38 protein-coding genes are annotated in these 57,671 nt (G+C 40.3%); 26 read left to right on the top strand and 12 right to left on the bottom strand.

Translation table 11 applies throughout. The features are described from left to right. The first annotated feature begins 337 nt into the window (after positions 1-337). On the top strand, positions 338-1,564 hold the full coding sequence (locus OYT88_RS14445) for a hypothetical protein (RefSeq protein WP_274401023.1): 1,227 nt from the start codon (positions 338-340) through the stop codon (positions 1,562-1,564). 6 nt (positions 1,565-1,570) lie between these two features. Continuing rightward, positions 1,571-3,439 (top strand): DEAD/DEAH box helicase, encoded by a 1,869-nt coding sequence (locus OYT88_RS14450; protein ID WP_274401024.1) that lies wholly within the window; start codon positions 1,571-1,573, stop codon positions 3,437-3,439. Positions 3,440-3,767: 328 nt separating this feature from the next. Here the strand turns inward: OYT88_RS14450 and OYT88_RS14455 are convergent, their stop codons facing one another. From OYT88_RS14455 to OYT88_RS14475, 5 genes are all read right to left on the bottom strand, one after another. Then, the gene (locus OYT88_RS14455) at positions 3,768-4,751 is read right to left on the bottom strand and encodes a hypothetical protein (protein ID WP_274401026.1); all 984 of its coding nucleotides are present in this window, start codon (positions 4,749-4,751) and stop codon (positions 3,768-3,770) included. 12 nt (positions 4,752-4,763) lie between these two features. After that, the gene (locus tag OYT88_RS14460; protein WP_274401028.1) at positions 4,764-5,360 is read right to left on the bottom strand and encodes a hypothetical protein; all 597 of its coding nucleotides are present in this window, start codon (positions 5,358-5,360) and stop codon (positions 4,764-4,766) included. 857 nt (positions 5,361-6,217) lie between these two features. After that, positions 6,218-6,703, bottom strand: coding sequence for a hypothetical protein (locus OYT88_RS14465; protein WP_274401029.1), 486 nt, complete (start codon positions 6,701-6,703; stop codon positions 6,218-6,220). 498 nt (positions 6,704-7,201) lie between these two features. Then, the gene (locus tag OYT88_RS14470; protein WP_274401031.1) at positions 7,202-7,606 is read right to left on the bottom strand and encodes a hypothetical protein; all 405 of its coding nucleotides are present in this window, start codon (positions 7,604-7,606) and stop codon (positions 7,202-7,204) included. Between the two features lie 5 nt (positions 7,607-7,611). Then, positions 7,612-8,079 carry a hypothetical protein gene (locus OYT88_RS14475; RefSeq protein ID WP_274401032.1) on the bottom strand — a complete coding sequence of 156 codons (468 nt, stop codon included), beginning with the start codon at positions 8,077-8,079 and terminating at the stop codon, positions 7,612-7,614. Positions 8,080-8,438: 359 nt separating this feature from the next. Here OYT88_RS14475 and OYT88_RS14480 point away from each other — a divergent pair, with 359 nt between their 5' ends. The 7 genes from OYT88_RS14480 to OYT88_RS14510 all read left to right on the top strand — a co-directional run bounded on the left by OYT88_RS14480 (position 8,439) and on the right by OYT88_RS14510 (position 21,629). Beyond that, on the top strand, positions 8,439-10,355 hold the full coding sequence (locus OYT88_RS14480; protein WP_274401034.1) for an N-6 DNA methylase: 1,917 nt from the start codon (positions 8,439-8,441) through the stop codon (positions 10,353-10,355). A gap of 158 nt (positions 10,356-10,513) precedes the next feature. Further along, on the top strand, positions 10,514-11,017 hold the full coding sequence (locus tag OYT88_RS14485; protein WP_274401035.1) for a hypothetical protein: 504 nt from the start codon (positions 10,514-10,516) through the stop codon (positions 11,015-11,017). An 11-nt stretch (positions 11,018-11,028) separates the two neighbouring features. After that, a complete protein-coding gene (locus OYT88_RS14490; RefSeq protein ID WP_274401037.1) occupies positions 11,029-13,038 on the top strand; it encodes a type I restriction-modification system subunit M in 2,010 nt (669 codons plus the stop codon). A gap of 1 nt (position 13,039) precedes the next feature. Further along, a complete protein-coding gene (locus tag OYT88_RS14495; RefSeq protein WP_274401039.1) occupies positions 13,040-14,365 on the top strand; it encodes a restriction endonuclease subunit S in 1,326 nt (441 codons plus the stop codon). Between the two features lie 15 nt (positions 14,366-14,380). Then, positions 14,381-17,368: a type I restriction endonuclease subunit R gene (locus OYT88_RS14500; RefSeq protein ID WP_274401041.1), complete on the top strand. Its 2,988-nt coding sequence runs from the start codon at positions 14,381-14,383 to the stop codon at positions 17,366-17,368. 36 nt (positions 17,369-17,404) lie between these two features. Further along, a complete protein-coding gene (locus tag OYT88_RS14505) occupies positions 17,405-18,106 on the top strand; it encodes a hypothetical protein (RefSeq protein ID WP_274401042.1) in 702 nt (233 codons plus the stop codon). A 16-nt stretch (positions 18,107-18,122) separates the two neighbouring features. Continuing rightward, positions 18,123-21,629, top strand: a complete 3,507-nt coding sequence (locus OYT88_RS14510; RefSeq protein ID WP_274401044.1) for an NACHT domain-containing protein — start codon at positions 18,123-18,125, stop codon at positions 21,627-21,629. A 1,707-nt stretch (positions 21,630-23,336) separates the two neighbouring features. On the opposite strand, the gene OYT88_RS14515 is transcribed toward OYT88_RS14510, so the two are convergent. Then, positions 23,337-24,086: a MurR/RpiR family transcriptional regulator gene (locus tag OYT88_RS14515; RefSeq protein ID WP_274401156.1), complete on the bottom strand. Its 750-nt coding sequence runs from the start codon at positions 24,084-24,086 to the stop codon at positions 23,337-23,339. A gap of 163 nt (positions 24,087-24,249) precedes the next feature. Between OYT88_RS14515 and OYT88_RS14520 the strand changes: the two genes are divergently transcribed. From OYT88_RS14520 to ppsA, 15 genes are all read left to right on the top strand, one after another. Continuing rightward, positions 24,250-26,265 carry a fructose-specific PTS transporter subunit EIIC gene (locus OYT88_RS14520; RefSeq protein WP_274401045.1) on the top strand — a complete coding sequence of 672 codons (2,016 nt, stop codon included), beginning with the start codon at positions 24,250-24,252 and terminating at the stop codon, positions 26,263-26,265. 31 nt (positions 26,266-26,296) lie between these two features. Further along, positions 26,297-28,918: a glycoside hydrolase family 38 N-terminal domain-containing protein gene (locus tag OYT88_RS14525; protein WP_274401046.1), complete on the top strand. Its 2,622-nt coding sequence runs from the start codon at positions 26,297-26,299 to the stop codon at positions 28,916-28,918. An 11-nt stretch (positions 28,919-28,929) separates the two neighbouring features. Further along, positions 28,930-30,621 carry an alpha-amylase family glycosyl hydrolase gene (locus OYT88_RS14530; protein ID WP_274401047.1) on the top strand — a complete coding sequence of 564 codons (1,692 nt, stop codon included), beginning with the start codon at positions 28,930-28,932 and terminating at the stop codon, positions 30,619-30,621. A 9-nt stretch (positions 30,622-30,630) separates the two neighbouring features. After that, positions 30,631-31,782 (top strand): glycerate kinase family protein, encoded by a 1,152-nt coding sequence (locus OYT88_RS14535; protein WP_274401048.1) that lies wholly within the window; start codon positions 30,631-30,633, stop codon positions 31,780-31,782. A gap of 844 nt (positions 31,783-32,626) precedes the next feature. Next, a complete protein-coding gene (locus tag OYT88_RS14540; RefSeq protein WP_274401049.1) occupies positions 32,627-33,061 on the top strand; it encodes a hypothetical protein in 435 nt (144 codons plus the stop codon). A gap of 207 nt (positions 33,062-33,268) precedes the next feature. Further along, complete coding sequence (locus tag OYT88_RS14545; RefSeq protein WP_274401050.1) at positions 33,269-34,042, top strand: hypothetical protein; 774 nt, start codon at positions 33,269-33,271, stop codon at positions 34,040-34,042. An 877-nt stretch (positions 34,043-34,919) separates the two neighbouring features. Next, complete coding sequence (locus OYT88_RS14550) at positions 34,920-37,784, top strand: sigma-54-dependent transcriptional regulator (protein WP_274401051.1); 2,865 nt, start codon at positions 34,920-34,922, stop codon at positions 37,782-37,784. A 257-nt stretch (positions 37,785-38,041) separates the two neighbouring features. After that, positions 38,042-38,539, top strand: a complete 498-nt coding sequence (locus tag OYT88_RS14555) for a PTS sugar transporter subunit IIB (RefSeq protein ID WP_274401052.1) — start codon at positions 38,042-38,044, stop codon at positions 38,537-38,539. 186 nt (positions 38,540-38,725) lie between these two features. Beyond that, entirely contained in the window at positions 38,726-39,703 is a 978-nt protein-coding gene (locus tag OYT88_RS14560; protein ID WP_274401053.1) for a mannose/fructose/sorbose PTS transporter subunit IIA, read from the top strand. Between the two features lie 35 nt (positions 39,704-39,738). Next, on the top strand, positions 39,739-40,542 hold the full coding sequence (locus OYT88_RS14565) for a PTS mannose/fructose/sorbose transporter subunit IIC (protein ID WP_274401157.1): 804 nt from the start codon (positions 39,739-39,741) through the stop codon (positions 40,540-40,542). 16 nt (positions 40,543-40,558) lie between these two features. Beyond that, positions 40,559-41,470, top strand: a complete 912-nt coding sequence (locus OYT88_RS14570) for a PTS system mannose/fructose/sorbose family transporter subunit IID (RefSeq protein ID WP_274401054.1) — start codon at positions 40,559-40,561, stop codon at positions 41,468-41,470. 144 nt (positions 41,471-41,614) lie between these two features. Beyond that, positions 41,615-41,998 (top strand): DUF956 family protein, encoded by a 384-nt coding sequence (locus OYT88_RS14575; protein WP_274401055.1) that lies wholly within the window; start codon positions 41,615-41,617, stop codon positions 41,996-41,998. 258 nt (positions 41,999-42,256) lie between these two features. Next, a complete protein-coding gene (locus tag OYT88_RS14580; protein WP_274401056.1) occupies positions 42,257-42,556 on the top strand; it encodes a hypothetical protein in 300 nt (99 codons plus the stop codon). Positions 42,557-43,594: 1,038 nt separating this feature from the next. Then, positions 43,595-43,933 (top strand): hypothetical protein, encoded by a 339-nt coding sequence (locus OYT88_RS14585; protein ID WP_274401057.1) that lies wholly within the window; start codon positions 43,595-43,597, stop codon positions 43,931-43,933. 494 nt (positions 43,934-44,427) lie between these two features. Continuing rightward, the gene (gene ppsA, locus OYT88_RS14590) at positions 44,428-47,043 is read left to right on the top strand and encodes a phosphoenolpyruvate synthase (RefSeq protein WP_274401058.1); all 2,616 of its coding nucleotides are present in this window, start codon (positions 44,428-44,430) and stop codon (positions 47,041-47,043) included. 1,341 nt (positions 47,044-48,384) lie between these two features. On the opposite strand, the gene OYT88_RS14595 is transcribed toward ppsA, so the two are convergent. The 3 genes from OYT88_RS14595 to OYT88_RS14605 all read right to left on the bottom strand — a co-directional run bounded on the left by OYT88_RS14595 (position 48,385) and on the right by OYT88_RS14605 (position 50,663). Then, on the bottom strand, positions 48,385-49,197 hold the full coding sequence (locus OYT88_RS14595; protein ID WP_274401059.1) for an alpha/beta fold hydrolase: 813 nt from the start codon (positions 49,195-49,197) through the stop codon (positions 48,385-48,387). 270 nt (positions 49,198-49,467) lie between these two features. Next, on the bottom strand, positions 49,468-50,364 hold the full coding sequence (locus tag OYT88_RS14600) for a LysR family transcriptional regulator (protein WP_274401060.1): 897 nt from the start codon (positions 50,362-50,364) through the stop codon (positions 49,468-49,470). A gap of 14 nt (positions 50,365-50,378) precedes the next feature. Continuing rightward, the gene (locus tag OYT88_RS14605; RefSeq protein WP_274401061.1) at positions 50,379-50,663 is read right to left on the bottom strand and encodes a hypothetical protein; all 285 of its coding nucleotides are present in this window, start codon (positions 50,661-50,663) and stop codon (positions 50,379-50,381) included. Positions 50,664-51,128: 465 nt separating this feature from the next. On the opposite strand from OYT88_RS14605, the gene glxB reads away from it, so the two are divergent. Continuing rightward, complete coding sequence (glxB, locus tag OYT88_RS14610) at positions 51,129-51,512, top strand: methylglyoxalase (RefSeq protein ID WP_274401062.1); 384 nt, start codon at positions 51,129-51,131, stop codon at positions 51,510-51,512. Between the two features lie 364 nt (positions 51,513-51,876). Here the strand turns inward: glxB and OYT88_RS14615 are convergent, their stop codons facing one another. The 3 genes from OYT88_RS14615 to OYT88_RS14625 all read right to left on the bottom strand — a co-directional run bounded on the left by OYT88_RS14615 (position 51,877) and on the right by OYT88_RS14625 (position 56,761). Beyond that, on the bottom strand, positions 51,877-53,292 hold the full coding sequence (locus OYT88_RS14615) for a PQQ-dependent sugar dehydrogenase (RefSeq protein ID WP_274401063.1): 1,416 nt from the start codon (positions 53,290-53,292) through the stop codon (positions 51,877-51,879). A gap of 658 nt (positions 53,293-53,950) precedes the next feature. Next, positions 53,951-55,474 (bottom strand): AMP-binding protein, encoded by a 1,524-nt coding sequence (locus OYT88_RS14620; RefSeq protein ID WP_443029704.1) that lies wholly within the window; start codon positions 55,472-55,474, stop codon positions 53,951-53,953. Positions 55,475-56,185: 711 nt separating this feature from the next. Beyond that, on the bottom strand, positions 56,186-56,761 hold the full coding sequence (locus OYT88_RS14625; RefSeq protein WP_274401065.1) for a class I SAM-dependent methyltransferase: 576 nt from the start codon (positions 56,759-56,761) through the stop codon (positions 56,186-56,188). A gap of 232 nt (positions 56,762-56,993) precedes the next feature. Between OYT88_RS14625 and OYT88_RS14630 the strand changes: the two genes are divergently transcribed. Then, positions 56,994-57,389 carry an iron chaperone gene (locus OYT88_RS14630; RefSeq protein WP_274401066.1) on the top strand — a complete coding sequence of 132 codons (396 nt, stop codon included), beginning with the start codon at positions 56,994-56,996 and terminating at the stop codon, positions 57,387-57,389. Positions 57,390-57,671 lie beyond the last annotated feature (282 nt).

Below are 57,671 nucleotides of genomic sequence, written 5' to 3' on the forward strand. Positions count from 1 at the left end.
GCAGTTGCTTATTCATTTATAGATGAAGGTATTTGGTTCAAAGGTGGACTAAGTCCTAGTCAGAGCATTATCCGTTATAATCCGACAGGAGGTGCATAGCATGAGCGGAAAAAAGGCATAATAAAGAGCCCTGAAATCTGCTATCTCCCAGGACTGCTTGTTCAATCGGATCGGGTACATCCGAAGAACTCATAATTTCACTATATAAATCTTGAGTCAAAATATTACAGGAAAAATGTTGAAATGAGTTAATACGTGTACTAGAAAGACTGATCAGTGTGTCAGGAAAGATGATGTTCAATTTTTCTTTTATTGTGCCGGAGAGAAGATGATCGGCATGAACACAATCACCGAAACGAAGTTTATCGTTACTAAATTTCCGCACGGTTTTGAAAATAAGCCGGTTAAGGAGATCGGCAAGATTCAAAATTATTTTAAAGCGTGTCAACTAGGGATCTTTAAGTTACGTTATCTGAATCACTTTGAGCTCACTCAGCAGGTTTTTAAAGCCGGTGTACCACACATGGTCGGCTCATGGATTAATTCGAGCAACAAAAAAAACGAAGTAAAGGGCTATCGAACGAACCTCATGGTTTTTGATATTGATCACCTGGAAAATCTTGAGACTAAAAAGGTCAAATGTGTTGAGAAAAAGCTGAAACGACTATTTCACTTTGTCCAAGAATCTTTTTCGAGTTCATCCGACTACTCGAATAAACGCTATCACTGTTATTTGCTCGTGAGCGAGCTTGGTGACTATGACTACGCTGTCTACAGCTATGTCTATAAACGCTTGAAGGAGGATTTGTCTCAGGAGCTGGGAGTGGGCTTTGACGATAGTCAGCATCTGCTTAAACCGATCTTCGCATCGGGGAAAAATTATTTCGAGAATCAGGCGTTACCAATCAGGGACCTGAAAGGCTATGTCGACGAATTAGAAGTAAAGAAAAGAAATCTGGAACAAAAAATGAAAAAGAAAGTGAACACTCAAACCGCAGTCCGGGAAATTTCGGTGCATGAATTTGACGAAAACTACAAAGTACACAGCGTCGACTACAACAAACTTCTCGAAGCAGTTGTCAAGCTCGATGTCTTTGAATATGAATCCTGGATTCGGATTTTATTGAGCTTTGCGGATCTGCGTAGAAAAGAATACATTGACGAACAGCAAGTGCAACAACTTTGCGAAGCGATCGATGATGGAAATGAGACAAGCTACGACAAATATTTAGACTTAGAACGCCGGGGCTATGACGGCGTGACGATCGGAACACTGATTTATGAACTGTCCGAGGCGGAAATTAACACAAAAGAAATCTTTAAGATTGCCGAGAACTATAAAATGAAAGCTGATCGGGAGTATGAAATTACTGGCTATCTTTCCGAAAATAAGACAATTTGCGATGAAATTGCGAAGTTGATCATGGAAAGTAGAGGGAAAAGAATTTTGCTGGTCGGGGAAACCGGGATCGGGAAATCGGAATTTTTCATGAAGCTAATTGAAGAAATTGACGATTGGCGTGTTCAATTTGAAAAAGCAACACATGAACAGGCGTCAGCTTAATGCGTCATGGCGATTCCACGCCGGAATCTCATCGGTAATTTCGAAAAAAAGTTCAAACAGGCTCCCTGTTCAGAAGTCATTACCGGCTCCGATCAACTTATGAAATACGAACGTGAGCACCTTGTCCAAACAGCCGGGAAAATTTTGACTACGCCTGATCACGCACCAGTATTGATCAAAATGGAGCAAGACAAGGAAGATAGGATAAAAAATAATCATCTACTAACTGAAGACGACAGAAAAGCGTGCAACTCATACACGAAGCTGATGTTACTGGACGAATGTCATTTGCTCGCAAATGATACGAATTTTAAAAGCGAAACGATTGAGGCTTATGTAAAGGCCGAGCAGTCGCACATGGCTCGTGGGGGCGTGGTTGTACATGTGACAGCAACACCAGAGACGCTCTCAAGCAGAAATTACGACTGGATCATTCAGATTAAGCAGAAAGATCGAAAAAATGTATTTCAGCGAGCAGCTTATAAAGTCATTTCTGCTAAAGATCGGAATGAGACGGACAGCAAATTTTTAAAGCTCATCCGTATGGCGGTCCGAGAAAATTCACAGCGAAAGCTTCTGATTTTCGTGGAAAATAAAAATTTGATTCAAAAGTTCATAGATAGATTGAATAACGAAGGGGTACAATGTATCGACGTTGTTGCAAAGCGAGAAAAAGATCGGGGCGAGGAAGAACTTACGATAATTCGTGACGGTAGGATTCCAGATAAGGTTCAAGTCATATTCGCAACAACCGCTTTGTCAGCGGGTGTATCCATCAAAGCAGGATTTGATGAATCTGCTGAAACGTGGATCTATTGCTCAAGCAGCAGTATGAATTACGACTTGTGCCGCATCATTCAGATGTCCCATCGCTTCCGCAAGCAGTACGCAGCTCTCAAACTCTTTATTAAAGAATCAGATGTTGAAAAACAAGATCATGTTTTCCGTTATCATACTTACGTGACTAACGAAATTGAAAGGGCGAAAAAAAGCATTGCTTGCGTGGAACTACTTAGAAAATCAGCAAATGTCGGAGCATTAGACAATATTGAGAAGGCGGCGGGGCTGTATACAAAAGAAGATGGCACCTGCGGGGTCTTTATTCAGAAAGTCGAGTCGGAGGCTATTACGGCACAAATCTATAACAATTACAACAATTATTTGAATCTGCTTTGTCAGCTTGAAGAGAAGTTTGAGTGCAAGTTTATTAATCTTGATGATCAAGTGAAACTTAAAAAATCGGAACTCATTGATCAAAATATTTTGCGTAAAGGTGGCAAGGAAGTCATTTCTGAGATTGCAAAAGATGGAAGATTATACAGTGATATGCTTTACGAGGCGGAACATGATATACAAGATGGGGTTTATGAAAAGGTGCTCAGTATGCTGGATGATCGGACAGCAAAAGATTTGAAATTTTTTGTAGAAAAAGAAGAAAGCTATGTTATCGTGCAGAAAGTGATGCAAGCTCATCTCAAAGAATCACAGACAGAAAAAGTTTGTTTTGTAGATGATCTCAATAAACTTGATGACTTGAATAATCTGTTGAATCGCCCCGATATGACTGTTGAAAAACATCTATTGAAAGCAATTGAAAGAAAAATTGCCGCAGAAGAAAAGTTGGCATTTACTTCATCGAAGGCATTGAAAAAGTACATTGAAGAAACGATGAAAGATGAATTAAAAAAATGCGGTTTTGATCCTGTTTCGACCCGATTCAAAGCCTCATTGGTTAAGAAATATCTAGATATCCACGTGCGGACAAGCAACAGCAAAAAAATTTATGAGATCAAAGGTTTACTGAGCAATAATTCGATTAATGTAAAATACAATCTTGAGAATTTGCCCGATGCCTTAGCGAAAAGATCAGCATGAAAGAAGAAAGTTAACTCTCTTTTGTTTATGCTTCCTGCCGCTTTATTTGCACCCGCCCCACCACTTAGATTTTTGGTAAGAGGGGGCAATAGCGACATTTTTGTAGATGGTGTTTTAAAAGAAGCTTCTTTTTTGTCGCTGAAAAAACGTCTCTGAGTAGATAGAAAAAATGGCAAGTTACCTGTATCATTCTGTTTGCATCAGAATAGAAGCGAAATAATGCTTAGTCTACTAATCGTTTTTTGGGGGCTCGGGTATATTGGTATTTTTCAGATGTGGGTACGGATCAGGGGGGTGATTTTTTTCTATTTCACTCAACGCTGATCAATCAGGGATCTTTTTTCCCCGCAAGCAGTATAGGCTGCTTGCCAAACAAGGTCTGCGTCAATTTTAGATCAACAAATCGTAGATCCTTGCGGTTAAAACTGATGCTCCACGTCTTGTTTAAGCTATTTTTATATAAATCATCAAACTCAAATTGTAATACGGATAGCCGTTCGCTGCTCTCCGTCGCAACCTCGATGATCACTCGGACATTTTGCACCAGCTTGAAGAGATAGTTAAGCGTCTTATCAATCGCATTAATCAGTTGCGTCTTAGTACCCTGACCTGACAGATCAAAGCAAGATAGGACGATTATACGCTTATCACTTGCGGTGCGTAGGATCGCTTTGACGTAAATGCTGGACATGTACATAGACGTAAAATCCCAGTCTCCATCTGTCTCGGACACATGATCCTGCCTGCTACGAAATTGGGCAGCTGTCTGTTCTTGCTCTATTTTTTTTAGCCGGTTAATCTCTCTTTTGCCGACCAGCGTGAGATAATCCTCGCTATCTTGTTTTAAAGTCTCCAAAAAGTGATATCCTGACGGGTATTTTTGTAACCACATGGTTGATTTGTCATTAACAAGCGTCAGGACTTTGTCATAAGTCAATTTGCGGCCAGCAAAGGTCGTCTGCAAAGTCTGCCACAATGACTCGTTCACAAAAGCTGTTTTTCGTCGCATGTAATTTGTAACACGGATCGAGGCAAGCGACTCTCGCGGCTTATTTGTAAGATATGACAAAGCAAATTTACGTAGTTTGATTAGTGTCACATGGGCAACCTTGATTCGTTCAACAAGCTGGAGATCATCCAACGCCTTGATTTGTTTGCCGACATCAATCGGATCCGTACTATAAAAATAGCTCATGTAATTGATCAGATGTTTACGGTAAATTAACCCGTGTCCAAATACATGCACGAGCCGCAACAGTTGATCGTTTTTGGCCACTTTACATGCGGCGAGTTTTTGATCATGAGTAATCATTTTTATCATCTCCTATCCTTTAATTTGTTCAAAATTAATATCAAGCACTTTGGCAAACTCCACTTTGGCCTCAATGTCCGCGGCATCATAACCTCGTGTTATCACCTCTACGCCGACGACTTCGCCGGTCTCCTCACTGACATAGCTCCCATCCAATGAGCTGATTTTGTGATCTGTAATTGCTTGTTGCAACTCGTCGTAACGATCCGGGTCTCGGTTTAACAGCTCGTTGCGGAGATCCGCTTCGGTTTGCCAGGTGTCTCGCTCCGGGAGCGAGAGAGCAAAATATCGCTCGCTGACTGATAAGTCATGCTCCGCTGATGATGACCTGTAAAAATTGCTCATGCCGAGTTGTTTCTCACAAAATTTCCGGCCGGCTGATGTCAACCGGTAGACGGCAAAAGTCTCATGAGTGTGGACATTTAGGTAGCTGCATTTATCGAGGTAATCGTCCCTGCAAAAATTCCGGATACGATTATCTGATTGATCGAGCTCATCCTTAAGATCGGACTGTTTGATGTAACCGACAGCCCGAAAAGCGGCGAGCATGCGGCGATCTTTTGTGGTTAGCGTGTTGATATAAGATGATTTGCGACCTCTTTTACCCATATACATACCCTCCTTTTTTTAATAGATTTGGATGAGTAAGGGGTGGATGGAGCTTTTAATCTTTTGCTCATCGAGCGATTGTCTGCTGATGAGATGTCCGTTAAGGACAGCTCAAAGCAGGCATGAGCTGATGAGAGATACGACAAGATAAAACTTGCCAGGATCATTCGACCTTTTGAGATGGCTGCGTCCGTCAAGGACGCTTGCCGCTCAAATGGGAGAGTTGATCCGTTACACCCCGCAGGGCCGAGCGAGTCCAGGCCGGAAATGAGCAGCTTGCTGCGGGGCGTAGCCACATTTCCGAGCCGTACCTTTGACCCGCAGGGGAAAAGGGGACGAGTGAGGCCTGCGTCCTTGCAAGCTAAAACAAGATCCCGTTGAGAACTTATCTGGCTTGCCATATATACTAGATAAGAGACACCGAAAATATAACGGAAATGGCGAGGCAACGCCCTTTTGATAAAAAAAGGCTGGCTCATGCAGAGCCGGCTAATGGTTTTGAGAGAACGCAACAGACCACCACGCCGAAGCGGAGCGAAGGCTTTGCCGTCTGGTTACCGCACATGGACTCTTTTGACTAGCTGTGCCTGACTCGGTCGCAAGATCGGGGCTGCACGCTGGGCATTAAGTTCATGTGACCTGCTGTTATGATGACTTATTTTTTTTACAGATAGACGTTTCGGTTATTTTCTTGCAACAAATTATTTTCATTGGAATACTTTTGTACCCGAAGGGTACGTTTGAAAATCATCCGGCAGTAAAAATAAATAATTACAGTGGAATTAATCTTAAAATGTCTTGAAATTTGATGCGAGGAGAGAGGAATAAGAAAATGATCAATGCAAAAAAACTATGTTTCAAGACTCTTCTGTGTCCGCCTCTATTACATAGCCCGATTTTTGTAAAACGGGTATATCTGCTACTTTAATTCCGTTGGCATACCCCTTGTTAACTGTAAAATTTCCAGCTTTTTTGATGTCCTTCTCAGTTATATCAAAAAGGAAATGGGTAATAAAATCCCAAGACCCAATACTGTCATTCTCAATTTTGACGTAGCTCTGCGACTCAACTTTACCGAAATCTTTAATGTATTTATTTGTCGTAATAACGTCACCATCATCACTTGCATGAGCAAAAGTACTCATAGACAAATGAATATTATTACCCGATCTGTTTATGAGATAAACCGTGTACACAAACCCATCTGGATCATCTAAATTATCCCGACAAATAGCTAGAAATTGATCTCCCTTTATTTCACATTTGTCTCTTTCTGCGTCAAACTCACACTCCATTTTCCAGCCGTCTTCAATTGCTTTGATGATCCAATCCGTCATGCTCATTCTCAATCGCTCCTTTTCGGATAATTCGCTTTTCATTTAGTCATCTGGTCTTTATCTCGTTACAATATATTTACTGTCAATTTCACTGTCAGTTTATATATTAATTCCTTATTTTAAAAATAAATACATGTCACATCTTCTTCTTTTATTTTCTGAAGCCTCTTATTTCAGGACGGCGGAGTATAAAAAATTAACCTGTTATTAGTGCAGTCGGAACTAGATCGATAGAATTCAAATGGATTGCTAGGTAGAAAAGAAAAAGGAAAAATTGATACTAGAGGTGTCTTGGCAAAAAACGTATGACTTAGAAGAATTGATCAACTGATGCAGAAGAAAGAGTATCAAGGTTATTCAACTTTTAAGCACGATATCGTCGAACATATGATTAATAATTATAGTATAGAACCTAATCAGGCACAAGAAATTGTAGGACGTCCGAAAATCTGGTCTTAGATTACGGACGATATGGATTGCTCTGATCACATGGGAACTAGATTATTAATCAAAGAGGCTTGCTTCACGTCGTTCATCTTTGATGATTGTTTTTTTGATTACGTCGATGGCCTCATCCGGATCTAGACTAGCCAGGTGGTCACGTAGGAATAACCGGTATGGAGCCATTGGGGGGTGATTTTTAACAAAACATTTGAGAACGAAGTGATCAAAACGCCGAGCTAGTCGATCATAAAAGCTGTCATACTTGGGTTCCTCCAGTGATATTTTATCCGTCCGTAGGGCATCAAAAAGTTCCTCAACGCTCTCAAAATGATGAGTGTTAAAGTAAGATACGTCGATCTGAATGAGCCCATCCCCCCTTTCACCGCATGCGTAAGTAGTCTTACAGATGCAGATAATCTGATTATCGATATATGCAATCGCTTGCTCCGTATCAAAGTCTGTCATCGTGATCACCTTGCATCCGAGATAAATTTAACAACATAATCCTGCTGTTGTCGATGAGCGTAATTTTGCCTGAGCAAATCAACATAAGGTGCCGCACTTGTTGATAACAGGAGATTGTCCAAAAATGCGGTGTGTGAAATCAAAAACTCTGCTTGGATATCTATAGAGAGATCGGTAAACTTATCTGCTTTAATGTAATGATCAATACAATGAGTTACAAAAAGATCAGTCATGTACCTGTTTAGGGACGAACATTGTCCATTCAAATCGTAATTGTACGGCAGATAGAGTTGGTGTGTATAGGCATAAAGATCGCTGCTTAAGTTGTGTCTATTGTGGTGAATATAGTCAAGATCTACCTCCGTATAACCACCAAAATCTTTCACAACGTAATCCCTCAAGAAATGGATCTTATCGTTTTGTACGAGCTGTTTGAGGCAGTTTAAAATTAATTTTTCTGATACTGTTTGCATTCGTTTTGGATACCTCCTCTTTTTTTGACATCCTATACTAGATACTTAAGTACAAAAAAATAATTCATTCCTTAGTCAAGGAAGAAGTATCCCTTAATTTCAGCACAAAAAATCGTTATCCTGAGTTTCTGATTGAAGAATAATACCTCATTTTTAAAAAGATAAACAAAAAATTATTTAAGGTATTGCAATTACCTTTAGTACGACTTATGATGAATACATCAAAGGAAGAAGGATATTCAATTGCAACATAATCATTAAGAAAAACAGGCAACCCCAACATAGATGAGTTGGGTAATTTTTAGGCATTATTAATAAAAAGTAAATTAAATACCTTAAAAAATACTGGAGAGATTATAGTGAATGACGAAGAGAAGATGAACTTACTTAGGCAAGGTGCAGATGTATTAAGAGGACAACTACCCGTTTCTCAAATCTTAGAAACTGAGGCAGTTATTCTGACGCACATGTACATTGAGGCCAATGATAAATTAGCGGCACAAATGCCCAAAGAATGGTTATGGTCAAACATTACGCGTACGGGGGGTAACCTCAAAGAAAAGATCAACGAAGCATCTGTGACTGCTGAAGCAACCTTTCCATTTTTAACGGATGTATTTCGCTGGGTTAGAATAACAGAGCACATGGATGATCGCAGTCTTTACCGGCTAATAAATGTCTTTCAGAGCTTTGCAACGATTGACGTAAACGAATACAGTGATCTTTTTGAAAAAATGCTCTATAGATTTGGAGAAGCTGAGGGCAAGCGTGGTGGTGGATTCATTACACCATTGCCTATCGCTAAACTGCTTCTTCAATTATTGGATATAAAAAATGGCGATGTAAACGATGGTGCGGCTGGGATCAACCAGTTTTTGATCGAAGCAAGCCGTTATGCTGAAAAAAGAGGAAATCATGTTAAACTCTTCGGACAGGAAATAAATGCAACAATTTGGGCACTCGGAAAACTTCATTTATTCATGCAAGGGTTAATGGATGCCAAGGTGACATTGGGAGATACTCTATTAGATCCACCAATGAATGTAGATCATGCACTGCAAAAATTTGATTATATATTAATGGATCCACCCTATTCATTAAAGAATTGGGGTTTAGACCAAGTTAAAGGTGAAGTTCTTGGCCAATTTCGTTATGGGGTTCCCAGCAAAGCGAACGCAGATATGACTTTTGTTTCTTACGTTTCAGCTTCTCTTAATGAAAATGGAAAGGCTGCCCTTATCCTGCCGCATGGTGTCCTTTTTAGAGGAGGAGCAGATGGAAAAATCAGAGAAGGCATGATTCGTGATGATTTAATTGAAGCGGTTATCGGCTTACCAGCAAATTTGTTGTATTCTACATCTATACCAGTGATCATCCTAATTCTTAATAAAAACAAATCAAAAGAAAGAAGAAATAAAATTCTACTCATTGATGCAAGTAATGAGTATCAGCCAGGCAAAGGACGAAACATTTTAGAGACTAAGCACGTTGAAAACATTGTGAAGATGTTTCGATCTGGCAAAGAAAATGAAGAAAACTGTCGTTTTGAATCAATAAAGGAAATATTAAAAGCTGATGCAGATTTATCAATTTCTAGATATTTTACTGTGAATGAGGTCCAAGGAAAATTTGGCCTAGTAAAGGTGGATTTGAATAAATTCGAAAAATCATCTACTCCGAAAAAACGTCTCTATGAAGTCGCAGAAACATTCAGAGGAATGAATACACCTTCCCTTTCAAAAGTTACAAGTATGGAAGATGGATATCCTGTCATTCAACTTGTTGATGTGCAAGACGGAGAGATTAATCTCGGCCAATTAAATAAGATGCCGGTTGACGATCCATCAAAAATTCAAAATCATCTTGTTCAAGAAGGTGATGTCATCATTTCGAATCGCGGCAATGTAATCAAAATTGCCATTCTGCCTAAAATCGAAAAGGAAATAATTCTTAGCCACAACTTTCATGCGATTCGGCCCAAAGCTGGAATGAGTTCTCTGTTCATTAAAGCCTATCTGGAAAGCCCTGTTGGTCTGTCTTATATTGAATCGATGCAAAAAGGGACAGCTGTAAAGGTACTTGGATTAAAGGAATTAAATTGCTTGCCGGTGCCGGTGCTGTCCATTGAGCAACAAAAGGTAATAGGTGACGAAGTAGAAAAATCCGAGAAGGAATACAGGAAAGTAATAATACAAGCAACGGAAATTAGAAAGAAAAAATATGAGGATTGCTTTGAAAAAATGGGGGTTAGTGGTGCAATAATTGAAAGACGATGAAGAAATTAGTTTTAATGTTTTAATAAGAAATTGGCACTGGAAACTTTAATAAAATAAGAGTAAAAAATGTCAATTCAGCAATGAACCGTATGGTTTAAAAGTTCTTGAAATGGAAGCAACTTTCCTTTAGTAATAACAGATTAGGGGGGGGAGAAATAATGACAAAACTCAGAGTCGCAGATTTCTACTATGGAGCAGTTCTATCTATGTTATTTAATCAGGGGATTATGAAACCAGCGTTGATTGAAGGTAATGATGACCGGCAGGTTTATGACTTCACGACTAACCCAGGCAACGAATACAGATTATTCATGAAGTATCGTGTAGAGAAACAAGATAAAAAATCACCTGATTACTCTAGTTGGTCGTTTAATATTACAAAAGATCATCAAGAGCTCAAAAACTATATTGAAAAAGGGTATAATGTGGTACTTGCCTTAGTTTGCAGACCTAAGGATCTTGCAAAGAGCGAACTTGTGTTATTAAATAAAGAGCAAATTCTTCAAATTATTAATACCGGCAAGATGACGTTTACGGTCAAATGGAAAAAACATGGGAGATATTATCGGATTCCAAGGATAGGTGAGAATTCATCAGATTTGACTGTAAAATATAACAGTTTCGAAGAGTTATTTAAAACAAGGACATCTTTGAATAATTAAGGGGAATCACAATGGAAAATTTTAATGATAAAGTAAGCTTTATTTGGAGTATTGCTGAATTACTGAGGGGGCCTTACAAGCCTGAGGACTATGGTCTTGTTGTTTTGCCTATGGCCGTATTACGTCGCTTTGACTGTGTTCTTGAACGCACGAAAACAGATGTGCTGGATCAATATGAACAAGTTAAGGAGCTACCAGAAGAAATTCGTGATGAAATATTAAATCGTGTCGCGGGGCAACAATTTAACAATACCAGTCAATATGATTTCCAGAGACTTCAAAGCGATGCGGATAATATTGCCGACAATCTTCGTGATTACATCAATGGTTTTTCCAAGTCAGCTCGAGATATTATTGAGTACTTTGATTTTGAAAAGCAGATTGACAAGATGGAACGGAACAATATGCTCTATTTGGTTGTGCAGCGATTCAGCCAAATTGATTTACACCCGGATCAAGTTTCAAATCGTGAAATGGGTTACATCTTTGAAGAATTGATTCGTCGGTTCTCTGAACATGCTGAAGCCGGTGATCACTACACGCCTAGAGAAGTTATTCGGTTGATGGTTGCCTTACTCTTTATGGACGACGAGGACATTTTAACCAAACCAGGAATTACCCAAACACTTTACGACAGTTGTGCAGGAACTGGCGGCATGGGCTCTGTTGCTCAGGACTACCTTAAAGAATTAAATCCAAAAGCTGATCTGGAGTTTTTTGCTCAGGAATTCAATGAAGAGTCTTATGCAATTTGTCAGGCGGATATGCTCATTAAGGGTGAGAATATTAAAAATATCCAATTCGGTGACACACTTTCGCAAGATGCATTTCCGGCGATGCAATTTGACTATCTAATCACCAATCCCCCATATGGTGTGGATTGGAAAAAAGAAAAAGATGCGGTACAAGCAGAATTTGACGAAAAGGGATTCAATGGTCGGTTTGGTTCAGGCCTGCCACGTATTAGTGATGGTCAGCTTCTATTCCTGCAGAATTTAGTCGCTAAGATGAAGCCCGTAACTGATGAAAATAAAAAGGGATCTCGTGTGGCGATTATTATGAATGGTTCACCGCTCTTTACCGGTGACGCAGGGAGTGGAGAGAGTGAGATTCGTCGCTATTTATTTGAACATGATTTAGTAGAAGGAATTGTGGCTTTGCCTAATGACATGTTCTACAATACAGGAATTTCAACTTATATTTGGATCTTAACCAATCATAAAAGCGTGTTTCGAAAAGGAAAAGTAGAGTTGGTTAATGCTATTGACTTTTATCAAAAAATGAAGAAGAGTATGGGAAACAAACGAAATGAGTTATCAGAAACAAATATCAATGAGATTGTAAGATTATATGGGGATTTTAAAGAGGGAGAAAATATTAAAATTTTTGATAACGAAGACTTCGGTTTTCAGAAGATCACGGTTGAACGACCGTTGCGTCTTAATTTCAAAGTTGATGCGGAACGAATTGAACGGTTAAAGGCTGAGAAAGTTTTTGATGGATTAGCAAAATCCCGAAAAAAGGGATCAGCGGGTATACAGGAAATAGAAGAAGGTAAAAAGCAACAAACACAAATTATCAATGTTTTGCAGGATATGCAATCTGATAACGTATATAAAAATAGAACAGAATTTGAAAAGAAGCTGAAAAATGAATTTAAGAAATTTGATTTGACAGTAGCTTCAACATTACTAAAGGCCATTGTCAATGCACTATCCGAAAAAGACGAAACGGCAGAAATCTGCAAAGATAGAAAAGGGTGTCCAGAAGCCGATCCAGATTTAAGAGACACCGAAAGTGTTCCATTAAAAGAAGACATACACGAATATTTTGAACGGGAAGTATTGCCCCATGTGCCTGATGCTTGGATCGATGAATCAAAAACAAAAATCGGTTATGAAATACCATTTACGAGACATTTTTATAAATACAAGAAACTTAGAGGTTCACAGGAAATTATGGAAGACATCAAGAAACTTGAGGCAAGTATTGCAGATCAATTGAAGAAGGTGATTCAATAAAATGAATAGGAAATACAAAGATAGTGGGATAGAGTGGATCGGTAAAATTCCATATAACTGGATTTACGGTGGATTAACAAAGTTTGTTTCATCTATTATTGATTACCGTGGGAAAACGCCAGAAAAAGTAGAGAGTGGAGTTTTCCTAGTAACGGCGAAAAATATTAAAAATGGGGAAATAGATTATTCGATTTCTAAGGAATATGTAAAAAAAGAAGACTATAAAGAGATAATGCGGAGAGGCCTTCCAGTCATTGGAGATGTTCTATTTACGACAGAAGCCCCATTAGGGCAAGTAGCTAATGTAGATGATGCAAATATAGCATTGGCACAAAGAATCATCAAATTTCGAGGCAAAAAAAATGTTTTAAACAACTATTATTTAAAATATTGGATTTCTTCTTCTGGCTTTCAATATTACCTTCAAACTTTTGCTACAGGATCAACTGCGATGGGTATTAAGGCAAGTAAACTATCCAAATTAATTGTTTTATTACCTCCTTTTAATGATCAGAAAGAAATTGTTGATTTTCTTAACGAAAAAACATTCGAAATTGATTCGCTAATTGCTGCCAAGAAAAAGTTAATTGCTTTGCTAGAAGAACAGAGACAGGCGATCATTACCGAAGCCGTTACAAAAGGACTCGATCCTAATGTGAAAATGAAAGATTCCGGTGTGGAATGGATTGGGGAGATACCGGAGCATTGGAATTTATTAAGGATAAAATATTTAGGTGACGCAATTTTAGGTTTAACATATTCTCCCTCTGATGTGGTTTCAAAAAATGAAGGGAAATTGGTGTTAAGGTCTTCAAATATTAGAAATGGGAAAATAGATTATAATGACACTGTTTATGTGAATTGTGCAGTTCCACCAAAATTAATTACAAAAGAACATGATATTTTAATATGCTCTAGAAACGGAAGTAGAGAGTTGATTGGCAAATGTGCTTTGATAGATAGAAATAGCCAGGACCAAACTTTTGGTGCATTTACGACTGTATTTAGAAGTGAAATAAACGAATTTCTTTTTTATATTTTTCAATCTCAATTATTTAAGTCTCAAATTGGTTCATATCTAACTTCTACGATTAATCAGTTAACAATTAGTAAATTGCGTAACTTTCCAGTTGCTATTCCTAATGACCTTGAGAGAAAGAAGATAACAAATTTTCTACAAAAAAAAGCCCTGGAGTTTGATTCGATAATAAAAAATGAAAAAAACGCAATTGATAATCTAAAAGAATACCGTCAATCTCTAATTTATGAAGCGGTAACCGGAAAAATTGATGTGAGAGATTATAAAAAAGAGGAAGCACTATCTTAAAAAGGGGGGAGTGTCATGGCACTTGATGCATCTGAGAAGGGGTTTGAATCGAATATTGAAAACAGGCTAATCGAATCTGGTTATGTGCAGCGTCCGTTAGTCGGTGAGAGTCTTGATATTTTTAAAAAGTATGCGTTAGATACAGAGATATTCATTCAGTTTCTAGAGAAAACGCAGCACAAGGCACTTGAACGGCTGCATAAAGTGTATAAAGATAATTACAAGCAAAAAATCGTTGATCGTCTGTGCAAAGAATTAAACAAGCGGGGGATGATTGATTGCTTGCGTCATGGCGTTAAAGATTATGGTGTATCGCTCCGACTGGCGTACAACAAACCGGTTAGCACGATGAATCAGACCTTAATTGATGCTTATGAAGAGAACATTTTCACGGTGACGCGTCAGGTGCATTACAGTCTGAAAAACAATAACAGCATTGACATGATGCTCTCTCTGAATGGGCTTCCTCTTGTTGTGATGGAGTTAAAAAATCAATTAACGCATCAGAATGTGGAAAATTCAATGCGGCAATTCAGACGAGATCGCGATCCGCACGAACTGCTCTTTCAATTCAAGAAAAGAGCCGTTGTTTATTTTGCTGTTGATACGGATGAGGTCTATATGACGACCCGACTGGACAAGGACAAAACATACTTTCTTCCTTTTAACAGAGGAAACAGTGGAGGAAAGGGTAATCCCATCATCTACAATAATTATCGAACCGCTTATCTTTGGGATGACATCCTGCAGAAGGACAGCCTGCTTGATATCCTTTTCCAGTTTATTTATATCAAAGAGGATGAAATCAAAGACTCGACGGGGGAAATAATTGATAAAAAAGAGTCGGTTATTTTTCCAAGATACCATCAACTCGATGCAGTCCGGAAAGTTGAGGCAGATGTCCGTAAAAGAGGGATTGGTCATAATTACTTGATTCAGCACAGTGCGGGAAGTGGGAAAACCAACAGTATATCCTGGCTAACCTATCGGCTGGCAAAACTGCACGATTCGAGTAACGAGGCAGTTTTCAATAGTGTGATTGTGATTACTGATCGCCGTGTGCTGGATAAGCAGCTTCAAGATGCGGTTTATCAACTCGAACACAAAGCAGGCATGGTAGCCAAGATTGATAAGGATTCAAACCAGTTAGCAGATGCGATTGTCAATGAAACACGGATTATCATCACTACTCTGCAAAAGTTTCCGTTTATCATGGAGAAGGTCGGACAATTCACGAGAGGGAAATATGCAATTGTTATTGACGAAGCTCACAGCAGTCAAGGCGGCAAAGCGGCTACTGCGATGACTGGAATCCTATCGAGTAAAACGTTAGAAGAAGCTTTTAAGGCCGATCAGTTGGCGGAAGACAATATGGAAGATTATGAAGAAAAAATGCTTGAGACCATCGTTAAGAGCGGGAAACAAGATAATCTCTCTTTCTTCGCTTTTACAGCCACGCCTAAAGCGAAAACGATCGAGCGTTTTGGCACAATAGGAGAGGATGGTCTGCCCCATCCCTTTCATATCTATAGTATGCGACAAGCAATTGAGGAAGGCTTTATTCTCGATGTATTAAAAAATTATACCACATATAAAACATACTATAAGGTCGCAAAGCAGATTGACGATGATCCGGAAGTTGCAGGAAGTAAAGCCACCAAGCAAATTGCGAAGTATGTTTCCCTTCATCCCCACAATATTGCTCAGAAAACGGAGATCATGATCGAACATTTCCGTCGCGTCACACGTCATAAAATTGGTGGTAGAGCAAAAGCGATGGTGGTTACGTCTAGTCGTCTCCATGCCGTCAAATATAAACAGGCCTTTGATAAATATATTAAGGCAAATCACTATGACGAAATGAAGGCGATTGTCGCTTTTTCCGGAACAGTTGAAGAAAAAGGTGTTTCATACACCGAACCGCTGATGAATGGATTCGGTGAAAAAGAGTTGCCCGATAAATTCCATACGGATGAGTATCAGGTCCTGCTTGTAGCTGAAAAATATCAGACGGGCTTTGATGAACCCTTGCTCCATACGATGTATGTAGACAAGCCCCTTGATGGAATAAAAGCGGTGCAGACTTTGTCTAGGCTTAATCGAACATGTAAGGGGAAAAACGATACGTTCGTATTGGACTTTGTCAACGATGCGGAAGACATTCAGAAAGCGTTTGAGCCGTATTATGAGGTGACTGAACTTGAAAGCACAACCGATCCCAATATCCTCTATGATCTGCAGCAAGAATTAGATGCCCTTCAAGTGTATACAGAAAAAGAAATCAATGATGTATGTAAACTGGAATTCAGCGGCAAAAAAATCACTTCAAAAACACAAGAAAAATTAAACGCCTTATTGGATAAAGGGGTTAATCGCTATAATACAGAACTCTCCAAAGAACAGCAAGACGATTTCAAAGGGTCAACCAGTAAATATATAAGGACCTATTCTTTTGTGCTACAGATCGGTCCATTCGCAGATATTAGTCTCCACAAACTTTATATCTATCTCAACTATCTCCTGAGAAAGCTACCGAAAAATGCATCTGAAGGCGTGACATTAGCTGATGACATTGCTCTTGAATATTATCGGAACAATAAAGTGTTTGAAGGCAGTATCTCTCTGTCAGTTGAGGATGAGACAAAATTAAAGCCCACTGCATATGGAAAAGGTACACAAGCTGAAGAAGAAAAAGAAAGACTCTCGTCAATAATCGAGCGAATGAACGAACGCTTTGGAACAGATTTTACAGAGGCAGATAAACTTTCCAGAGATCAAATTAAAGAAGACATGATTCATGATGAAGCATTAGCTCAGAAAGCTCGGAATAATACCAAAGAAAATTTTAAATTTGCCTACGACAATACCTTTATGGATTTTGTCATCAATCGGATGAACGATAAAAGCTTCTTCAATAAGATGCTACAAAATCGAGCAATCTACAATTACGTTAAGGATGAGATGTTTGATGAGGTGTATGAGGGACTTAGAAAGAAGTTATAACTTATAACTCTATAAGTAATGCAGGGAGGTCTTATTTTGATTATGGTGGATGTAATTTTTGGTGTTCAATACGCTGTAACAAAATGTTTGGATTCTTTTCTTGAAAATAGACATGAGAAAAAAATGATTAAAGAAATGTTGATAAGAATAAAGGATTTTAATAGAGCGTTTGATGATACGGAAATAGACACAAATTCTTTTCAAGAATATCTAAATAGCGAAGAATTTAGCATTAAGCTTTTTAAATATATTTTTGGAGGGAATCCAGAAAAGTATGATGAGGTTAGTCTAAGTGATTTACTTACAATGTTAGCGGTTAGAGCAATAAATAAAAATTATATTCAATATCACAGAGCTCCTTTTACCAATGAAAAGATTGTTAGAAAATACATTTCCGATTTAATCATCTACCTTAAAACAGAGAGAGTTCATCTTCTGTCATTAGGGAACCAAGCAGAGCTCTCAATTATTAATGAGGGTTTATCTGAAATTATCAAAGAATTAAAATTTAAAAAAAACAACGAATTTGAATTAAGTGATGATTTTCTCTCAAAAAATTTACATAGTACGATCCGCTCGCTTGGTCAAAGGTACACGCCTGGTTTTAATGTTGAAACTGATAATGTTATGCCATTTGAAACGATCACTGAAAGTGACCAATTTTTTAATGATATATCAAAGAAAGTAAATAAATTAAATAAATCCTTAACGAGTTTAAAAAATAGCACCTTACAGTGATAAATCAAAGGATTATTTGAAAGATTTCCAGGATAAAACAGAATCCGAGTCTGACTTTTTAATAAAACTTACCATAGATAAAAATACTGATTTCGAAAATGTTATTTTGATTTTACGAAGGATAGAAAGTCAGATTATAGATGATTATTCTGACCCTGCAATAAATTGGCAGGACAGACAGAAACTAAATAGATATTTCTACAACATCTCTTCAAATATTAGTGCCATTGAAGACTACTTAGAAAATAGCTGTTACAAGACAATTGGTAATCCATATTTGCTCTTATATGGGGAAGGTGGAATAGGAAAATCTCATTTATTAGCAGATGTCGCAAAAAATAAATTCGAACAAGGATATGCTGTAATACTTTTACTGGGACAACATTTTTCAACAATTCGTGATCCATGGAGACAGATAATTGAAGGATTTGGGTTAGATATATCTACAAATGAATTCTTACAACAGCTTAATAAAAGATATGAAGAAAATAAAAAGAGGCCATTGTTAATCATAGATGCACTAAATGAGGGTGAAGGGAAAAGGTTATGGAAGAAATATATCCAAAAATTTGTTGATGAATTAAAGGATTTTCCCAATATTGGTTTTGTTTTTTCAGTAAGAAGTCAATTTTTAAAAAAGATTATTCCTGAAGGATTTTTAGAAACTAATAATATATCAAAGTTTGAGCATAAGGGATTTGCGGGTAAAGAGTATGATGCAATAGAAGCTTTTTGTGATTTTTATCATTTAGAAGAGCCTTCGTTTCCTGTCTTAGATTCAGAGTATTCGAACCCACTTTTTTTAAAACTAGTTTGTAAACTGATTGCAGAAGAGAAACAATCAACATTAAATATACATAGCAGAAGTTTGGAGTCTATTTTCTCTTCCTATCTTAAAAAAACAAATAGTGTAATTTCAACAAGTGATCGTTTGAATTATGATGAAAATTTGAATGTAGTTTCAAAGGTTATTGAAGGCATTACAGAAGTCCTATTTGAATCTAGTTCATACATTATGAATTATTTCGATGTTTATAAGGTAGTCAATCAAATTGCATCCTCTTATACCTTAAATAGCAATTTGTTTCTCAAAGGTTTAATTGATGAAGGAATTTTAATAGTGGACGTTAATTATCGAGACGAAAAAGTGACATATTTCACTTATGAAAGAATGGCAGACTATTTACTGGCAGACTATATATACAAGAAATGCTTTACTAATTGTGAAGATTGGAAAAAAATTGGGAATAACGATAAATTTGAAAAATACTTTGGTTCAGTCGATAAACTGAATCAAAACAAGGGTATTCTAGATTCTCTTGCAACAATTTTGCCTGAAAGAAAAAACATTGAGATATTCGATTTATTAAATGATTATTATGAAAATGAAGATGTTATTGATTCTTTTATTAATAGTCTCGTTTGGAGACATCCAAGTTTTATAACGGAAAATACCATCATATATGTCAATGAAGTGATTTTTAAAAATATTAATACTACTAAGGAGTTTTTCAGTAAACAACTTCAGATCTGCGGTTTTTCAAAAAACAAATTAAATGCTAATTGGTTACACGATAAGTTAATGGATATGCAGCTTGGTGAAAGGGATTATATTTGGACAACTTTTATCTCAAATCGATTTAATGGAAGAATTCTGAATTTTGTCAATTGGTTTTGGAAACATGGTGAAAACTGTGATAAAGAATCTGTAGACTTAATAATGATTGAGATTTCATGGTGTCTTACATCGACAAATAGAAAATTAAGGGATATGAGCACTAAGGTACTTACTAAACTTATGATTAAATATCCTCAAAACATAATTCCGCTTATTAATAAATTTATTATAGTTAACGATCCTTATGTTGTAGAAAGGCTTTGTGCATCTGTATTTGGGGCGATTACTCGAATTGACGTTAAGGAGTTCGGGAGAGATATTGCCATTTTGCTTTACTCTAAAGTATTTGATAAAAATGAAATTTATCCGCATGTTCTATTAAGGGATTATGTAAGAGAAACAATAGAGTTCATTTATTATAAAAATCGGGATCTGATCCCAGAAATAGAAATGAGTAAAGTTAGACCTCCATATAAGAGCAAATGGTATACAGAAATACCATCCAATGAAGAGATTGATAGTATTGAAGAAAGATATATTAAAGCTGGTGGAAAATATTCTAGTGCTATTTCTGCAATTACTCGCTCAATGACAACTGAATATGGGCGTGGTGTTAGTGGATACGGTGACTTTGGAAGGTACACTTTTGGTTCCGCTGTTAGCGATTGGAGTAATCAATTTAATGATCAGGACTTAAGTAATATTGCTGTAAAACGAATCTTTCAATTAGGATATCAGCCAAACTTTCACGGGGAGTTTGATAGAATGGGTGGTACCTATTATGATAGGGCAAATAACCAAATTGAGAGAATAGGGAAAAAGTACCAGTGGATGGCGTTTCATGAAGTATTTGCTAAATTAGCAGACAACTTTCCTACTTTCAAAGAGGAAACTATTTATGATCAACAATATGAAGAATATAGATCCAACCTATGGAAAAAATTCATACCAAATATGGATTTATACTCAAAAGGGTTGAGTAATGATTCGGATAGTAGTGAAGAGATGAAGGAAAAAGATCACATTGTAGATGTGAAAAAGATAAAAGTTAAGCAATACACAGGTCCATGGGAACCCTTACTACGTGATATTGATCCAACATTATTGATTGAAAATGTACCACACAAGAATAAATCTCTATTTAAAATACATTTACCGGATTATCCAACAAAATCTTGGGTGATGGATGATACTCTTTTTGAAGACACTTCTTTATTTTTAGAAGCAGAATATCAAGGTGAGAAATATCTAATTTTATATTCATCATTTGACGAATCTTGCCAGAAGAAAGAAACAAAATATTATCAAAGAGATTCTATTGCTTTTCTTGGAGGTGCTTTTTTTATTCGGCAAAACGACAAAAAAGAACTATTAAGTCAAAGAAAGCACATTGAAGGAAATGGAGTTCCAAACCCCTCAAGCTATAGTATCTTTCTTCATGAATATTATTGGAGCCAAGCTTATCTTGATTTAGAAGAACAATACAATGAAGAAAGCGAAGAAAAAGTATTTTCAATTCCTGCCACCTTTAATTATTCATGGGAAACGGGTAATGATTATTCTAAAAAGGAGGGGAGTATTTCATTTAATATCCCATGCAAAGAGCTAGTTGATTATTTTGGATTGCATTCAGATAAAGAAGGGGTATGGAAAGATAAGGAAGGAAATCTTATTTGTTTTGATTCCTCCTTATTAGGATATGAAAGAGCTCTATTATTTAACAAAGAGAAAATTTTAAAATTTATGAATGAAAAAAAGATGCTGTTAATGTGGGGATCATATACAGAAAAAGTATCTAATGGATATTGGCATGAATGGTGGTGCACAGTTGATTATAATGAGGGCAAGTTTACAAAGTATATTACTGACCAAAAAGAAGGAGAGTATTCTAATGACATGTTATGAGAGTTGTTACGACTTGCTTTTCAGTTAATATTCAAATTTTAGTGATTGTGGAGGGCTTGAATTTGTCGCAAATAAACTCTGCGGTCTTTGCTATCAGAAATAAAGAGACGAACTTTAAAAATAATAACAATCATAAACACCAGAAAGGATAGTTCAAACTCACTTGTTGTTTATTGGAAGAAAAGAACATCGTGATAAGATGTCTTTTAAATTTATTAGTTACACAAAAGTTACACAAGTCATCTACAAAACTTATTACATGTTTTGACAGTTAATTCGACGACGATCACCAGAAATAAAAAACTAGAAAATTCAAAATAATATTTATTACAAAGTTTGTTTTTAGTGACAAAAAAATGACACCTCTCACTGTATCAAAAGGTGCCATAAAAAAGGTGAATTCCACTAACTCATATTGACTATTTAGCTACACACTGTACTCTACGCACGTGGAATGTTCATGTTTGCTAACAAGAAAATAAAAAGTTCTTGTCAACATCGATAGGATTCTCTCGAGATTTTCTTAATGCGTGAACATGGCTCTATCCTTATAAGCGTCAACGGCCAGTCACACGCACAAAGCAATCGGGCGAATGAGAGCCTGAATAGAGCACCGAAAACCGCGCCGAGAATGTCGACAAAATCTATCATTCTTTTCAGGTAAAGGCATTATGGCAGATCAAACGCTTCGTAATCGCGTTCACAAGATCCGTCAACTGGACATGGAGGGAATTGTCGCAAAAATATTGACAGTTCCGATTGAAACGGGTATAAGAATGTGAACCGGCGAAAGATCAAAAATTATAAAGATGTGTTACGGCATGTATTACGACCGTTGCTTGGGTCTTCTCTCTTATCGGGAGGGTAGCGTCGAGCCTGACGTGCGTCACAATAGGCTCCTGCCGGTCCATTAAAAGACTAATGGTATCATAAGCAATCTTTGCCAAAACTATAGATTTGGCAAAGCGAGGAGAAGTCGAGCTCTGTCGTGGCCAGTTGTTTTTGATAATTGGATTTTGAGCCACTCTGATAACATCATCGTGAGCCATCCTTGACTTGTAAATTGGAAATTATGGGATGTCTTGACATGGAGCCTCTAGAGGCATGACTGCTCTCGAAAAGCGTCGCACCCAGGTTTTTCGAGCAGCGGCAAGTTTATCATGCCTCCCTCTCCATGTAAAGACGATGCTCCAACTGGAAATGGAGTGGCTCACGGTTGTATGAGCGAGATGGCGCTATTTCAATTATCAAAAACACCAGTTAATATGAACATATCCATATTTATCAGCTTTGGTCTGCTGATACTGGACATATGTTTTCATTGTACCTGCCATACATGCAAGCAACCTCTTAAACCAATTTGATACGGACTTAGCTCAGAAATTTAACTGGGAAGAGAATGTAAAATTTAAAAAGATAGGCACAGTGATTATAGGTGAGCATGCATGTCCATTTACTTGGATGACCGTAATATTAGATAGAGTCGCTGATTGGATGCTGGCATATAAAAAGAATCCCGGATTAGCGGTTACGTTTACTTATCATTCGACAAAAAAATAGACCTCTCTTGTACAATAATGGCTTAGAGATTTTGCTTAAGGGAAAATTATTATTAAAAATGAGGAATGTTAGAAAGTTTTACAAAGCTAGAAACATAGGTGATAAATATTATTTTCAGAGAGGATTTATAAAGAGCATCAGAATCGTTTAACCTAACTTTTTGATGTACTTTAAGTAAATTTCCATCAATAAATCAGAAAATATCATTAAAAAAGATCTGGATGTGATGTCATAGCCTTCATATATATTTGAGGGAACATTGCTACTGATATTCCTGTTCATCAATGATGCCAATTCGCTGCTTCCATTATTTGTAATTGCAAACTGAAAGGCATTTGTATATCTAATCTTTTTGGCGGCATTGATCAGAGTTTTTGTCTGACCACTCATTGAAATGAAAAGTACAGTATCCTTAGGTTTTAAAAGATTTGGCAGTAGATCCAAAAGATGTGATTCGTATGCATAAATTGCTGGTTTGTTAAATTGCATCAATCGATCACTAATATATTCCGCTATCGGTTTACTAAGACCGACTCCTGAAATAATAACCGTGCCAGCCTCATAAATTTTTCTAACAATATATTCCATATCATTAATATGTACTTTCATTAATGCGTCCGAAAAAAATTGCTGGTATTGCTTTAGCAATATACGTTCGTTTATTACTTTTGTTTCCTTAATTAATTGGGCAACGAAAAATTTAAATTCAGAGAATCCCTTCAAACCAAGTCTTTGGCACATTCTGATAATTGTTGTGGTAGAAATAGAGAGGTCATCGCTCAAGTTAGAAATGTTCATTTTGGGTACACCTTCAATGTGGTTATCCAAATAATACAGAACATATTTCTCACCGTGACTTAGTTTATCTACTTTGTTTGAAAAGCTGTCGATGAGCATTCCCACTAATCTTCATCTCCGTAATGAAAACGTATTATAAATATACCATAATGATGAAATATCGTACATATGTACACAAACTGAACAATAATGTAATCGCTTTTATTGTATACCAATAGTGTAGAAATGATTATTAGATTATCTCATTTAAGGAGTGAGAAGAATGAATCTTCAACACATGACTGACCGTAGTCTGATTGTGTTTAGCGACTCTTGGACTACGAAAAAAGAAATTCTTGACGGCTTAATTAATCAATTCGTCAAAGGGGGGTATGTCACAGATAGAGATTCGTATAAACAATCAGTTCTCGAGAGGGAAAAGATTTCGGCAACCGGACTTGAAAATGGATTTGCTATTCCACATGGAAAATCTGCGGGTGTAGTCAAAGCAGGTTTTGCAATTGCGCGCTTAGCTAAGCCGCTTCCAGCCGATGCATGGGCATCTATCCGATCGGATAATCAAGTTGAGCTGATTTTTTTACTCGCGATTCCTGATAAGCAGGCGGGAACAACTCATCTTAAGCTGTTGCAACAATTAAGTACAAAATTAATGAACGAAGATTTTGTTAATCAACTAAAAACTGCTAGGAACCCTGATGAACTTTTTAACTCTTTAAATCTGGATGAAGCTGACTCAAAAGATAATCGGCTAACGTGTAATCACGGGAAAAATCTAATCGCAGTTACTGCGTGTGCTACTGGGATCGCTCATACTTACATGGCGGCCGAGGCTTTGAAAAAATCAGCTAAAAAGATGGGTGTCAGTCTGATTGTTGAAAAACAGGGAGCAAATGGATTGGAAGATTCGCCTACGCCGGAACAAATAAAAAATGCCGATGGTGTTCTCTTTGCGGTAGACACAAAGATCAAGGGCTTGAACCGTTTTAACGGTAAGCCATATATAGAGGTCAATGTTGCGGAACCTCTAAAAAATGGTGAGGCCTTAATTGATAGAGCTTTAAATCATCCACAGGGAATTTTAAGGAAACAAATTGAGAATGACTCTGATACCCTTCTGACATCAAAAGAGATTACAAAAGGATTTTCTTGGAAGAGATGGGGCACTGAGTTAGGCAAAGCCGTGATGACCGGTATTTCCTACATGATCCCGGTTATGGTCGCCGCAGGTATTATGCTTGGTATTGCAAAATTGACCTGGCTGTATATCATGCATCTGCCAATTGCAGATATTGATCTTCCAAAGTATAACAGCTTTGGTGGCTTCGCTCAGTTAATTCACTATTTAGACCTGTTTGGTGGGATGACACTTAACTTTATGTATCCGATATTTGCGATGTTTGTTGCCTATGCTATTGCTGACCGTGTTGGTCTGATTTCCGGATTCCTGGGCGGTATCTTTGCTGCAGGATTAAATTACACCCTATGGGGAATTACGACAGGTCTGCCTAGCGGCTTCCTTGGAGCACTTGTATTCGGTTTAGCGGCTGGATATATTGCACGTTTCTTAAACACAAAGATTCACTTATCAAAGAATTTGCAGGCAATGAAACCAATGCTTATTATTCCTGGAATAAGTGTACTCGCTATTTTTCTTCTAAATATATATATCGTTTCTCCGGTATTTGGCGGTTTAAACCTGTTAATATCCGACTGGATTAAGAGTATGGCGAATGGTGGTAAAATTGGATTATCCTCCATCATTGCTGCTGCTACCGCTTTTGATTTGGGCGGACCAGTTAATAAGGCCGCCGGCGCTGTTGCGATTGGCCTTGCGGCGGATAAGATTTTTCCTTTGACACCACGGGTCCTTGCAATTGTCATTCCGCCAATCGGAATGGGCATCTCAACACTAATTGACAAGTGGGTTGTCGGTCGTCACGTGTACCCGGCGGATCTTCGCGTTGCCGGAAACACTTCATTTTTACTTGGTTTCTTAGCGATTTCCGAAGGAGCCATTCCATTTATGCTGAGGAATCCGCTCATTACCGTCCCTCTAAATATCATCGGCGCTATAGCCGGATCTGTAACAGCAGTAATGCTGGGCGCTGTCCAATGGCTGCCGCTGCCGGCTATTTGGGGATGGCCTCTTGTTTCTAATCTACCAGCGTACTTGATCGGCTTATTTGTAGGAGTGCTGATTATTGCACTGTGCAATATCTTCATTCGATACCATCTGATTAAGAAAAAAGAGGCTCAGGGCGAAAAAATAGACTATTAATTTTTACTAATAAATGTAGGGATGTTGGTTTATGACGAAAAAAACTGTTTATGTCGTACCGCATACGCACTGGGATCATGAGTGGTATTTTTCTGAAGATGATTCTATATCGCTGTTATTTGAAGCGTTGGGCTATGCACTGGATGTACTGAAAAAAGATACTGACACTATTCGTTTTACATTTGATGGCCAAACGTCTCTAATAGACGATTATCTGAAGCTGCGACCGGATCAGGAAAAATGTTTGAAGGACGTTATTTCAAAGAAGAAAATGCTTGTAGGGCCTTGGTATACTCAGACGGATACTTTACATGTAGAGACAGAATCAATTATAAGAAATTTATTAATCGGAACGCGCGAGGCGCTTGGCTTTGGCCATTGTATGGGTATTGGCTACCTTCCCGATATTTTTGGACAAAATGCCTATCTTCCCACACTATTTAATGGATTTGGAATTAGGACAAGTATTCTTCAGAGAGGGGTATACAATGATCAGGTTAAGGATGATCTGAATTTTGTATGGCGTTCACCCAGTGGTGATTCTGTTTATGCTAACAATCTCTATTTTGGATATGGACCGGGCAAGTTTTTATCCACGGATCCCAATTATTTACAAAAATCTCTGTATCCTATTTTGAAAATATTAGCGGAAATGAACAAGCACTCTGACTTTTTATTGTTACCTGCAGGTGGAGATCAGGTACTGATTCGTGAAGAGCTTCCTGACTTGATCGATAGACTAAACAGCGTGCAATGTGACTACCAATTTTTGCTTTCGGACTATGAGACCTTTGTTCGAGATACCTTGGGGAAATATAGGCATCAAATAACCAAAGTTATAACAGGAGAACTTATTGCCTGTCAGAAGTCTCGAATTCATCAGACGATAGGTTCTCAACGGGTAGACATTAAATTAGCTGTAAGCCGAATCGAAGAAAAATTGTATCACCAGCTTGAGCCTTTAGCGGTTCTGGCAAATCAGTTCGGGAAACCTTATCCCGGAACGCAGATCGAGTCAGCTCTGAAACTTGTGTTACAGTCAGAAGCCCATGATTCCATTGCCGGATGTAATTCTGATGAGACTAATCGAACAATTCTGGAGCGGTTAAAAAAGTCAGAAAGAATCATTGACAGCCAGATTAATATTATTGAAAAGCAAATGGCGAGGGCAGTGATTGGCGATGATCAGGAAGATTCCGTTATTGCTTTCAACTTGTTGCCCAAAACAGTGGATAAACCATTGAAATTTGTCATCTTTACCCGAACCCCCGAAATAGCATTGACACAAAAAGATGGAAGAATGATTCCTCAAACTATCATTGAGCAAAATTTTATAAGTGGAGGAAAAAAAGTTATTGTCACTGCTCTGGGAGAAAAACAAGTTGAGATTCCCGGTTACTATCGCTCACTTATTCTGGCAAAGATATCTTTCAGTGGGTTTGGCTATCAGAGCTATTTTATTAAAGAGAATGTCCGACAACAAAGGTTAGTTCCAGTAAAAAGTAATTATTTAGAAAATAAGTTTTATCGCATATTTATTGAAAATGATCACATAAAAATTCTCAATCGCCTGAACAACAGCGAACGAAACTTCTTTTATTTTGAGGATCAGCCCGACGCGGGTGACTCGTATGATTTTTCACCTTTGGACTCGGATCAACCAGTATGTTTCAGTAAGACGGTTAAATTGCAGAAAATTGAGAAATCAGAGTTATGTCAATCCATGACCGTTACAAACGAATGGAAGGTTTCATCTGATCTGAATAAAAATAAAGCGACTCGGTTTGACAAAATACTAACTGTAACAACAAAAATAACTTTGATTAAGGATTCAAATCTGGTTTATTTGAATCATCAATTGAATAACACTGCCAAAGACCACAGAGTACGGATAATCTTTCCAAATAAAAATAACGGTTACAGTTATGCGGATCAAGGATACAGCATTATAAAAAGGAAGAACACTAATCCCTATCTATCATATTGGAAGGAAAGTCACTTTGCAGAGGCTCCGCAATCCTTTTATCCGATGGAAAACTTTGCGTATACAACGGATACTGTTTCGTCTACAGGTGTCATCACGTGTGGCCTGAAAGAATATCAGAGTACTGACTCCGAACTAATTTTAACATTGTTTCGGAGTGTCGGGCTTCTTGGCCGGGATGATCTAGCATGGCGGCCGGGACGTGCCTCAGGTATCAACAACAAAGTTGTTGATACACCTGATGCTCAAATGCAGGGCCAGCTTTCTTTTCATTATGTTTATCGATGGGATCATACGGCGAACGAGCACGGTTGGTTTAACGCAGTGGAGCAGGCAAAGAAAAGCCAGCTCACATATCAATTACAGACCCTCAACTCTTTTGAACAGCGTTTGGAACGATTTGAATTACCTCAGCCGACTGAGCTGCATCATTTGCCGCAGGACATCAATCTTCTTTCAGTCAATCCAAACATTTATGTAGCAGCTTTAAAAAAAGCAGAAGATCATGATTGCACAGTATTAAGGGTATTTAATCCGGACTCCAAGGCAGTAGAGTTGAACAAGACAATTTCAATTATGAAACGAATGAACTTGGATGAAACAGAACAACCAAACTTTGATACAACGATTTTACCAAAAGATGTGGGAACCTTTGAAATTAGATTGTAAAGGTGATTAAATTGGATACTCACTTATTGCTATCAACTGTAAATCAGCATCTGGGTCGTATATACACTGGAAGTAAGTTAAACGAATCTATAAAAATATTTGATGACTTTTTTAAAACGTATAAAACACCTGTACATCGTAACACTTCTTTATCTGAGAAAAATGCTTACCTGATCACTTATGGTGATGCGTTTTTCAATGACGACAAAGCAGGCCTGCAAGTATTAAAAGATGTTGTCGACAAGCAACTGAAGGGTATCATTACGGATATTCATCTTTTGCCGATGTTTCCGTTTACTTCAGATGATGGATTCGCAGTCTCTGATTATCTCAAAATAAATCCGATACTTGGCGATTGGGAGGACATTGATGATCTGTCCCATGAGATACGTTTAATGTTTGATTTTGTTGCCAATCACTCGTCAAAGTCAAGCGAATGGTTTCAAAAGTTTCTTGAACAGGCATCGGAATTTGAAAATGCGTATATTCGGGAGAGTGCAAACTTTGATGCATCTAAGGTCACTCGCCCGAGAACTTCACCACTGTTTCATCACTATAAAAATGATGAAGGGAAAGATTATTCAGTCTGGACAACCTTCAGCGAAGATCAGGTCGACAATAACGTAGGAGATCCGAAAACGCTTCTGAGACTGACTGAAGTTCTATTGACATATATTGAACGCGGTGCTTCATCAATAAGGCTGGATGCCATTGGATTTTTGTGGAAAGAGTCAGGCACAGCATGTATGCATTTGCGACAAACGCATCAAATTGTTAAGATGTGGCGGAGCATTCTGAATGAAGTAGCACCAGGGACACAGATTATTACCGAAACAAATGTACCAGAACAAGAAAATCTTAGTTATTTTGGTAACGGATCGGACGAAGCGAATCAAGTATACCAATTCCCTTTGCCTCCTCTTGTGCTTTTTAGTCTGACTGTAAATAATAGTAAGGTTTTAAGTAACTGGGCAAAGCATGTTAAGCCGATATCGAGTACAGGGACATACTTTAATTTTCTGGCGTCTCATGATGGTATTGGCATGAGACCAGTTGAGGATATTCTGTCGCGAAATTATTGGGATTTATTAGCGCGCAAAGTTGAGAAGAATGGAGGCAGGATTTCTTACAAAACGAACCAGGATGGAAGTCGGTCAATTTATGAGCTGAACATCAATTACAGTGATGCATTGAGGAACGATGGTGAGAATGATCAAGTAGCTGCAGGAAAGATGGTAGCTGCACATCATATATTACTTTCTTTTCTTGGTGTACCGGCAATTTACTATCATTCACTCTTTGGTTCGCAAAATGACGTAGCCGGTATGAGAAAATCCGGTAATAGTCGTCAGATTAACCGCGAAAAACTGGATGAGAACAAATTATTTTATGAACTGAAACACAATCCATATCGTCGGACCATCTTTGAGGGAATCAAAAGATTACTGAAAATCCGACAACATGTGAAAGCTTTCAATCCATATGGCGTTCAAAATGTGTTGGACATCTCAAATGATATTTTTTCTCTTCAAAGAACGGATCCCGTTAGTGGGGACATATGTTTGACGTATACAAATCTTACACCCTATGAAAAGGATTTGAACGTCATGAATGGTATTGAACTAATCTCCGATCAGAATATCCGGCATAACAGACTTCACCTTGGACCTTACGGAATCGCTTGGATTAAACCTAAAAAGTGAGTGAAACGCATGAATATTTTTATCGGAATTGATTCATTTAAGGGGAGCGCAGACTCTCTTGAACTTGGCCGGGCGGCTGAAAAAGGGATAAAAACAGTAATGCCAGCAGCAGGAGTTCATGTTCTTTGTGTTGCTGATGGCGGAGAAGGAAGTGCCGTTGCTGTTTGTCATGCTATTGGGGGCAAGTGGCAGCATACAGAAAGCGTAGATCCATTTTTCAATAAGATTCAGGCCAGCTATTTATTAACTCATGTTAATGGTGAACCTGTTGCGATCATAGAATGCGCAAGTACGATCGGTATTCAGTTTCTCCAGAATAATCCTTCAAACAGTTCTTATACTGCAACAAGTTATGGTTTGGGATTAATGATCAGAGATGCGCTATCAAGAAATATTAAACATATTATTATAACATTGGGCGGAAGTGCTACCACAGATGGCGGCCTGGGTCTTCTTCAGGCACTGGGTGCAAAACTGTTCGATCAAAATCACAAAGTCCTTCCCTCGACGTGCAATCCGTTGATAAAAACTAGGGCTATTGATTTTGAACCAGCTATACAATTGTTTAAAGGATTGAGGGTGGAAATAGCGGTAGATGTAAAAAGTCCGTATTGCGGAGCTGCAGGTGCTGCTCATGTATATGGTCCTCAAAAAGGTTTGAGACCTTCTGAAATTACTTATTTGGAGGATAAATTACAAGTTATTAGAAAACTGGTTATGAATCTTTATGGTAGTGACCTTCAGAAGATTCCTGGGGCTGGCGCTGCAGGTGGGTTAGGTGGGGCATTTGCTTTGCTTCGCTCAAAGTTAATGCCCGGTTTTGAGCTTCTCTCAGGGTTAACTGATTTGAAAAAAATATTGCGGGATTCTGATCTTGTCATTACTGGTGAAGGGAGTTTAGATGCTCAATCTTTGTATGGAAAAGTACCATATGAAATTGCAAAATTATCAAGATCCTATAACATTCCCTGCGTTGCGCTATGTGGAAGACGGGATCCTGAATTGGGTGAACTCGAAGGTATGTTTAACGGGATATTCTCAGTTCAGCTTGAAGCTAATTCTCTTGCCAATGCCATGAAAAAAAACACTGCGCTGTCGGGTGCTGAGATTGTCAGCAGGGAAATTATAAAGCTGATCAATAGCAAAAAGGAACAAATGTAGATTGTTAGGAAAGGCAGGTATCATAAAAAATTTTGTTCGAGAACTCAAATTTCCGTTTGAAAATCAATACGGATGGGGCTATAAGTACTCTTGCCATAAAAAAATGCTGCGCTATGCGTTTTTTTAGGACAATGCTTCCACAATCACAATCGGGAAAATGAAACGGAAAAATCGATACAATTGCTTTCCGAAATGCTGGTTGGGATGAAATAACATGAAGATATACTGGTTAAGATTTATAAAAATGACATCTGATCTGGACTTGGATGACCAATGATCCAACCATAAAAACATATTGACCTTAGTGATGTAAAAAGTACAATGGTACTTTCTACTTTCTACACCATTTAAGGTTAGTATGTATATATTCAGTATGGAATGCGTTGGAAATGTGGTCACAAAAATTCTTCCCAAACTTATCCAGACATATATACATCTTACCTGCTTGTTTTAATAGGCCTAAAAAAACAATGTGATACGTAAAATACGGATTGAAATAAGCTATGTGGGTTTCCTAAACCGTGCGTCGGCACTAATGCTGAGTGCTCTCTAATCGACAGCTTACCTGTTACTTTACTATGCACGTGGAAACGATAGTAATGATGACAAATAGTGGTTTAAAGGGCAAATAAAGCAGTTCTGCCACTCTATTTATGTCTAGTAATTTTGAGCAAGAACGAACAAAAAAGTACGAATTTTGGTCCGCTTTTTGGGCCGCTTCCATAGATGCCACCCCATAATGAATAGCAGACAGTTTATTGCATGAGGTATAGATTGCATTTATACTAATTAAAAGCTATAGAATTTTATAAGTAAATGTCAATACATAGGAGGAGGCCGCCAAATGAAAAAGCCTATGAAAGTGAGGCCGTGGCATTTTTGGCTGGTTGCCGCGTTTTTTCTGTTTCTATATGGGATGGGCATTTATGATTTTATTATGATTCACAGCGGCAGTGCGGAAGAATATATACTTGATAAATTTGAACCGCCAGCTGTTGCCTATTTCGCGAACTACCCGATTCTGCCGCTTTTCTTTTGGGCGGCTAACCTCGCGGCGGGTGCTGCTGCTCCGCTATTCCTGTTGCTGCGTCAAAGGATTGCGGTATGGCTTGCCCTTGTTTCAGCGATATCGGATCTGGTTTTGATGTTCATAACGTTTACCTTTATGAATCGCTGGAACGCAATCGGTGTGGGAAATTCCGCCTTTGATATTGGAATAGCAATTCTGACATTTGCAGAGTTCGCTTATTGCAAATGGTATTTCAGACGAAAAACATAAAAAATATTCATCCTGCGTGACGATTAATTGAAAGAGGTGGATCAGAGTTCATCAACTTCTTTCATTTTTATTTGGTCGGTTGGCGAGTGATGGTTCGGATGTTTTTCGGATTTTTAAAGGGTTGGCTGTACAAGCCGGATGTCGGCATGAACATGAGATGACAGTGGGGATATTATCGATATCTGAATTCATGAAGGATGAGAACAAATGAATGGTCAAATGTATCAGATTTGCTGTATTACTGCAGCAGTAAAAAAAGCATTAAAAGAGAAATCCGTACTATCATATACTCCGCTTAAATATGAAAATAGGGTTGAATTTCAGTTTCTGCCGGAAAAGAAACTGTTCAGTACGAAGAAATACAAAGCAGAAGATGCATCGGCATGGTATAAATATTGCTTAAAAAAAGGGCTCCGGGATATTAAATTTCTTGCTCCCGTTGCCGTTCAGGACCGCAATCTTCTTGGTTTTTCAAATACAACACAAAGCTCTATAGTATGTTTTTACAGAGGAAGCAAAGTGACTTATTTTACTGCAAACTGGGAATTTGATTCCGCCCAAAAGGCATGGAATATTCTTTATACGGAACAAGAATGGAATAAAGCTCCTAAGGGAAAACCGCATTTTGAAAATAATAGCGACAGTTTCAAAAGTGTTTTAACCGAAATAAAGGAATTTGCTCAAAGGATTGATTGTGACAGTTTTGCCGAAGTGTTTCAAAAGGCTCTCGACATTTTGTTAGGTTCGACTGATTATACTGACATCAAATATAATAGGCCCCTTCCGGGAATCCCAAAACAAAATCTACATCTTTTTGAGGCGGCCAGTACTGCCGATGTTTTTGGCGCAATGGGTTCCTGGAACGACAGTCCGCCATATATGGCATATAAAAAAGGGATGGATAAAGAGTACGATTCTTTATCCGCTGAATTGCTCAAACAAGTCAGACTCGCAATGTTATATGCAATTAATGAATGGTAATTTTCTTACCATCAATTTTTGAAAATAAATTCAGACGACTTATCTAAGCTCTATATCTGGCGTATATTTGCAATGATATCACAAACCGCTTAGCTTCTTGAAATGCAGCGCAAAAAAGATATGTTTAAAATTCTGTTATGCCAAATAAAATTTCTGAACTTAAAGTAATAGTAATTCCCGTAGCTGTGGGCACCTGTAAAAGAGCGGCGATTGACTGACGTGTCGGCGCAACGCAATGAACTCAAGAGAAAAATCTGGATTTCATCTGTGAGAGGAGACACCCGGATGGCAGCAAAACAAGAAATACACGGTTTTGCCGTGCGCTGGCTTGAAAAGTATCGCACGAAACGGTAACGGAAGAAGATGTTTCAAAAGGCTTTGCCGAAGAGTGCTTTTCTCTTGGTTTTGAAATGGACGGCGGTAATTCTTTCATGGAAGCATTCCCGGATACAGGGGCATTTCAGGATTATCGGTCTCTGGATCAAATCATCGATCAAGTGCAGACCTTTTGACCTCTGCCATTTTTTCAAAATGGCGGTATATTACTCATTGGTCGTATGGTGACAGCCTGCTTTCGCCGGAGAACAGGCCCTGGTTCATCATTGCGTTCGCACGTTTGGCATGGCTGGCCGGAACAATCGGCTTGTTTCAAGAGGCCGGGTCTTATCATCAGAATTCAGTATAAGTGTGTTGGATATAAGGACATTAAATTAAAGAGCCGCTCCGTTGCTTGGCATTGGGACGGTCCTTTTCTTACTGAGATATGAAGGCTGAAAACTATCAAGTAAAATTTGGTATTCAAGAGGATGAACTCGCTTATTTCTTCAAATTGTGATACACTAACAAAATGTAATTTAGTTAAAAAGGCGGGCATAGAATGACACGGCGTGAAAGAGTTTTAGCATATCTGGAAAAGCGCGCACTGAGTATGGCTCAAAGTGTTACAACTAGCGAAATATCCGAGGCTATCGGTGTGCTTCGCCCGAATGTCAGCAGGGAATTAAATCGGCTTGTCAGAGAGGAAAGAATAAAGAAGACAAATGGCCGGCCGGTTCGTTATTTTGTGAATAATGCAGCCGGGAAACGTAAAAACAGGATACAGCAGAAACCCAACGTCGGGTTTGCAGGGGATGCTCGTATCGCTGATCAAAGCATTAATGAGAAATATACTGCAAATAAGGACGAAGTGGATGTTTTTAAGAACATGATCGGCAGTCGCGGCAGCCTGAAGAATCAAGTCGAACAGGCTAAAGCAGCTTTGCTTTATCCGCCGCACGGACTGAATACGCTGATTATTGGGCCGACAGGATCCGGTAAAACGTATTTCGCTAATAAAATGTATCATTTTGCTCTGGATAGGGAGATCATTTCCAAAAAGGGATTTACTATATTCAATTGTGCGGATTATGCACACAATCCGCAGTTATTGATGTCGCATCTGTTTGGCTATGTCAAGGGGGCTTTTACCGGCGCCAACGAGGATAAAGGCGGCCTGATTCAGGAAGCCGACGGCGGAATACTTTTTCTTGATGAAGTACATCGCCTGCCTCCTGAAGGGCAGGAAATGATTTTTTATTTTATGGATCATGGAACGTACAGCCGTTTAGGCGAAACTGCCAAAGTTCATCATGCGGACGTCAGACTTGTTTACGCAACGACTGAAGATCCGGAAAGTTCATTGCTGCAGACTTTTGTCCGCCGTATCCCGATCATCATTCAACTGCCGGGCTTTAACCAAAGAAGTGCACGTGAAAAGCTGCAATTATTAGAACAATTATTAACGCTTGAAGCTAATCGTATTCATAAAAATATTCGTTTAAGTGAGGATGTCGTTCAGGCATTGCTGGGGAGTGTAACCTACGGTAATGTCGGGCAGTTGAAGTCTAATATTCAATTAGTGTGTGCTCAAGGTTTCTTAAATAGCATGCATGATAAGGATGAAATTACCCTGCTTTTCAGCCAGCTGCCGCCTAATATCAAAGACGGGCTTTCCAACCTGGCTAATAATCGGCAGGAACTGGGGAATCTGAGCCGTCTGCTTGAACCGACGATGGTGATCAAGCCCGATGCCAAGCGCGGCCTGCCCGACATCGACAGTTATGAACTGCCTTATAATCTGTATGAAATCATCGGTGATAAAGCTGCGCTGCTGAAAGACGAAGGACTGGATCAGGCAGCGATCAATAACTTCATTATGACCGATATCAATCTGCATTTAAAATCTTTTTATCGTCAGGGAAAGTTGGAAAAAACAATCAGCAGTCTGAATGAGATCGTTGATCAGGAAATTATTGACTTAACAGAGCAGATCCAGCGGCTGCTTCAGGAAAAAGAGAATTATCCGGTCAGGGATAATTTCATTTATGCGATGAGCTTGCACATTAGCTCTTTTATTAAACGGGTCCAGTCAGGGAAACCGTTGCGCAATATTTCGGCTGATTTGATTTCAATGGTCCATGATTATCCGACCGGACTCAAAATTGCCGAGCGAGTGAAAGACTTGATCGAGGATCATTATCGATTTCCTATTCCTGAGTCTGAAGTTTATTACATGGCGATCCTTTTGGTCTCTTTAAAATCAGAATCTAAAACTGGAAAAGTTGGAATCGTTGTGGCAGCCCACGGTAACAGTACCGCATCCTCCATGGTGCAGGTTGTCTCGCAACTGCTGTCTGTCGATAATATTGCCGCATATGATATGCCGCTTGAAATGAGTCCTAAAGTCGCATTGGACGGCATTGCGTCACAAGTTAAAAATATCGATCAGGGCAACGGCGTTTTACTCTTGGTCGATATGGGATCTCTCAGTACATTCAGCAGTAAACTGAGAGAGAAAACGAATATCCCTGTCAAAACGATTGATATGGTGACTACGGCGATGGTGCTGGAAGCAGCCCGCAAAACAGCATTGATCGATAGTGACCTTGAAACAGTGCATCGGGAATTGCGTGAATTTGACGGCTATTCACGAACGATCGGCAAAGTCCGGAAGAAGAAGAATCCTGTTCAGAAAATATCGGATCAGAGAGCGAAGGCTATTATTGCGATTTGTTCGACTGGTGAGGGAACAGCGAGGAGAATTAAGGATCTGTTAGATAAGATATTAGTCGATAATCTGATCGATGATATCACCGTGATCACGGTTTCAGTCGTAAATATGAAAGAGCAAATTGCTAAGATTCAGGAAAATTATCAAATCGTGGCCACAACCGGTGTTGTGAAACCCAAAGTTTCAGCTCCGTTTGTTTCATTAGAGAATCTGCTGCAGGGCGGCGGCGAGAGTTTTGTCAGTCTGATTGAAGAAATAAACAACAATCATACGGCACGTGAAACAGAGACTCTGGAACATTCGGAGTTGTTAACGGAAGAAATGAGTCGGAAATATTTGGGACAGTACTTTACATTCATTAACCCCGCAAAAATTGTAAGGATATTGTGGAATTATTGCGATTTTATTCAGCAGCGCAGTCAGTCCAGAATGTCAAATGCTTTCAGAATTAGTTTGATCATGCATATGGCAGGGGCGCTTGAGCGTTATCTGACCCGCTCGGAAATGAGCGTCGATGAGCAGAGGCTGTCCAGAGTCAGAACGGAAAAACTATTTCCTATCGTTAAACAGGCGAATGAGTTTCTGAATGAAACACTTAATATCAATCTTTCAGATACAGAAACGTATTATATCGTCGAATTATTTAACACAGAAAAAGAGAAAACGACACACAAAACAATTGACACACTATGAAAGTGTGTCAATTGTTTTTTTATCAGCGGAGAAAACCGGTTGTACCAGCTCTTTTATATGACACACAAAAATGGCACGTAATTTGCTTAGGGTAAAGTGTGGTTGTTCTCTGAGACGTTTGTGCCCTTCGTAATTTGAAACCCGAATCATGAAAGCGTTATGGCGTACTCAGGGTGATGTACTTAGATGACTTACTTGGCGAAGGTGGAGGGTGATAGTGGCTGTTTTGGCAGCACTGGAAATGATGGTGAATGGTTATGACGATGGATGTTCGTTTATTACGTATTGACAGCCGCCTGCTGCATGGACAGGTTACGACTAACTGGGCTAAAACTCTCCATGTGAATCGGATCTTGGTTGTGTCGGATCGTGTGGCGCGCGATCTGATCCGCAAGACATTGATTGTGCAAGCCGCACCTCTTGGAATCAGGGCAAATGTCATCACGGTGGAGAAAATGATAAGACTCTATCATGATCCGCGTTTTGACGTTTTGAAACCTATGATTCTGGTTGAGGATCCGGTTGATGCAAAATCTGTTGTCGAAGGCGGCATAAAGATTGATTCTATCAATATTGGTGCCATTAGTTTTGACAATACACGGGTAATGGTTACCGATACGATAGCTGTTAATGCAGCCGATGTGGAAGCTTTCAAGTGGTTTCATGACCGCGGTATCAGGCTTGATGTCCGCAAGGTTTCCAATGATAGTTCTAAAAATCTTTGGAAATCGCTTTCCGAAAAAGGCTTGGTGTAAATCAAACAATTTTTAGATTTTCTGCATGCTTTGCTGCGTTCTTCCCTGACCATGAAAGGTGGTGAGAAGCGTTTCGGCGCGGCAAATCGGTCCGGTATGTTGTTTCAATTTTTTAAAGTGATAACAGAACTGGATGCTTTAGTTCATGTACTAAAGCAAAAATATTGATATAGGAGGTATTAAACAATGGTTGGTATTATCCTAGCAAGCCACGGCGGTTTTGCTGAAGGCATTTTCCAATCCGGCTCAATGATTTTTGGAGAGCAGGAGAATGTCAAAGCTGTTACTTTAATGCCAAACGAGGGTCCTAATGACGTTAAGGCAAAGATGAAAGAAGCCATTGCCTCTTTCGACGATCAGGAAGAAGTCCTGTTTTTAGTCGATCTTTGGGGCGGTACACCTTTCAACCAAGCCAACAGCTTGTTTGAAGAGCACAAAGACAAATGGGCAATCGTTGCTGGCATGAACTTACCGATGTTGATCGAAGCATATGCTTCACGTTCATCAATGAACACAGCGCGTGAAATTGCTGCGCATATTCTTGGCACAGCTAAAGATGGGGTCAAAATAAGACCTGAAGAATTGGAGCCGGCCAAGGCAACCGCTGCAGCCGCTGCTCAACAATCAAAGAAAGGCGCTCCCGGTAAATTTAAATACGTGTTAGCACGTATCGACTCTCGTTTACTTCATGGACAAGTAGCGACCGCCTGGACCAAAACGACACAGCCTACACGTATCATCGTTGTATCTGATGCAGTGGCCAAGGATGACCTTCGTAAAAAATTGATCCAGCAGGCCGCTCCGCCAGGCGTTAAAGCACATGTTGTTCCCGTTGAGCAAATGATCAGACTTGCGAAAGATGATCAGCACTTCGGCGGCCAGCGCGCGCTGCTCCTTTTTGAAAATCCGCAGGATGCACTTCAGGCGGTTGAAGGCGGCGTTCCATTGAAGACAATCAACGTTGGTTCTATGGCGCACTCAGTTGGTAAAGTTCAGCCGAACAAGGTACTGGCCTTTGACCAGAATGATATTGATACGTTTGCTAAGTTAAAAGAAGCCGGTGTGGACTTTGATGTACGTAAGGTTCCAGCCGATTCGAAAGCCGACATGGATGAAATCATCAAGAGAGCCCAGGATGAGTTAAATAAAATAAGACACTCTTAAGTATCAGGAGAAAAGGAGGATTACCAATTATGGATTTGAATGTTATTCAAATAATATTAGTCGCTATCATAGCATTTCTTGCCGGTATGGAAGGAATCCTGGATGAATTTCAATTCCACCAGCCGATCGTCGCCTGTACGTTAATCGGCTTAGTTACAGGAAACCTGGTCCCCTGCCTTATCTTAGGCGGTACGCTTCAAATGATTGCGCTGGGCTGGGCAAATATCGGTGCCGCTGTAGCGCCTGATGCCGCATTGGCTTCAGTTGCATCTGCAATTATTTTAGTTCTCAGCGGGCAAGGCAGTGCCGGTGTATCTTCTGCGATTGCGATTGCCATTCCGCTTGCCGTTGCCGGTTTATTATTAACCATCATCGCCCGTACGATTGCGACCGCATTTGTACACTTTATGGATGCTGCGGCTAATGAAGGAAACTTCAGGAAAGTTGAATTATGGCACATCATCGCTATCTGCATGCAAGGGGTACGTATTGCCATCCCGGCTGCATTAATTTTAGCCGTTGGTGCCGGCCCTGTTAAGGCTTTACTGGCGTCTATGCCGACATGGCTGACAGCCGGATTGGCCATCGGCGGCGGCATGGTCGTAGCTGTTGGTTATGCAATGGTTATTAACATGATGGCGACAAGAGAAGTATGGCCATTCTTCGCGATTGGTTTTGTATTAGCGACGATTTCACAAATCACACTTATCGGCCTTGGTGCTATCGGTGTTGGCCTTGCCCTTATCTATTTAGCGCTTTCCAAACGGGGCGGCGGTTCAGGTAATGGCGGAAACTCAAACACTGGTGATCCGCTAGGCGATATTATTGATAATTACTGAGAAGGAGGGGGACAAAATGGCAGAAAAACTGAAACTATCAAAGAAAGATCGTCTGTCTGTTTGCTGGCGTTCAACATTCATTCAGGGTTCCTGGAACTATGAACGGATGCAAAACGGTGGCTGGGTATACTCACTGATTCCCGCAATCAAAAAATTGTATAAATCTAAAGAAGATCGTTCGGCCGCGCTGAAACGTCACCTGGAATTCTTTAATACGCACCCTTATCTGGCGTCGCCTGTCCTTGGTGTTACTTTAGCGCTTGAAGAAGACCGCGCCAATGGTGCGCCGGTTGACGACGTAACCATTCAAGGGGTTAAGGTCGGTATGATGGGGCCTTTTGCAGGTATCGGCGATCCGGTCTTCTGGTTCACGGTCAGACCTATCCTGGGTGCGCTGGGGGCTTCTCTGGCGATGACCGGCAACATACTCGGACCGATTATTTTCTTCTTAGGATGGAATATCATTCGTATGGCCTTCATGTGGTATACACAGGAATTCGGCTACAAAGCCGGTACGAGAATTACTGAAGATTTATCCGGAGGATTGCTTCAGGATATTACTAAAGGTGCATCAATCCTTGGTATGTTCATCCTTGGTGCATTGGTCAACCGCTGGGTAGCTGTAAAATTCACGCCGGTTGTCTCTCAAGTGAAGCTTTCTAAGGGTGCCTATATTGATTGGAACAGTTTACCTGCCGGAGCGCAGGGAATTAAAACTGCGCTGGAACAGCAAGCCTCCGGTCTTTCGCTGGACGCGACGAAAATAACGACTTTGCAGAACAACTTGGATAGCTTAATTCCCGGCTTAGCTGGACTGGCATTAACATTTCTCTGCATGTGGCTGCTTAAGAAGAAAGTTTCTCCAATCATTATGATTCTTGGGTTGTTCGTGGTCGGTATCGTCTTCCACTTAATCAACTTAATGTAATTGTGTGTAATTTAGTATACATGTCACAGCTAATTGATTTATTCTAATCTACTTGATCGCTCGGGAATACCCGGGCGATATTGCTTAATTATAGGAAAAAAAGTATGATAAATAAATATGACTAAAAGGAATGGAGCAAAGAAAATGGTTCAATCCATTAATACCAAAGTCGATTTTGTAACCGATGCGACCTCTTTTATGGGACTGACTGATTATGGTAAAATCATGATTGGCGATAAAGGATTTGAGTTTTATAATGACCGGGATACTCGAAAATACATCCAGATCCCCTGGGATGAACTCGATTATGTCGTTGCTTCAGTTATGTTCAGGGGCAAGTGGATTCCCCGCTATGCAATACGAACGAAGAAAAATGGAACCTACTCTTTTTCTTCTAAACATCCGAAAAAAGTTTTGCGTGCAATCCGTAAATATGTTAATCCGGAACGGATGGTTAAATCGCTGACGTTCTTCCAAGTCCTCAAGCGCGGCCTGAAATTCAAGCTTGGCCGAAAAAGAAGTAATTAATGTCCTGCAGCGGACATTTGCGAAGACTATCCATTACCGTCAGCCGAAAATTTTTCTTACAGAAAGCTTTAAAAACTCATGGCTGTTGTCGTGAATGATTTCTTTCTAAGTAAATAAATGAGTGTTTTCAGCCAAGTTCGCATCAAAATCGGATAGTATAGATCAAGTAAATTTTAAGGAAATATTGTTTTTTAGAGATTATGAACACCATGCTTGTCATTTGTTTTAAAATTACTTTGAAGGTCAGGAAGAGAGTGTATGTTTGGAATTGTTGAGGTAAAAGAAAGGCACAATATTCAATATTATTTTGCGGACGTCATGATTGTGAGCAATCGTTTTCTATTGATCAATTCTTTGGACCAGGACTTAAAACCTTTTAAAGAACAAATAAATTTATTAAAGATAATGGATAGCATTCGAGTGTCGTTTGTTGATCAAATAAAAACTTTAGCATTTACTTTACAGGAAATTCAATATTTATTCACGGATTCAGGCGAGGCACTGGCGACTTACATTGAAAAGGAGATCAAAAGAATAAAAAGAGAGGCTCTGTCTTAGTTCCATTGTCTGGGAGATTGATGCTTTGTGTGGAGAAATTAAAAAAAAGGGGAAAACTGAGGCTTTGTGAATTAAGTGTTCAAAAAGCGGCGGAAAAATGATAGAAATCCCAATAATTATTTCCGGCATTGAAAAAATGATGATTTGCTTTTAACTTTATCCTAAAACAGAAAAACGTTCTGAATTACTTTTTCTGCCGGAAACACTCTGTGTGCACATTGAATGTTCACGTTTACTTACAAGAAAATAAAAATTTTTTATCTATCGCCGGCCATCATTGCATCTTATGCTGGATACTTTGCCTCTCTCAGGAGTCCAAATTCCTTCGATCTCAGTGCCCCAGGCGGTCTCAGCAGCTTTTTCATAGGCTGCGCGAGGCATATTATTTGAGGAATCAACGCTCAATATTTTACCGTTTCCGTTTGCCTCAATATCAAATAAACGTGGATTAACAATAACGTTTGCAGTTCCCTTTTTACATTTATATGAACTTCAGAAACTTGCATGGTTAAGTTCAGCTTATCTGATTCCTGAGTTATTGCTGGAGCTGATGACAATGGAGATAATGAACATATTAAAGAGAAGGAGTTTGCTGCACAATCCAGTAAACATTCTATCCTTCTTACTTCCCGTTTTATTACATACCCCGTGCCCCGTATTCGTACGTATGGAAACGTCGGATTTCAGCTGTTTCAATTTTTTTCGTAAAAGCGATACATGGTTTTCTACTCTTATGATAAGCTCCCTGCCCTTAGCGTTGAATATTTATCATCAAGATCCGTTGAGTATAATAGAATAATGAGCCATATCGCGCTGGAGCAATAAACCCAATCGAAGATTTTCAATTCACTCATATTTTGATAAAATGATCATGTTCGATGGGGATATCTCCGGTGGACTGCAGACTTGTGCGGCCCGTGTGTGAAACTATTTTCAAAATCGCGGCAATACTAATATGGTTCGACAGAGTCGATAAAGAGGAATGATCCCTGTACCCATTTTGGCATAACGATACCACAGTACAAAGAGGAGTTCCATTTGGAGGCAAAATCAAAACTCATCCTCATAAAGCTTTTACACACGGCAATATGGCTGTTTTATGTTTTTATCATACTATATACTCTCTATGCGGCAATCATCGATAGAATTGATTCCTATTTTTTAATTGCCGTTTGCTTGGTCCTGATTGAGGGCGTAATTTTACTTATAAATGGCTGGCGCTGTCCCCTCACCCGGATCGGAGAACAGTATAGTAAAGACATTTCGGCCGGCTTTGATATTTTTCTTCCCCGATGGTTGGCGAAGCACAACAAAACAATCTTTACGATCATATTCTCTGCCAGCATAATCCTTGCTGTATATAGAATTTTGACTTGATGTTTATGATTTGCTTTTTTCTGTTTTCGTTTAGGGGCAATTCTTTTGTACTGCAAAGGATGCGGCAGGGAACAGTTCTTTTGTCGCACCTATTCCGTAAGGTGCAAAGCATGTTTAAAAAATGCGGGCCAATCTATTCAACAATCAGGCTGTTCTATGGAGTAACGAAAAAATCCGATTTTCCGCATTAAATTAAGAAAATCGGATTTTTATTTGGGAATTTGCTTTAATGTTGTAAATTTCTTATTTGTTGATTCTGTGAGCTTATTCAGCAAACTGTTTCAGCTCGCTTATTATTTGCTTATCCAAGGAAACCCTATCAATCGGAGTGTATTTTTAATGCCTACACCCCTCCATTTTAATTATAACATGTAAAAAATCAAAATGGCAGACTGTTTGTTCTTATTTGTCAATGCTATAATGCAATAGCCCGCTGAAGTATGGTTGCGGGGGCGTTATGGAATTCAAAAAAGGATTGCCGGGGAGGTAGCCATATGGGTTCCTATGTATTTGGCTTTCAGGACATTGACAAAACGAAACGGATGGTTGTCGGGGGGAAAGGCGCGAATCTGGGGGAGCTTGCCAAAATTGAAGGGATAAGCGTGCCGGACGGCTTTTGTATTTCTACGGAAGCCTTTAAAAGAATCATTGGAGAAACGGCAGCGCTTGACGGGTTACTCGGACAGCTATCGTTTCTCAAGGCGGCAGACCGGGATAAAATCGCTGAACTTAGCGGTGAGATACGCAGAGCTATCGAAGAGGCGGCTATCCCTGAAGACATGGCGGAAGAGATCACCCGTTTCCTCACCGGACTGGGTGAAAAAGAAGCCTATGCCGTACGATCCAGTGCAACGGCAGAAGATTTAGCGGCGGCCTCCTTTGCCGGTCAGCAGGATACGTATTTGAACGTTATCGGCAGGGCGGCCGTTCTCAGGCATATCCGCAAGTGCTGGGCCTCCCTGTTTACCGAAAGGGCAGTCACTTACCGTCTGCAAAACGGCTTCGACTCTCGTAAAATCCGCTTGTCTGTGGTTGTTCAGAAGATGGTTTTCCCGCAGGCGGCAGGAATTTTGTTTACAGCCGACCCCGTCACGTTCAACAGAAAGGTCTTGTCCATTGATGCCGGTTTCGGACTGGGTGAGGCCCTGGTCTCCGGTCTCGTGAATGCCGATCTCTATAAAGTGCGCAACGGCCAGGTGATCGCTAAGAAGACAGCCGCCAAGAAGCTGGCTGTTTATGCTCGAAAGGACGGCGGCACAAAAGCACAGGAGGTTGAACCCAGGCGGCAGAACAGGCAAGTGCTGACAGATGAACGGATTTTGCGGCTTGAGCGCCTGGGCAGAAGGATCGAGGCGCATTTCGGCCGCCCCCAGGACATCGAATGGTGTTTGGCTGATGATACATTTTATATTGTCCAGAGCCGGCCAATTACTACTTTGTACCCCACACCTGAAGCGCATGATCAGGAGAATCACGTGTATGTATCTGTGGGTCACCAACAAATGATGACCGACGCCATGAAACCATTGGGATTGTCTTTTTTCCTGTTGACGACCCGTGCACCCATGCATAAAGCCGGCGGCAGGTTGTTTGTTGATGTGACACATATGCTTGCTTCGCCGGACAGCAGAGAGATTTTATTAAATACCATGGGACAACACGATCCGCTTATGAAAGACGCACTCACGGTCCTGATAGAGCGGGGAGATTTTATAAAAATATTGCCGGATGATAGAAAAGAATTGAATTCGGATAAAAACAATAAAGGCATGCTGTCTCCGGATTTTCGAGCACAGATTGAAAACAATCCGGCTATCGTTTCTGATCTGGTTAAGCGCAGTCAAACATCAATCGCAGAGTTAAAACAAAACATCCGGACGAAATCGGGCCCGGATTTATTTGATTTTATTCTGGAAGATATTCAGGAGTTAAGAAGGATTTTATTTGACCCGCAGAGTTCGCGTGTGTTTATGGCTGCTATGGATGCTTCATTATGGATCAATGAAAAAATGAATAAGTGGCTGGGCGAAAAAAATGCGGCAGACACGCTTTCCCAGTCTGTGCCGAATAATATTACCTCGGAAATGGGTCTGGCGCTGTTAGATGTCGCCGATGTGATTCGTCCTTATCCGGAAGTCATTGATTATTTACGCCATGTAAAAGGTGATAACTTTTTGGATGAACTGGATAAGTTTGACGGTGGACGGGAAACCCGGGATGCCATCCATGCTTATCTCAACAAATACGGGATGCGATGCAGCGGGGAAATCGATATGACGAAACCTCGCTGGAGCGAAAAGCCTGCCGCACTGGTTCCGATGATTCTCAGTGATATCAAAAATTTTGAACCGAAGGCCGGTCGTCGGAAGTTTGAGCAAGGGCGGCGCGCTGCTTTGCAAAAAGAACAAGCGTTACTCGATCGATTGAAGCAATTGCCGGATGGTGAGCGAAAAGCCGAGGAAACAAAACGAATGATCGATCTGATCCGGAATTTCATCGGTTATCGCGAATATCCAAAATACGGCATGGTCCACCGCTACTTCATTTACAAGCAGGCCTTGCTGAAAGAAGCCGAACAGCTTGTACAAGCAGGCGTTATTCGTGAAAAGGAAGATATTTACTATCTCACTTTTTCAGAACTTCGCGAAGTCGTCTGCACAAATCAACTGGATGATCAAATCATCGGCCAACGAAAAGACGAGTACACATTATATGAAAAACTGACGCCGCCACGTGTGATCACATCCGACGGTGAGGTCATTGCCGGTGCGTACAAACGGGAAAATCTCCCAACCGATGCGATTGCGGGTCTGCCTGTTTCTGCCGGAGTGATCGAGGGACGGGCACGTGTCATCTTAAATATGGAAGATGCCGATCTGGAGGATGGCGATATATTGGTCACGTCTTTTACCGACCCGAGCTGGACGCCGCTGTTTGTATCCATAAAGGGTCTGGTCACCGAAGTCGGCGGGCTGATGACCCATGGAGCAGTCATTGCACGTGAGTACGGCTTACCGGCGGTTGTCGGGGTAGAAAATGCGACCAAATTGATCAATGACGGACAGAGAATCCGGGTCAATGGAACGGAAGGCTATGTAGAAGTTTTATAATAAGGAAGATGCTTCCATTTTACCTGAGAGTTAAATAGAAAGATTAAGAAGGCGGCCCGATCAGGGTAGCTTTCTTAGAAGGAGAACATTTTTTGCATGGGGAGATGCAGAATGCGCAAGATCAAAAAGAAGGAGACAGTCAACCACATAAAAATTTGCCTGGGCGAATGAGCAGAGCTATAAAATTCGATAAGACATAGACAGAAGCGACATTGTGATCCGCTTATGTTTTATATAATGGGTATCCCCTCAACTCATGTATCCAGTCAGGCTGCGGCGTGAAAGCGCCGTCTGTTCCTCTGAACTTTCATGCGAACGTTTTGGAGCGATACTTTGCCAAAACAGGGCGAATAGCGGCCATATTGGGGCGATAGTCCGCTGCTTTAGGGCGATTCATTCTTTTTTCAGGGCGATACACTCCTGGCAGGGCGATACTTTGCCGGAACAGGGCGAATGGCGATCATATTGGGGCGATAGTCCGCTGCTTTAGGGTGATTCATTCTTTTTTCGGGGCGATAAACTCTTGACGGGGCGATACTTTGCCGGAACAGGGCGAATGGCGGCCATATTGGGGCGATAGTCCGCTGCTTTAGGGTGATTCATTCTTTTTTCAGGGCGATAAACTCCTGACGGGGCGATACTCCTTCGGAACAGGGCGAATGGCGACCATATTGGGGCAGTAGTCCGCTGCTTTAGGGCGATAAACTTATAACAGGGCGATACTCCGCCGGAACAGGGCGAATAGCGGCCATATTGGGGCGATAGTCCGCTGCTTTAGGGCGATTCATTCTTTTTTCAGGGCGATAAACTCCTGAGGGGGCGATACTCCGCCGGAACAGGGCGAATAGCGGCCATATTGGGGCGATAGTCCGCTGCTTTAGAGCGATTCATTCTTTTTTCAGGGCGATAAACTTATAACAGGGCGATACTCCGCCGGAACAGGGCGAATGGCGACCATCTTAGGGCGATAGTCCGTTGCTTTAGGGCGATACATTCTTTTTTCGGGGCGATAAACTCCTGACAGGGCGATACTGCCGGCGGCCCGGCTGTATGGATTGGATTTCAGTTTCCTATCGGCCGTCGACGGTGTTTAATCGATCATCAGCAGGTACACCCGATTTATCAGCCAGGACAGAAATTTATCGACTATCGCAGAAGTTTAGTAATCGCGGAAACGTTCCGCCTTTCAAGAGATAGTTTCAGGAAGAGTCGATTAATAATTGACGGCAGGCACAGCAGGACACTCATATTTTATATTAAATGAAGGAGGGGCTGCCCGACAGCAGAACGATACTTTCGGATCAGCCCCTGTAAGAAGTTTATTTTTTTAATAGCTATCCATTAATCTACAAATTTGCTCAGAACATTGACAAACAGTTCCGGTTCCTCTCTAAAAAGAGCATGTCCGCATTTGGGGAAAGCAAAGGTCTCGGCACTATTAATGGATTCCTTCAGAAATTGACTGTTATCCGCATTATAGAGGCAGCTCTCTGCCCCATAGGTGATCAATGTCGGCACCGTTATTTTCGGAAGCACATCCCTATAATCCTTGGAAGTCATGGATATCCACATCCGTACCATGACATTGGGAGAATTTTTATAGGCCTCCTCTAAACACCAGGTATAGTCTTCCTGATCCCTGACGCCCGACTTTGCAAAAATGGCCCGAATAAAACCGTCTGAAAAGGCATGCCAATTTTCATTCATGGCTACCAAAACATTAAAATTATCTTCCGTGCTGTATTTTCCATACAAACCTTTCGTCCATTTATCGTCTGTAATCAACTTAGGCGACATATCGATAAAAACAATCTTATCCAGCTTATTACAGTCAAATTGTTTAATATAGTCAAAAATAATATGCGTTCCCATTGACCAGCCGACAAGTGTAACATTATTTAAATTAAGATAGTCTAAAAGGTTTTTTAGATCCTGAGAATATCTGTCAATTGTGTAGCCGTCGTCAGGAACTTCAGATCGTCCATGACCTCTTAAATCATACGTAATGATCCTGTACTTTTTCTTTAGTTCCGGCGTAACTTTGTTAAAGTGCTCATGATGACAGGACCAGCCATGTATTAATACGATCGGCTTTCCTGTTCCTTCATCGGTGTAGAAAATCTTGGCATTGTCATCGGTTAAAAAATAACTCATATAAAAAACCACCTTTGTCATAAATGATTGATCATGAATGTTGCATAAAAATATGGACAAACTGTTTATAAGCGAATGTTATTTCCCGGCAGAATTTATTTTACAGCCTTTACAATCTGCCCATATTGTTATTTTTTTCACAATAAAGAGCAGTATTTTCTCCTTTCCGATGATTTTGCCAACAGTCATCAGCTCATCATGTAAACGTTTACAAATTGAGTGTAATCTTAGTTAGATATTAAGGCAAATACATAAAATTCATACATAAAATTACCTTTTGTTATAAAACTCTTTTTCCACAAAACGGATGAATGCTCTCATGGCATAAGTCACATAGTGTCCCTTTTTCAGGATCATTATCACCTTCCATTTAAAAATCGGATCATCAATAATCACTTCTTTAATCGAAGGAATAGAGGCTTTGAATTCTTTAAGAATAGGCCGAGGCAGGATAGAAATTCCCTGATTATACGAAACCATTCGAACGATTAAATCCCATTGCGAAGTCTGAAAATCTACATTGGCCTCGAATCCCGCTTTGCGGCAGGCGTAAAGAATATGATGATGAAGCATATAACTATCATCCAAAAGGATAAATCTCTCATTTTTTAAGTCTTTTGTATTAATTTTTTGTCTGCAGGCAAGAGGGTGATCTTTATTCACGAGTAGAACACTCAGATCATGCGTGACTGGATAAACGTCGACTCTTTTCTCATCAACCGGCATGATAACAAATCCAATATCAATGAGTCCATTCAGAATCTTTTCCTGAACTTCCTCAGCTCCAGCTTCTACAACGTTCAATTTAATATCCGGGAACATACTTTGAAATCCGGAAATCACTTTGGGAAAATAGACGGTGCTGATTACTGGAGGTATTCCTACCGCGACGTTGCCCTTTTTTAGATTAATGGTATCTTCGATCGACTTTGACAGATTTTCAACAGATTCCAATATCTTGCAAGATTCTTCAACGATGCTCTTGCCGATATCTGTAAGCTCGGGATTCCTTCTCGAATGAATGAAAATGGGAACGCCGAGTTCTATCTCAAGATTTTTAATCATTTTACTTAAAGCAGGTTGTGAAACATGTAACTTTTGGGCAGCAACAGTATAACTTTTTTCTTTTGCAATTTGAGTTAAGTACATCAATTGCCGAATTTCCATCTTGACCCCTCCATTCATTGATAAATATTAATCTTAAGCACTCGACTTTTTGCAGAGTAAAAATTTTGAAGAATTTCTTCATCGGCATCTGCGAATGGAAGGCTAGACGAGATAAAAGACACTTCATTTTTTGCATGTGCCGCAACGCACTTCCAAATAAGATGAGGCCTTCTTTGGATAATAGAGAATAATCTCCAAAAGGAGTCGACAAGACCGGTGAATTTACGGCCAATGTCTGTCGTGATGCCGTGAGACACTTGATCCAATAAAGAACCGTTTCGATCCTCCGATTGTTTCATCGTATACTCTGCCGAATTCGGATTCTTGCCGTTAATCTTTTTAGGAAGATCATGAAGCGGGAATTGAATTCTGCCAGCGCCGGGAGCACATCATCTTCGTTATACCTAACTTATTTGATCTTACAACCGGGCACAAAAAAACAATGTGTTCTCTTGCACAGCTTCATGCCTGAAACAGCGGATTCAATTTCCAGTTTTCAGGTCTCCTGAAGACGGGCGTATAAATACTCCAATTTTGGGCTTCCTTCGGCTTCACGGCGCCTGCAGCTTTCCCCCGCTGGGTATGCTGAGCCGCCCATCACCGTGAGCTTAAATTTGGGTGCGGAGCTTTCTTTAAAAATTTGCTGAGAGGATGGATAAAGTTATAAAATCAGATCAGGACTTCTGTCTAATGTTTGGATTATCTTGCCTGCCGAACTGCCGGCACAGCAATGTTTGTCATAAAAGTCAATGGAGGTAAACAGTATGAAAATCATTGTTACCAGTATTTTCGTCGAAAATCAGGACAAGGCACTGGCGTTTTATTCGGAAAAGCTGGGGTTTGTAAAAAAGGAAGACATTCCCGCCGGAGAATATCGGTGGATCACGGTTGTTCCGTCCGATGATCAGGACGGCACCGAGCTTGTACTTGAACCGAATGACCATCCTGCCGCAAAGGAATATCAGAAAAGGATATTTGCCGACGGCATCCCGGCAACAATGTTCGGCGTTGCGGATGTCCGCAGGGAATACAAACGATTAATGGAAAAAGGCGTGAAGTTTACGATGGAGCCGACGGAAATGGGTGAAGTCACACTGGCTGTTTTTGACGATACATGCGGCAACCTTATTCAGATCGTGCAGAAGTAACGCCATGGCCGGTTCTAAACGACTTTGCCGGCAGTTTTCTGGCGAAGTGTTTTTTATCAAAAACTAAAATAACGTTCTTTATTGGCCCTGTCCGATTATTAGGATGGGGTTCTATACCTCTTTAAGGCCTGAAAAGGTCTGTCAGTCAACAATAAAAATATAATATCGCGAACACGCCTAAACTAACGGACATTGAGGCTGCTCAATGATAGTTACTCATTGTAGAAAAAATCGACAGCAGTTATCAACAAAGCTTACTTTAAACTCCCTGAGAATAAGCAGATCAATGACTGCCCTTCCGGTTTGTTCTATATTCTGATTCAATAGATCGCGGAAGTGGATTGATCCGGCGTTCAGCTGTGAATCAAGGAACGATTTCAAAAACAGTGCCTTGGTTAAAATCAGTCACTTTCATAGAACCATAAACCCCGAGGTAGAGTTTAGTCTGCTCCTGATTCGCTCCTAAACTCACGTAATAAGCCGGTTGGGGCCCAAAGTTATCATCAGTTTCAATCACGCCAAAATCATTTAATTTACCATCTGTTCTGGCTCTGGTATAGGCTAGGACACCTCTAGCCGGAGATTGAGATTCCTGACTCCGGGCCAGATCGGTAAACACAAGGTTCCCCGATAAATCAGGAATTTCATTTCCTGTATATGGCTGGAGCCCTGTAAGTGCCGTCGCGCTGAACTTGTCAGGCCGGCGATCTTCATGAAAATAACTGGTTAAAGGCGAAAGACGCCGTGCGGAAGTTTTTACTGCTTCATCGTAGTAAGCAATTATTTTCTCATTCAAATGCGGGTCTGCAGAGCCATTTCTTAGTGTCGAAGTAGGAAAAGCCCCTTCCCATCCCCGCCAGCCAAAGTTAATCAATCCCTGCTGATCGGGTTCGGATTTTATTAAAAAAGCTTGAATGAGCTGAGCAATCGGTATCGGCTTATAATCAACGAAGGAGAAGATCGATTCGGTCAGGTCCTGTCCGACATTCGCCGCGTATTTAATATACTGTTTATAATAGCTTTGAAATGAGATACCCGGTATATTGCGAACCCCTTTGGCCATGACCGACAGCATTTCCTGAATCGGTGCCGGAAGTTCATTGAAACGCGTCACTGCGGGCGGATTATCGATAAAAGTTTGCTTAACGACGTCAATTTCAATGATTTTACCAGCGATCTCCATATCAGCCTGGCTCAGATTAAAGGGATCATAGCCTGATCCGCCGTCTCCGGTTGTTAAAACAAGTTTTCCTGTTTCCGGTGAAAAGTTTAAACTATTGACGCCGTTATGATTTAAAAAGGGTCTTCTTAAATTAAGTAATGTCCGTCGTTTTTGGGATTGGCCGTTCGATTGTAGGGCCCATTCCTCGACGGTATCAATATGATCGTATTGACTTTCTCTGTTTATCCATTTTAGGTTTAAGGTTCCGGGATCGCGCGGGTCAGGCTTAAAGGGGTCTGAAAGAGCGCCCGGGCCCTGTGTTCCGGCTGCTGAATAATGAAGATAGAACAACCCGTTATAGTAAAATTGAGGATGGAATGCCAGCCCCAGCAGTCCCCGTTCATCATATCCGCCGCTGGAAGCTCCCAGTTTTAAGATTCGCGGGCGAATATCTAAAAAGGTTCTGATAACGCCATTTCCTATGCAGAAGATCTCCCCCGCCTGGGTGGCAATAAATAATCTTTCGATTGAATCGCCCGGAAGTCTTGTCGTTTTTAAAACAGTGGGCAGATTTATCTTACTGACAATCGGCCGCAAACCGACTTTAACTTTGATCAACTCACGTTATCCTCCCTGCAGTGTTTTCTTAAAAGCATATGATGGAAAGCATTCCGTTAGTATTCCATTGAAATCGGGTGATGCGAGTATTCGAAGGCGCTTTTGTTTCCTGTTATCTCATGCCGGTTCTTCAGCGGCTGCTCAGGCATTTCTTTTATAGAAAGGGCGGCATTACGGCCGGGGCAGTACCGCAGAGATTATATTCGGGGAAATGGCCGTCAAAACCTGTTATACAAAAATTAACCTAAAGGAGTTGGTTATTATAAAGGATAAGGACTCACTATTAAGGTGAAAGGGGGAGCGGGATGAACATACGCTTACCAGGGCCAAACTATCGGCCTCTTCAAGCCCCGTTCCCGCGATTGGCGGAGAAACGATCTTACGCTTTTTCATACCCCCCTATCCCGCCGGTTTGCCGTCGCAGAATACACGATATCTGATTTTTCCGATGAATAAAAGAATCTTGCGGCATAAAAATTCCCCTTCAGATGAACAGATTTTATGATTTCATCTGTCAACCCAGAGGGGGAACTTATCACAGTTGGGCAATCAGCCGATGAGACAGACAGCCTCTGCAGCTTAGAAAATCTCCTGCTTCCTGTTTTGATTAAAAAGGAGCCATCCGCTTCCGCGTATAAAAGAGGATGATGCCCCCTTTTCACTCTGAATGATTTTTCGCTAAATTCTCCAGCTTCCAGTAATTAGGCTTTCCGCTGCCCAGCAGAGGAACCTCCGATAAATGGTCAATTCTTGACGGCGTGTATAATAATGATAATTTTTTGCTCTTGATAAACTTTTTAAATTCCCTTAATGAAACATCGGACAGGGTCGTGAACATCACAATTTGCTCGCCCTTTCGGGTGTCGGGGATGCTGACGGCATAAAAGACGGACTCACCGAAGCAATCTAATGCTAATTCCTCAACCTTATTCAGGGAGATCATTTCACCGGCAATTTTGGCAAACCGTTTTAATCTTGATATGATCCGAATAAATCCATCTTGATCGATTTCAGCAATATCGCCGGTATTATACCATTCGCCGCAGGGAACAAAGCCTTTTTTGTGGATTAAATAGCCTTTCATCACGTTCGGTCCCTTAAGCAGCAAATTTCCGCCTTCTTTAACGCCCTCCACTTTGGCAATCTTCGCTTCCATCAACGGCATTAATTGGCCGACCGTTCCTTCTTTATAATGCTGAGGCGTATTCAGGGAAATGATCGGCGATGTTTCCGTTGACCCATAGCCCTCTAAAATGGTAATTCCGAATTTATTGTGATAGAGCTCCCTGACATCTTTCTGCAGCCTTTCGCCGCCTGCGACAACAATTCTTAACGTCTGTAATTGTTCTTTTGTCGCGAACTTGGCGTAATTCTCGAAAAATGTGTTGGTGGCAACAAAGATCGTACTTTTATCTTTTTGGATCGCTTTCGGAATCTCTCTGTAACTAAGCGGAGAGGGATAGAGAAACGTCTTAACACTTGTGATAAGAGGAAGCACTGAGCCGACCGTCATGCCGAACGAGTGAAACAACGGCAGCGGATTGAAAATGCGATCGCTCTCTCTGACCTCGATATGTTTGAAAACTTGCTTGATATTGGCAAAAATGTTCCGATGGGTCAGAACGACGCCTTTCGGTTTTGACTCTGTCCCGGAAGTGAACAGGATAATCTCTCCCTCCTCTCTTTTTTTAAGGCCGGATACTCTTGACTCGATCAATCCGGATATTTTGTGAAAGACGGAGATTCCGTTTGCTAAATCTTCCAGGTAAACAATTTTGACCTGTTTCTCCATCTCTTCAATCACATAGCCTAAATCTGCCTTTTTAACAAACTGTCTGGATGTGATAACAGTCTCTAAGGAAGCCGTTTCAATACAGTCGATAATGTTTTGCGTTCCCATCGTAAAGTTTAAAATACAGGGGTCCTGTTCATTTTTAAACAAAGAAAAGAGTACAACTACCTGGCCGACGACATTTGGCAAATAGATACCGACCCTTTTTTCACTTTTGAGGAGTTCGTTTATTTTTTTACTCATGATATTTACGGCAATAAGAAATTTTTTATAGGTGAAAGGGCCATTGGTGTCTTCGATAACGACTTTTTTAGGATGCAACTTGACTTGTTTGACCATTTCATCGAATAAATTAACTGAATCCGGTATCTCTAATGTCAAAATCTTCACTCCCAGTAAAAACATTCATTTTCTTAATTATAGTACCATTTACTAAAGCAAGGACATGCCAAACAGCACTTTTCGGACAATATCATGATCGTAAAAAGGCGACTACAGTTGAAAAGTACGAAAAAAGCATAAAAAATGTTTCATTGATCTCCAGCCGGCTATCGTATGGAGAAAAGCAGAGGCAGCCATCGGATTTGTTCTCCCTTGGAAAAACCGGAAAAGAAGCGGATGCCGGTCTGCACCGCTGAAAAAGATGAACTCAATGGATATTTTCACCAATAAAAATGCAGTGAACCGACCCGATGATCGGCGATAAATTCTGTTTCCGGTTTGCGGGATTACGGTATTCGGGAAAAACCGATCATTTGAATAAGGCGGGGAAGACGATGTCGAATCGTAAACAGGGATCTTTATTATTGAGAGGCCATCGTATCCGGCATGAATCGTTTTCAAAGGCCGGATGTGCCGGCGATGTATAAGTTTTGTACGTTGACAGATCGAGCCAGGGACAGAGCTTGATTATTCTCTGTCCTCGATTTTGGCAGGCTGTTAAGGCACAGGGTGCTATAAGAAAGAGAATCTTTAAAGCCGAAACGCCGCATCCGCCAAGGCTGTTACGAGGCTCTGTCTGTGCCGAAAATCTGACGGAACCGACGGCATGTCGCGAATCACACGTTTGCTCCTGCAAGATTCCGATACGGAAACAGTGCTTTATTTTTTTGTGAATATGAGGCCGAAATGATAGGGCGGCAGATCAAAAGAATCGAGCAGAGAGAATCCTTCCTGTTCCGCCCATTCACTGATCTTTTCGGGTGTCGGCCTGATCTCGAGTGAGGGTCCCCGCGGGGTGTCCCCGTATTTCCAGTGAATGACGCCCGCTTTACCGCTACTGCCCAGCAAATCGTAAGCCCCTTTCAGCAAGTCGAGCGGTCTTTCACAATGAAGAATATTAAAAAGCGTGATGTAGTCAACGTTTCCTATATATTTTCCAAGCCATTCGGCGCGATCCGCGGCGGACACATCCCCGCGGACGAGCGTGACATTTTTCAGCGTTTGCTCCAGTGCTTTTGCCCTGCAGGACTCAATCATTTCCGGATCGATATCGATGCCTACGGCCTGTCCGCCGATCCGTTTGGCAGCCGGTATTAAAAAAGTTCCGTATCCGCAGCCGACATCCATCAGTGTATGAATATCCCGCCCAATGCCCATCTGTTCAAGGATCTGATCCGGATCGAAAAAAGTTTTCCATAAATGTTCATCCGGCATGCCGGATTCTCTGTATTTCATCTCGATACACCACTTCTGTTTTTTATAGAGGCATTCACGATAAAATTTTTCCAATCTTAAATATAGCATATTGAGATGCCGGATTAGATCATTTATGCTTACCGTAAAAGATAAGCTTTTGCTCGTCCAGGGAATACGATTGATCACATCGGCATTAAATCTGCGTGTGGATTAAGAGGCTGAACGAGAGGGATTTAAAACAGCTGAATAAGACTTAAGGGGGGCATCCGTCATGGAGGACGGCAGAATGACATTTCCATCAATCGATGCATACATTTTACAATTTCCATCCGAAGTTCAGGACACACTGAGAACACTGCGAAAAGTGATCAAAGAGTCGGCACCGCTGGCAGACGAAAAGATCAGCTATCAAATGCCCGCTTTTGCTTTGCACGGAATTCTGGTATACTTTGCTGCCTATAAAAAGCACATAGGCTTTTATCCGACCTCCAGCGGAATCACTGCCTTTAAGCGTGAACTGTCGGCCTATAAAACGTCAAAAGGGGCGGTGCAGTTTCCGATCGGAAAGCCGCTGCCTTACGAATTAATCAGCAGGATTGTGAAATACAGAGTTGCCGAGAATAAAAAACGGGCAGAAGACAGATTGAAAAAGAGGCAGTCACATTGACCCGGAGAAAAAATTGTCTTCGGAAATTACAGTGAGAGCATGAGCAGGATGCCAGTCCCGCTTTTTGCAGATACGCCTGTCTCCCATTCAGACTGAATGCTGTAATAGCCAGGGGAAGGATGCCGGCTGATCCGAAACGAATCGCTGCAGCTGTTACAGGAGGGATCTGGTGATCACGAGACACGGGGATTTGATTTTTCCTGGACGCTCATTTAGCATTTTCTCTTCATTTGCAGGGTTCAATTTCTAATTGAATTATCGATGCAGAAAAATCCCTTTCAT

This window comes from Sporolactobacillus sp. CQH2019 (assembly GCF_028765345.1).
In the GTDB taxonomy this organism is placed as follows: domain Bacteria; phylum Bacillota; class Bacilli; order Bacillales; family Sporolactobacillaceae; genus Sporolactobacillus.

Excerpts from the sequence above, each read along its gene's own strand:
- OYT88_RS14520 (WP_274401045.1), top strand. The coding sequence starts at position 24,250 with ATGAATCTTCAACACATGACTGACCGTAGTCTGATTGTGTTTAGCGAC.
- ppsA (WP_274401058.1), top strand. The coding sequence starts at position 44,428 with ATGGGTTCCTATGTATTTGGCTTTCAGGACATTGACAAAACGAAACGG.
- OYT88_RS14555 (WP_274401052.1), top strand. The coding sequence starts at position 38,042 with ATGACGATGGATGTTCGTTTATTACGTATTGACAGCCGCCTGCTGCAT.
- OYT88_RS14475 (WP_274401032.1), bottom strand. The coding sequence starts at position 8,079 with ATGCAAACAGTATCAGAAAAATTAATTTTAAACTGCCTCAAACAGCTC.
- OYT88_RS14570 (WP_274401054.1), top strand. The coding sequence starts at position 40,559 with ATGGCAGAAAAACTGAAACTATCAAAGAAAGATCGTCTGTCTGTTTGC.
- OYT88_RS14460 (WP_274401028.1), bottom strand. The coding sequence starts at position 5,360 with ATGGGTAAAAGAGGTCGCAAATCATCTTATATCAACACGCTAACCACA.
- OYT88_RS14545 (WP_274401050.1), top strand. The coding sequence starts at position 33,269 with ATGAATGGTCAAATGTATCAGATTTGCTGTATTACTGCAGCAGTAAAA.
- OYT88_RS14560 (WP_274401053.1), top strand. The coding sequence starts at position 38,726 with ATGGTTGGTATTATCCTAGCAAGCCACGGCGGTTTTGCTGAAGGCATT.
- OYT88_RS14575 (WP_274401055.1), top strand. The coding sequence starts at position 41,615 with ATGGTTCAATCCATTAATACCAAAGTCGATTTTGTAACCGATGCGACC.
- OYT88_RS14465 (WP_274401029.1), bottom strand. The coding sequence starts at position 6,703 with ATGAGCATGACGGATTGGATCATCAAAGCAATTGAAGACGGCTGGAAA.
- OYT88_RS14445 (WP_274401023.1), top strand. The coding sequence starts at position 338 with ATGAACACAATCACCGAAACGAAGTTTATCGTTACTAAATTTCCGCAC.
- OYT88_RS14515 (WP_274401156.1), bottom strand. The coding sequence starts at position 24,086 with ATGCTCATCGACAGCTTTTCAAACAAAGTAGATAAACTAAGTCACGGT.
- OYT88_RS14485 (WP_274401035.1), top strand. The coding sequence starts at position 10,514 with ATGACAAAACTCAGAGTCGCAGATTTCTACTATGGAGCAGTTCTATCT.
- OYT88_RS14455 (WP_274401026.1), bottom strand. The coding sequence starts at position 4,751 with ATGATTACTCATGATCAAAAACTCGCCGCATGTAAAGTGGCCAAAAAC.
- glxB (WP_274401062.1), top strand. The coding sequence starts at position 51,129 with ATGAAAATCATTGTTACCAGTATTTTCGTCGAAAATCAGGACAAGGCA.
- OYT88_RS14540 (WP_274401049.1), top strand. The coding sequence starts at position 32,627 with ATGAAAAAGCCTATGAAAGTGAGGCCGTGGCATTTTTGGCTGGTTGCC.
- OYT88_RS14470 (WP_274401031.1), bottom strand. The coding sequence starts at position 7,606 with ATGACAGACTTTGATACGGAGCAAGCGATTGCATATATCGATAATCAG.
- OYT88_RS14525 (WP_274401046.1), top strand. The coding sequence starts at position 26,297 with ATGACGAAAAAAACTGTTTATGTCGTACCGCATACGCACTGGGATCAT.
- OYT88_RS14500 (WP_274401041.1), top strand. The coding sequence starts at position 14,381 with ATGGCACTTGATGCATCTGAGAAGGGGTTTGAATCGAATATTGAAAAC.
- OYT88_RS14495 (WP_274401039.1), top strand. The coding sequence starts at position 13,040 with ATGAATAGGAAATACAAAGATAGTGGGATAGAGTGGATCGGTAAAATT.
- OYT88_RS14550 (WP_274401051.1), top strand. The coding sequence starts at position 34,920 with ATGACACGGCGTGAAAGAGTTTTAGCATATCTGGAAAAGCGCGCACTG.
- OYT88_RS14595 (WP_274401059.1), bottom strand. The coding sequence starts at position 49,197 with ATGAGTTATTTTTTAACCGATGACAATGCCAAGATTTTCTACACCGAT.
- OYT88_RS14580 (WP_274401056.1), top strand. The coding sequence starts at position 42,257 with ATGTTTGGAATTGTTGAGGTAAAAGAAAGGCACAATATTCAATATTAT.
- OYT88_RS14630 (WP_274401066.1), top strand. The coding sequence starts at position 56,994 with ATGGAGGACGGCAGAATGACATTTCCATCAATCGATGCATACATTTTA.
- OYT88_RS14625 (WP_274401065.1), bottom strand. The coding sequence starts at position 56,761 with ATGAAATACAGAGAATCCGGCATGCCGGATGAACATTTATGGAAAACT.
- OYT88_RS14535 (WP_274401048.1), top strand. The coding sequence starts at position 30,631 with ATGAATATTTTTATCGGAATTGATTCATTTAAGGGGAGCGCAGACTCT.
- OYT88_RS14605 (WP_274401061.1), bottom strand. The coding sequence starts at position 50,663 with ATGAAACAATCGGAGGATCGAAACGGTTCTTTATTGGATCAAGTGTCT.
- OYT88_RS14490 (WP_274401037.1), top strand. The coding sequence starts at position 11,029 with ATGGAAAATTTTAATGATAAAGTAAGCTTTATTTGGAGTATTGCTGAA.
- OYT88_RS14600 (WP_274401060.1), bottom strand. The coding sequence starts at position 50,364 with ATGGAAATTCGGCAATTGATGTACTTAACTCAAATTGCAAAAGAAAAA.
- OYT88_RS14450 (WP_274401024.1), top strand. The coding sequence starts at position 1,571 with ATGGCGATTCCACGCCGGAATCTCATCGGTAATTTCGAAAAAAAGTTC.